Origin of the sequence: Dyadobacter sp. CY312 (assembly GCF_021390535.1) — a bacterium.
GTDB lineage: Bacteria > Bacteroidota > Bacteroidia > Cytophagales > Spirosomataceae > Dyadobacter.
Map to the genome: position 1 here is coordinate 1 of NZ_JAJUXG010000032.1, position 41,103 is coordinate 41,103.

Consider the following 41,103-nt stretch of genomic DNA (forward strand, 5'->3'; position numbering starts at 1 on the left):
GCCGCTGTATATTACAACGAAAACAAAATCTCCCAGGGTACCGCAGCATGCATACTGGCATACAACTACCCTGCCGATGCAGATGATCTGACCGCCACACAAAGATTAAACATGCTTTTGAAAATCAGTGCGATGAACCAGAATGTGAAAAGAAACAGTATTCACATCTCACTGAATTTTCATCCCTCCGAAGCGCTTTCAAAAACCAGGCTCAACCAGATAGCACAGCAATACATGAAGCAGATCGGATTTGGAGCGCAACCCTTTCTGGTATACCAGCATCACGACGCTGCCCATCCGCATGTGCACATTGTATCAACCATTGTAAGACGCAACGGCCAGCGGATCGATATACTCAATATCGGACGCAACCAGTCCGAGAAAGCAAGAAAGCAAATTGAGCTTGACTACGGTCTGCTGGCTGCGCAGGGCAAAAGCCAGCAGCAGCAGCTGAGCGCACAAAGGATTCAGTACGGAAAACAGCAGACCGTAGCAGCCATTTCGGCCGTTCTGAACGCAGTACTGCCTGTCTACAGATACGGCTCACTTTCCGAGCTGAATGCAGTGCTGGGCCAGTATAATGTAAGTGCTCAGAGAGGAACACAGACCTCTGAGACATTCAGGCGAAGGGGGCTGGTCTACCGGATTCTGGATTCAGAGGGTAAGATGACAGGTGCGCCGGTAAAGGCCAGCAGCATACCCGGCAGGCCAACGCTGAGCTACCTTGAAAAGCGGTTTGAAATCAATCAGCTCACCAGGCAGGTCCATGGGCCAAGGCTTCGCAGCATGATTGATCTGAAGCTGCTGCGCGTGCCGGACGGGTCGTTGCGCACGCTGACCGAATCGCTGGATAAGGAGGGAATCAAAACAGTAGTGCGTCAAAACAAACAGGGGCTGATAGCTGATATGATATACGTTGATTTTAAAACAAAATCCGTATTCACATCATCTGATCTCGGAAGAGCCTACACGCCATCGGCAATCCTGGACCGCTGCGCCGGCCGCGACTATGACCGGCGGCAGATACCAGTGCAGGTGCCCCGCTCAGACCAGGGCACGCCGGAATATAACAGACCCGGACCGCAGCATCCGGGCAATATACATTCCGGTTCCGATCAGGGCGGCAGCGAGCATAACCTGGATCTTCTTTTTGAGCCGCTCACAGCAGATCATTACCTGCCCTGGCAGCTAAGAAAAACAAGGAAAAGAAAACACAAAAGACTCAACCAACAACTCTAATAAAAGATCAAAATGGCATCGAATACCGGAGAAAACGACCATGCGCTTCACAGGATTCTGGATATGACCAGACTGATCAGTCTGGCTCTTTTAGGTCTGCACTTCTACTATTATTGCTACACGGCATTTGCCGGATGGGACCTTGTCTCACCTTTCACAGACCGCATCATTGAGAACATCGCTAAAACCGGTCTTTTCAGCTCGTTTGTTAAAACCAAACTGTTTGCGCTGGGTTTACTGGCCATATCACTGCTGGGGGCCAAAGGCAGGAAAGAGGAAAAGCTCAGCACCGGAGTGCTGCTGCTTTATATCGCAGCAGGAGTCTGCATATACTTTCTGAGTCAGTCCATTCTGGCTGTCGATGCCGGCGCCAGATCAGTGAGCTGTATTTACTTTTTTGTCTGCACGGCCGGATACCTGCTGATTCTTTCAGCCGGCACGATGCTCTCAAGGGTAATCCGGCTGAAACTAACCGGACAGGATATTTTCAACAGGTACAATGAAAGTTTTCCGCAAAGCGAAAAACTGATCGAAAACCAGTATTCGATCAACCTTCCGGCCCGCTACTACCTGAAAGGAAGACTGCGCCGGAGCTGGATCAATTTTATCAACCCTTTCCGGGGTATCCTGGTGCTGGGATCACCCGGGTCAGGCAAGACCTACTTTGTGATCCGTCACATCATAGCCCAGCACATCCAAAAGGGCTTCAGTATGTTCGTCTATGACTTTAAATTCGATGATCTGACCAAAATCACCTACAACACCTGGCTGCAAAACAAACATGTCTACAAGGTGATGCCACGGTTTTATGTGATCAACTTTGACGACCTTTCACGCTCTCACAGGTGCAATCCGATAGAACCCTCCGGCTTGTTGGACATTACAGATGCCGCTGAATCCGCAAGGACGATCCTGATGGGACTCAACAAAGAATGGATCAAACGCCAGGGTGATTTTTTTGTCGAGTCGCCTATCAACTTCCTGACAGCAATCATCTGGTTTCTGAGAAAATACCACAATGGCGCCTTCTGCACGCTTCCCCATGTCATCGAGCTTATGCAGGTTCAGCAGGATAAACTCTTTACCATCCTCCGCACTGAGCCCGAGATACAGACCCTGATCAGCCCGTTTGTTTCCGCTTTTATAAACGATGCGACCCAGCAGCTGGAAGGCCAGATTGCCACTGCACAGATCTCGATGGCAAGACTCTCATCAGCTTCACTGTACTATGTTCTGTCCGGAAATGACTTTAGCCTTGATATCAATGATCCCAAAGAGCCCAAAATCGTTTGCATGGGAAACAATCCTGAGAAAATACTAACCTATGGTGCAGTGCTTTCTCTGTACGTGACAAGACTGATCAAACTGGTAAACAAAAAGGGAAAGCTGAAAAGCAGTCTGATTTTCGACGAATTTCCGACCATCTACCTCAACCACGTCGACAGTCTGATGGCCACAGCGCGCAGCAACAGGGTGTCGACTACCCTGGGCCTGCAGGATCTGAGCCAACTCAGAAAGGAGTACGGAAGAGAGCAGGCCGATGTGATTATGAACATTACCGGTAATATTATCAGCGGACAGGTCTCGGGGGATACAGCCAAGCAGCTCTCCGAACGTGTGGGCAGAATCATGCAGGACCGCACCAGCTTTTCGATTAACAGGACAGATACCTCTGTAAGCCGCTCAAAGCAGTTGGATACGGCCATACCTCCATCCAGAATCAACGCGCTCAGCTCAGGAGAATTTGTTGGTCTGATGTCGGATAACCCGGATCAGAAAATCGAACTGAAAGCATTTCAGTGCGAGATCATCAATGACCACCAGCAGATCAGAAAACAGCAAACCGCCTACAGGGATGTCCCCCTGATAAGAAACCTGGTTGACGGAATCGTTCAAAGAAACTTTGATCAGATCAGACAGGACATTGCGGACCTGATCGATTCGGAAATAGCCCGTATGCTCAATGATCCTGAGCTGCAATATCTGGTGCTGGTCAAATAGGCCCTATTACTGACAGACAGAAGCCCGTATTTACGCAACCTGTCGACGCGTACGCTGATCGGAATCAGACAAAGGAACCAAGCCAGTAGGCTTCACGATCAGCTCTGGAAGTTCAAATAACTTCTGAACCCCAGAGCGTAGAATTCCGGGCTTTCCAGCCTAAGCTGACGTCTACAAGCTACGACCAATATGATTGTAGTGACCAATAAATCAATATTTTTTTCAGGTATATCCAAACGAAAGGGTGATTTGAATACACTCACGTTCAGTTTCACAAAGTGTATTGTGCAGGTTTCTATCTGTAATGCTTCACTTCTCAAATCGCAAATATACCCTTAGCTGGGTTTGCATCTTCGATTTAGTGATATTGAAAATGTCAGAAAAGCCTTAACCCTTCAAGTAGTTATAACTTTTCTGACATTTGACTATTTTATTCTATTCCCTGATTTAAATGGAAGCTAATTGAAGAAAGAGTATGAGCTTGGTCCCGCTACAGGAATTCCAGAGTATATTCCGCCCGGGACACATTGTGGCGTAAATGTCATATCTACACTGCTGCCTACAGGAGCGTTAAATATAACTCCAGTTTCATCACATCTGCTTTGTCCTGAACCGGAAGATATAAGATTCCCCCCGGAATCCCGAATTTGCCATGTAATGTTTGCGACAGGAACAGCACAGTTCCAATTAATAGATACACCCGTCGAGCCACGCATTGTATGATACATACCATTAACTGAATTGTTACATGGAATCGATCCGTACATATAGTTTAGTGCGGTTATGTCATTTGCGTTAAAGGGCCTGTTTGTTCCCGCACCTATACATGCGAGCATCCAGCTGGCAGCGTCTCCTCCTGTAGGTGTGCCAGGAATATGAACCGCTCCATGAGCTGGTTCAGGAGCGGCCGCTGGTCCGCCACAGCTGAAGCTATGGTCCAGATAATCGGTGTGATGCAAGCCAATAGCGTGTCCGATTTCGTGTGCAATTACAGTTGCGGCGAAATTCACGTCCGGGGTGGGACCCATTCCTCCAACAGCAGCGTTATTGATTGAGATATTACTCGCAGGTATTCCTCCCGATGGAATTGGGGATTGCCCCCAAATATTCGCACCTAGATTGACAGGATTAAGGCTTATATTATTGGCTCCGGAAACAGCAGCTACTCTTTGAAATGTAAGTTTGAGCCCTAAAGCATTGTATCGCGCAATGGCAATGTCAGTCGCTGTAATGTATACACCAGGTAAATTACAGATTATTTTAATTGCCCTTGGAGTGGTTACGTAATTGCCGAGCCTGTATTGCTCAGACTCAGCGATACGTATGGAGTTAGAAGCCAATGTGTCACCGAGGCGATTGAAGTCTTTCGCTGTTAAAAATATATCTCCCTCAACGACGTAGCCGTTTTGCCATTTTTTAACGTCATCAGTTCGAAATCCTAATTGTTTGATTCCTCGTAATACATCATCTGGAACAACCTCATTTGGGATTGAAATCAACTTTTCATTTTGGCTTCTTTCACAAGACAGAAGTGTCATTCCAAAAACAAAAAAACAACCGAGTAATAATTGCAATTTTTTCATTTTGATTAAAGATTAGTTGAGAAAAATATAAGATTATCAGGAAATACCTATCTATATGACTATTATCTTCTGCCTGTATTTATTGCCATGTGAGTTGGCAATCTCAATAATATAGTTTCCGGGAAGAAGCATGTTCAAGCGAACGCTTCCGAATAGACTGTTTAATTGCTGATCTCCAAGTACTGTTCTTCCCAGGGAATCGTAAATTTTCAGGTTATAATTATCGTATTCTCTGAATAGAATATAAAGTATCTGATCATTTTTAACAGGATTTGGATAGATGATAAAGCTTGTGTTCACTATAAAATACAGAGAAACAACTTCACTTACTACCTCTATATTTCCATTTAATCTGAGCCTAATTCTATAAAAATTCACTCCTTCACTAGGATTTTCGTCTATAAAATTATAGGTAAAATCTACACCAATCGCCTGCTGTGAGAGTGTAACCCAACCAGACTTGCTTAATTTTTCATAAAATAAGAGTTTTAAATTATAGGTAGTACCAAAGGAAACTAAAAGTTTTGCCGCAGTTTGGCCATAATGGTCAACTAAAAAAGACTTGAAATAACAGCCTGTTCCTTGATCATTAATATCAAAAGTGAGCCCTTTATTGCCTACTAATTGATTATCAAGAATAGTTGACACTGCCAGGTACGGTGTTGATAAAGAGCCTTGAGGAATGCTGACAATAGTATCTGTGACCGCAGCTATCTGTTTTAAATAATTTCGATCCAAATTAAATACCTCATACCGAATTGCATTGAGACCCGGTTTCCAGTGAAGTAGAACTGAATCTGGGCAATTGTAACCCACTGACGGAATAATGGGAGATGAAATACTAAACTTCTTGGTATTAAAAGACACAGTATCAATTATCATTCTAGCTTGAAATGTACCAATACTATTTAAAGTATTCCAGTGATAGATGTTTTTAGACAAATCGACCCCTGAATTAATAACCTCCCATGTTTGACCGTTGTCCTGGGAGTATTCCAGTCGTCCCTTCTTGCTTTTAAATGTAGTTTTCCATCGGAAATTGACTCCCGATCCAATTTCAATTTGGTCACGATCTACCGGATATGTCCACTTGAACTTATTTAAGGTATCCCACTTGTAAGCAACAAAGAATTTCTGACTGCTTGTTTGCAAATGATAAGCTTTGACGTTAATGTAGTAATCTCCCGAGATCGGTGATGGTACTGTGATTTGTTCAACTACATTTATACTGTCACGACCAGTCTTGGCAATGAGCCGCAAGGAATCACTATCGGGAAAATGATTTAGAACCCATGGATACAATTCTTTTGTCGAAATATTGTCTTTCAAGCTTAAGTCTAAGTCGTTAATTATACTTCTGTATGAATTAGGAGCTGCTGGTGGATCGATCCAGACTAACGAAATCTTCAATTCACAAGCATTTTTTGGAATTTTTAGCTGAAATGTTTTCGTTGGACTTGTTTGCGATACTGAATCTATAATATACCTTTTAGTGTGAATATTCTCAATTGAAGCATATGCATTTACACTTCCATAGCCAGACAGAAAATCAATTCCGTCGGATTCAACATCATCAGCGCCATTAATAAGTATTGCTTTCAATAACCCATTTTCAAGAGGGCTTCCTGAATTCGACTTCTTATAAGCATCCTGAAGTAACAAAGCAATTCCAGAAACCGTAGCAGCAGACTCCGAAGTGCCGTTGTCGCTAAAAGCCACAAGTTCTGGTTTGACGCGTCCGTCGTTTGTGGGCCCTCTTGAGCTAATTGGCCGAACTTTGCCTTCACTATTCACTGTTCCTATTGTTAATACATTTTTCGCGGCCTTAAAACTGCCTGAAAGGTTTGCAAAATTTGGTATCATTTTATAAATACCCTCATTGGAACTGATTTCGCCACTGTTTCCCGCAGAAAAAATGTGAATCAATGACGGGTTATTTGCGGTACTATAATCATATGCTTTCGAATCATTTCCGTAAAAGGTTTCAATCCCAACACCGTATGAATGATTTTGGACAGTGATATGGTGTTGCAGATAGAAGTCGTTGGTGTTTGGTAGCAATACATTAGCACTGGAGGAACTTAAATTTGCTTTCCATGCCACCCCTTTTGCAGAATAATGAGAATTGCCTCCGCCTCCAATAATTCTAGCCATTTGTGTAGCATGGGTAGATGCTTGACTACTTATTTCCGGTGTTGACCGGATCCTTCCCTTAAAGTCAATATTTGTTGTGTCAAATAAATTCTCTTTTATGGATGCGGTTATTCCAGATCCATTAATTTCAGGAAACTCGCTATGTACCAGATTGATTTCATTAACCGGTGTTTTGAAGTTGAGTGACTGACTTTCCCTTTCTTCTATGAGTTGCCGATCTCCACTTTCAATATAAATAACATTTTCATCATTTATCAATACGGTTTTTATGAAGTCGTACTCACATTCTAATATAAATGTATTGATATCCGCAAACGACTGCTTGAGTGTATATTTTAAGGGGTTAACAGAGAGCAGTTCTTCGAAGGAATCGTTGTTATTGACGGTGATATGAAAGATTTTTTTACTATTCAATTCCAAATCATTTTTGTTAATGAGCGAAGGTGACAGCTTAAAGCTATTGTTAGCCATTCGTATAAACACAAAATTGCTGAGGTTGTTTTTTACCCATAGAGGCGAGGTTCTTATGATATACAAATCACTTTCTAGCTGACGAACAACATTTAGACTTTCTCTGAAAAACCTGGTGCTTTCAGAAGATATTTTTGCCAGGTAAAAGGTAGAAGTATCGTTGCGTATATGTGTAGTAGTGCTGTCGGCAAGCAGATTGTAAAAATAAAAATCTGAATGATTCATTTCCAATGGGATCCGTTGGGAGTAAGTGTTAAAACTGAAAAATAAAAATATCCAGGCTGCTAGGCGTCCATAGTGCATATTTTAACAAAGGTATATTCCGTAGAAGTAGTTGCCTCGTTCTGTCAAGTTTTTTTTATAAATATATAAAGAATATAATTAAGTAAACAAATATTATTCTATCAAACTATTTATCGGATGATGGAATAAAATACTGGTTGATTATTTCAACGGAAACGGTAACCCGGATTTTGTTTTGGGCAAATATGGGTCTGAACACGCAATGCAGGGCACATGATGAAGGGCCAGCGGAAATGGTGTACAAAGATTTTGACGACATCTGGGCTATTGATTCGATCAAGAGCTTTTTACATGACCAAAGAAAGGCATGCGTGTGCTCAGTCAACCAAGGAATATTGTTGTCAAGCTACGAGAATTCTCCAATTGTTAAAGCATCGGATAAAAAAATTAAAGAGCTTCATAAATAACAAGCCTTATCCTTGGGACGACACTTTTTATCTCAACAGCTTCTTTAAGTCCATCAGTTTTTTCCAGAGCTGGCTATAGATATTATCAATCCTATCTGATTTTTATACTGTTAATTACAGCTAATAATAGAATTAAGTAAAATGTTTATCACATCTTGAGGATGGCAAAATTCAAATTAGGGCAAATACAACAATAGTGGTTGCTGTCACCCTTATTTGTAATCTATATTCAAAACCTGTGAAGCATTGTCTTAATTTTAATTAGCTCGTTTTTCAAGATAAATCACCCGCAGTACATCCGAGAAAGAACTCTTTACGAAGTATAGATAGTCATCATCCCAAAAATTACCAACGGAAGTTATTGCTGCCGGGTAAATCAAATCTGCCATTGGAAATACTTCCATGCATGATCAGCCCGATGGTATAAATGTATGGAAGGTGCAGGTCACAGTTGGCCCTACCGGACCCGATGCAAGGCTTGGTAACCAGTTAGAGCCTGAGTAATTCATACAAGTCCACCAGTCACTCCAACTTATTGTGGCGGATATACCCAAGAAAACTGTATTACTGCCTGGTGGATCAAAATACTCACCCGGAAAACTGCTTGTGGAAAAGTTCCAAGAATATCCAGGCCCCACTCGAGCATCTGATTCTCCGGATTTGTTTTTAGACAACGAATCCACGTTTACGACATCCACATTTCGCTCCTTAGAACAGAGCAGAACAGCACCTGCAAAGAAAAGCGATAAACAAACGTTAAATTTTTTCATGGTTTATTCGTTTGAAGTGAAAAAATAGACAACGTAATACTAATTGTACAAAACATCGCTAAGTTATAGAATTTATTCAAATTATTAAAATTTGCAGATTAGATATTGATGTAAATAAAGTTTGACTAAGTGAACAATGAAAAAATATCTGATTTATATAATTCTGCCAGTTTCCGCAGCATGCACCCGAAGTCCTGAGGTAGAACCAACCAGTAAGAACAACCGTCAAATTGTACTTCAGAACCCAGGCGATTTTGTCATAACAGGTGCATTTCTTGATTTTCAAAACTCTGTTTGGAGAATCCCGACGGAGTTACCACCTGATTCCGTGGCAGATTGACCACCAACAGACTATTGTTCGTCAATAGTCAAGGAAATATAGATCAATTATGGTCAATTTCAACCGAAACGACATGTCCTCAATTTCCGAATTGTGATGATCTGTGGCTCCAAATTCCAGTCAGTGATATGACCTAAAAACTATTATTTACTATTACTATTGTTTCAATGCCAAATGACAGCTATATTTATGACAAAATGTTATAAAAATGGATTTAGTTTTAGAAGCGGGCTTTTCCCGTGACAGCTTTGAAGTCATACAACAGGTAAGATCCGGAGTCAAACGCGGGAAAGCGGATGAGGTTGCCGGTAAAATAGGGTTAACCGATAAAGAAATGGCCCCAATCCTTAATTTATCAGAACGCACCCTGCACCGACTTCGTCCCGATGCATTGCTGGATAACAACTCGTCTGAAAGGCTGCTGCTGCTGGAACAACTTCTTGGGCATGGATTGGATGTATTTGACGGCCGGGCAGATGTGCTTGGACGCTGGCTCAGAATACCACTGTCAGAGCTTCATCAGCAAGCCCCACTTACCCTGCTGGATACCACGACGGGCATTGGTATGGTGCATAATGTTTTAGGCCGCATTGAACATGGCATTTATGCCTGAGCATATTTTTTCAGATCCGGCTGCTAATAACCAAACGATGGCATATCGCTTGGTTAAAGAACGATTTATAGATACTCCGTTATCATCCGAAGGAGCAAAACGTTATGGTGGCAGATGGAACCCTGTCGGCACAGGTATTCTTTATACTTCTTCAAGCCCTGAACTGGCATTGCTGGAACAATTGGTTCACTTACCTGCCCTACCCTACCAGGATCTCCCAAGACTATTTTTAATCACTATGGTTTTTGCCTGCACACCAAAATTGGTTGAGAAATTATCTCCAAATTGGCGTGACCCAGCCAATTATTATGATAATCATCAGTTACTGGAAAATTGGCTTAACGATCCGGATGTAATGGCACTCAAAGTACCCTCAGCAGTAGTTGCTGAGTCATATAATTTCCTGCTTCATCCTTTGCACAGGGAATATTCAGAAATTAAAATTTTAAGCACCAAAGCTTTTAACATAGATCCCCGTCTGTGGAACGTCAGAAATCCATAAATGCAATTGGAAAACTTTAAATTTTGAAGCATAAAAATTAAGATACGCTACTTCCATCTTCAAAGCGGACTAACCATCTCGACTATGCTGTTCAATGTTACTAACCTGAGTTCGATTTTAAAATAGCGTAATGTGGTTTGTAATAGTTGTTTCAAATTTGATTGCGGGCTTTTTCGGCAAGAAGCAGTAAGCGATCAATCCAGATATTAGATTGGTTATGAAATTCGCAAATGACCTATGTCTTGAATGCTCAACTTGGCACATATTTTTCAATTCATCGTTGACAGTTTCAATAACAGACCGCTTTCTGAGTAATATTTTATCCCTTAACTCCATAAGGCAGTCGCCCGGCGACCCGGTTTTCATTTTATTTCTGATTCCTGTAATCAATTGTATACCGTCCACAAAAAGAAGCTGCGATAATTGCTGAGAAATATATCCTTTCTCAGCATAAAGTTTACCATTCACCACTTCGATAAACTTTTCATTTTTAAGTGGTTGCCTGTCATCTGCCTTAGCCTGTGTGATAATAAAATTCAAAATTCCCACTTTATCATTATAATTAGACGGAGCTTAAATCGCGCGGCAAACCGTCCAAAAAACCATTCCATTATCTAGAAAATACCATTCTTAAACTGATCCGGACGTTTTCTGCTATCGCGATCTTTATCGGCTGTCTCGGCCTGTATGGACTTGTAAAGTTCATGGCTTCACGCGGGATGAATATGGCTTTCGAAAAAGTACGGAAAACGTCCGATGGCTCCATTTATGTGGTGTCGGCAAGGAACCGAAAAATGTGTAAACTGACCCTGGAAGATTAGATGACCCGCGCCAGTTCCAATACTCACTTGTCTCAGATCCTGCATGTCAATCCAGAAAAAATTAGCGTTTAAAGCTTACACGATGAATGGAGATGTGTATCTTTTGAAGGATAAAAATACGTTTAAAGACCCTTCCAATTCGCTGCCCATGCAGGAGCGGCTCGACCTGCCCACTTATTCGCAGAAGAAGATCAACGAAGCCGGTCTGAAAGAATACAACCAACGTTTTATCGTCTACGAAGCCCGCAAGCAGATATCGCCCAACGAATACCATTAACTTAAAAACAAAAGCGGAAACAATTAACGTATATAACAAGACATTAACCGCTTCCGCTTTTACAGAGTAATTCAAAGGACTGTCTTAATCGTGCAAATTCGCAGAGCGCAGATATTCCAGAATTTTTTGCGGCTCATCAGTCTGAACAATGTTCGCTCCTTTGCTGATCAGCGCTGTAATCGGTTCTTTTACATTTCCTGTCCGGATTTGCTCATCTGGCTTTCCAAGGGCGTTGATCCACACCCGCGCATTTTTCTTTTTAATCGCTTCGTTCACTTCCGTTGTGTTGAATTTGGAATCAATATGGATGACCTCGGGACTGAATAACCTGATGGCGGAGTCAGCCATTGCCTGGTTGTAAGCCCTGGGCATCATCATTAGCTTTTCAGAAGCTGCATGAACCTTGGACAAAACCTTGTAATCACTGTCAAAAAAGAAAACAATGTCCTCTGTTTTGGTCTTTTTTACAATTTCAATGATCGGCTCAATCCAACTGGTTTTCAGGTCCAGGTCGATCAGCAGCTTGCCTTTCGCCACTTGAAGGGCTTCTTCCAGTGTCGGGATCTTTTCGTTGGTAACCTTGCCATTGGCAACGAGCCGCAACTTACGCAACGCTTCATAATACATCTCTTCCAGATTGCCCTTTCCATTGGTGGTGCGGTCTACTTTCTGATCGTGCATCAGCATGGGAATGCCATCTTTACTGACCTGGACGTCTATCTCAATGATGTCGATCCTAAGACGGACCGCTTCTGCAATCGAGGGGACGGAATTTTCGGGATACTGGTGATGGACCGCCCTATGCGCAGCAACAAGGATATTTTTGGACGATGCATTCAAAAACTCTTTTCTGATCTTATCGGCCTGGTTTTGGGCGAAGGCAGGTTGCCACACGGATGCCAAAAGTATAATAGCAAAAGTTAAGCGGGTCATGTTGTTTAAATAAATTTGATCGAAAAAAATAAAATACGTTATAACAAACCGGCAAACCCATAACCAGGTTGCCGATTTGTTAAAGCTTAAATACTTTACTGTAAAAGCCACATTTTGGACCATTGGTCGTTTACCGCAGGCACAAGTCTGTCAATTGCTGCCTTGGTATTTGCTGGATTGTAGTTGGTTTCACTATCTCCATAAATATACCGGATCGGAATCTGGTTGCCCTTGCCCCCATCGATAATGTTCTGGCCAATCTTCGGGTAACCAGTCCTCCGGTGGTCAAACCAGCCTTCCATTGTGCTGAAAGAAGAAACCCATTTGTGCTGCATGACCACCTCCAATTTATCAGCGGCTGCGTCGTATTCAGCCTCGATGCTGTTCAGGAATGCCATTTTATCAAATGCAACCGTGGCATGCGAAGCGGGGTTATAAACTTTTGCATCCCCGTTTGCGATACCAAAATGATCCAGAGAAGCCGAAATCCCCGCCTGCAGATAAGTCAAGGGCGAGCCGGTAATCCACCCTCTTGAAGCCGCCTCTGCCAGAATAAAATTCACTTCCGAAGCCGTAATAAATATCCCCTTTACAATCGGATTGGTGTTAGCCCGGTAAACATCCCCCAGGTAAGATACAAAGGGGTTGGTGGCACCGCTGTTGTAAATGGCGCTGTTCAATGCAACAGCCTCTATCCGGTGAGCAGCCAGGTTGTTGTTGTGGTTATCCGGATTGGTCATGGCGATTTTCAATCCTACATACAATGCGGTATCCAGCCCTGGCTGATAAGTTTTCACATAACGCTTAACCGCTCCTGCCGCATCCTTTGCAATCACAACATCCGCTCCTTTGTCCCTGACCAGCGTTTGCACGTCCACCGGCCTAAACCATATGGTCAAACGCGGATCTTTGCGCTGCTTCAAGAATTCAACCATTGTGGAAGCCGCTTTGATCCGGTAAAATGACGAGGTCGTTGTCGTGATCAATGGTCCTAATGTATAGGAATCGGTCGTGTTCGTACCTGGGAACCGCAAAGCTGCGTCGTCGGCAGCCTTCGTCATAAGCGGGTATTTTGCAGGATCAGCAACCATTTTCTGAAATTCGGCAGTCACATCCACGCCAACTGCTTTCATTTCGGTCGTCTTGGCCGACAATCTAAGTAAATATCTTAACCGCAACGAATTGGCAAACTGTCTCCATTTAGTAATATCTCCTGCATAAAGTAAGTCTGCTTTGCTTATCCCCGGTGATTTTACAGGGCCTGCCTGCGACAGCGCCGTGTTTGCTTCATCGAGGGATTTAATGACGCCTGCGAATACATCGATCTGCTTATCGAACACCGGCTGTAAATTCTCCGTGCCTTTGAGTGCTTCCGAATAAGGGATATCGCCCCAGACGGATGTCTGCAACCCAAACCAGAGAGACTGCATTACTTTCGCAGTTCCTTTCAAAAACAGGGAATCCTGATTGCCCCTGGCACGTTGTTCGAGATAACCCGCATTGGCAAGGGGCTGGTTTAGCCCGGCGTAATCAAATGATGATTTCAACCATGCAAACTGGTTTGTGATCGAATATTCAAGGAAATCACGCTGCGTATATTGCATGGCTTCGGGAACGACACGCTGGGTAATGTTCCCTGAAAACGAAAGGTAAGCAATCCTGGAAGCCGAGCTGGAAATCACTCCCGTAAGAACGAACGCCGGATTGACCTGGTCGTCGCCCAGCGCGTCGGGATTTTTGTTGATCTCGGTCAGGTCCTCGCAGCCAAACAATGAGAGAATGGCACACAGCATCAACGGAACGCTTATAAATCTTGTTTTTTTTCCAAGTATCATAATAGAGGGTTCGTTTAAAATTGAATGTTAAGTTTAACCCCGGATGACATCGTTGACGGGAAAAATGAAGCTCTGTCGTATCCGAGCGAGTAATTAGGGCTGGATGAGAACTGATCGCTGTTGTTCATGATCGTAGATTCCGGGTCCAGATGATTTTTCGCTTTGGTCCAGAGCATGAGGTTTCTAACAAAAAGGGAAACTGATACCCCGCCGGACGCAATGCGTTTTGTGAAAGTTTCCGGCAGTTTGTAAGCTACCGCAAATTCCCTGAGCTTGATGAAAGAGGCGTCATATATCCACGACTGGACTCCACGGCTCCAATAACCCGATCCTGGATCTGCTATCAGGTCTGTCCGGAAATATTTGGTTCCTGTATCCCCGAAATTCTCGACATACTCCCCATTGGCACCTTCGATAACACCCGGGAAAAATGATCCGTTGGCAATGTTGTCGCCGTAGGAGAAACCACCCAACTCTGCATTACGGCCCCCTACGTAGGTAAGGCCGTCCATCGCATTGTATTTACCAGGATTGGATTTGATCTCCGCAGCCAGAGCAGCATTGTCGCCATTGTAGGAATTATTGTTCAATATCCCGGTGAATGTGCTCGACCCTTCGCCTTTATACCAGCTTTCCGTCCGTCCGTCCCGCGCGAGGCGCTTCATGCTTTCGGAATAATATTCACCGCCCTGCCGCCAGTCAAAACTTGCTGAAAAAGTAAATCTTTTGACAGCTAAATTGGTTTGCAGCCCCAGCGTAAAATCGGGCATCACATTACCCAGCAGAATGTTCCCGGTACCTTGCTGGGCCATACCATTGGCACTCAGCAGCGGCCAGCCTTTATATTCGCCCTCGGCCACCCTTTTCACGTCTGGCCCCCAAAGGTCGCCCACGGTTCCGCCGAGTTGGGTCTGGTTGAAAAAGTTAGCCCTTTCCCAAAACTGGTGATTGCTCACACCTGTTGGCAAGCCCGTCAGCTTGCTTTTTTCCTTGGTAAAATTGAATGTAAAATCCCAGTTTACCGATTTGGCCTGAACCGGCACAAAATGCAGCGATACTTCCATTCCCCGGTTCCTTACAATGCCGGCGTTGACATTAGCAGCCGTGTATCCGGTAGAACTGGAAACTGAAATCCCTGTGATCTGCTTTTTGTTCTGCACTTCATAATAAGTGAAGTTCAAACTAACCCTTTTTTTCAAGAACGAAATATCCGCCCCGATTTCCGAGGATATGGTGCTTTCGGGCAACAGGTTGCTGGTAGGCGTTTTGGAAGGAAGAGAGTAGGTTGTGGCATCGCCCCAGGTTCCCCTGGAAAGTGCCATAGCAAGCATATAAGGGCTTGTGTCTTTTCCTACTTTTGCCCACCCGCCGCGCAGTTTCAGGAGAGAAATGGCTTTTGGCAAGGAGAACAAATCGCTTAACACCACACTGAGCGACGCGGCAGGATAAAAATAGCTCCTGTTGTCCTTGGGCAGCGTGCTCGAAACGTCGTTCCTGCCAGTCAGTTCAAGGAAAATCGCGTCTTTGAAACCAAAGGAACCCATAGCGTAAATACTGTTGATCCGCTTGTTGGACTGAGCCGATGAATAACCTACCGATGACCGGTCAATGTTGCTTGCCGTGTACAATCCTGGCAAAACGAAGTTCTGCCCGGTGATATTGGCAAAGGAGTTATTCTGGAAGAAAAGGTTACCACCCACAGAAGCGTCAATCGAAAACACGCTCAGGTTCTTTTTGTAATTCAAAAGAAAATCCGTATTAATTTCCTGAAATTCCCGTGACAGGTGCGCATAACCGCCATTCGGAACTGATTTTTCCGATTTCGCAATCCTGTTTTTTGTGGTATATGATTCGTTGAAACCTCCAACCCTGGCCATCAGGTTCAAGTCATCGGTGATGTTCCAGCTCAGCTTGATGTTTCCGTACGGCCTTACTTTTTTAAACGTATTGATATTTTCATTTACCGTAAACCAGGGGTTGTTGAAGCCGTTGGACCATACATTTTGTTGCACATGCTCTTCGGCCCAATAATCTTTCAGATCATTTACATCCAACCAGTTAGGAGTAAAATACAGATCCTCGTAAGGATAGCTGTTATATGTAACGCCTCTAAAATTATCCGATCCTGAATTGAGATAATTGAAATTGGCGCTGACATTGAGCCGGTCCGAGAAATTATAAGTGGCTGAAAGCGAGATCGCATCCTTGCGCAGATTGCTCTTTGGGTAAACGCCTTTTGCCCGGGTGTCGGAAAGCGATAAAGAGAAACTCAACTTATCATTGGCATTCGAAATCGTAACATCATTCACAAAACTGCTCCCGATGTCTACAAAATCTTTCACATTATCAGGATGCGGTTCCAGCGGTGTGGCAAGGCCACTTGTACCAAATCTGGCCACCGATGTGCCCATTTCAGGTCCCCACCAAAGATTGCTCGTCTGATCGAAATTTCCGTTGGAGCCGTTCACGAACCTTTGCTGAATGGGAACATACCCGTACGGAATGCTGGCGCTGTATGCAGCGTTAACACTCACGCCCAGTCCTTTTTTTCCTGTGTTGCCGTTTTTTGTCGTGATCAGCAAAACACCGTTTCCAGCCCTTGAACCATACAAAGCTGCTGCACTTGCGCCTTTGAGCACGTTCACACTTTCAATGTTATCAGCGCTCAAATCGGACATTACGCTCACGTCCGTGCCCGTAGGAAGTCCGTCCACCACAATCAGCGGCGCATTATTTCCCGAAAGCGAAGTAAAACCCCTGATCATCACCATCGGGTCGCTGTTCAGATCCGGCGATGTGTTGATCACCCTTACGCCCGGAACCTTGCCGGTCAAAGCATTAACCACATTATCCTGCGGCACTTTGGTCAGGTCTTCATTTTTGATTTCTCCAACTGCATAGCCGAGCGCTTTGGTTTTCCGTTGCCGACCCAGAGCGGTTACCACCACTTCTTCAAGAGATTTGGTATCCGCTGCCAGAAAAGCAGAAACCGGCGATCCCGGATTGGCGGTTATTTCCTGTGACAGATATCCTACAAAAGAAAATGTCAATGTTACCCGAGCATCATCGGGCACGGACAAGGAAAAATTACCATTTTCATCTGTAGTAGTACCTTGGTTAGAGCCTTTTACCAGAATGTTTACACCTGGCAACACTTCCTTGTTAACCGCATCTTTCACACTGCCCTTGATGGACTTCTCCACATCCACAGAAGTCTCTGGAACAGAGTCCTTACCTGCATCAACAGACAAAACACGGCGCTTTTTAAGGATGATTTGTCCGCCTACAATTTCCCAGCTGATGTTGGCACGGTCGAAAACCGTCTCAAGCACCACGGACAGTTTTTCATTATGCATATTTAGGGAAATTTTTTGTTTGGAATCAACTACCCTTGCACTATATACGAACTGAACATCCGCCGCTTTTTCAAGTTGCGCCAACACAGCATAGATAGGCTGTTTATTGACCTCCAGGTTGACCCTGCGGCCCAGCAGTTCCTGAGCCGATAATGGAGTAGCGTAGGCTACACTTGTCATCCAGACAAGGATAGAAAGCTGAGTTAAAGTAATTTTCATGACAAGCCGCAGTAATGTGCTGTTTCGTCGTTTGCATTTCATAAATTTGAATGTTTGTTCTGCTGTGAAAAGTTGGGGCAATACAATCCTCCACCCATATCTTGGGCATGCCATCATGTTTTGGAGGACCAGCCATTGACGGTTCCAGCGTCAATGGCTTTCTTTTTTAATGAATCTGATGTTACATAGGCTCTTGATTTTTCTTATTTCATATAAAATACTGATCACTTCCCACAGCCGTCGCCGCGGATCACAATTTGGGTTTCTTCCAAATGATAGGATGCCCCAATGCTGAGACAAATCATTTGAAGTTTGGTAAACAAAGGTTGGTCATTCAAAACAGCAGTTACTGGGCAATCGCCCAAAACCGCTTTGTCATACACAATGTCGACCCGATAGGCCAGACTCAACTGCTCAAAGACGCTCGATACAGGCGCGTCCCCAAATGCCATTCTCTGGATTTTAGCAACCGGTGTGAGTATTTCAGGCTTTGCTACAAGTGTTTTTGTAAGGCTTCCATCCTTTACATTCGCCACTGCACGCTGATTGGGTTCCAGCAAAAGTTGCTTTCCCGAGCTATTCGATTCCACCCGCACCTTGCCCGACTTCACGCCCACTTCCGTAAAGCTTTCTGTTTTCCGCTCCCGGACGGAAAAACTGGTTCCCAGCACCCGAATTTTCACCATGTCCGTATAAATCGTAAATGGGTGCAGCGAATCTTTTTTGACGTCAAAAAAAGCTTCACCTCGTAACCTCACATTACGCATACCACCTTTGAACCCCTCCGGATAGTACAGAATGCTACCCTCAGCGAGCATTACCGCAGTGCCGTCAGGCAATTTTACGGGCAGGTCATTCGTGGTATGGTTCGATGCACGTATCCATTCCCCGCGACTGCGGGAAGCCAATGTTTCACTGTTTTTTTTGTCCCGCATCAGTATCCATGCAGCACCCAGTGCTACAAGCATGGTAATCATGGAAGCCGCAGCGATAAACCATCTGTTTACATAAAACTTCTTTTCCGGTTCGGCTTTCTGCTTCCATTTCCCGGAAGCAATCGCACCCAGATCCTGCCAGACCATTACTTGCGCCTCGCTAACCATTCTCAGCATTTCGTCATCGGTCACCCTATCGGCCGCCTCCAGGTCCTGATCCAGCAATTTTTCAATCTCGTCAAGATCATCAGCGTCAAAATATGCTGCTATTACAGCCAGCTCGTCAGTGGAACAGCGCCGTTCTTTGAGCTTTTGAAGGAGTTCGCGGTTGATCATTGTGATAGTTTATATATAGTTATACAATAAACAAGGCGGGCACCTTGCCTCTGGTATCATTACCAAATTGTTAAGAAAAAAAACAGAGCAACAGGAAGAGCAATTTGCTGCGCATCAGTTTCAGCGCTTTTACCATCTGGCTTTCCACAGTGCTGCGGGAAACGGAGAGATCTTCGGCGATTTGTTCGTAAGAGAGTCCGTCGATACGGCTTTTTTCAAAAATCTCACGTCTTTTCGGAGGCAAAAGATCTAACGTCGCCCTGAACCGCTGCGCCAGTTCTTCTTCAAGCAATGTGTTGTCGCAACTGCCAGCGTAAGAAGCCTCCGATCTTTCCACCCGCCAGCCTTTATAAGCCTTTTCACGCACCACTTCTTTTTTGTAACGGTTAATGACCAGCTGCCTGGCAATGGTGAGCAATTGCGCCACCGGCGGTATGTCCTTGGAAAAAGAACCGGGATTGAGCCAGATTTTCAGAAAAACCTCCTGCGCAAGGTCCTGGGCTTCTTCCTGGTCCTCCGTGTGTTTGTAGATAAAAATGAAAATTCTTTTGAAATATTTGTCGTACAGCATTTTAAATGCCTCTCTCTGGTGATCATGTGTTACCATACGGTTTGAAGTACAAATATTTCCAGTGACATTCCAAACGCCTTCGCCTTTGTGCTTTCCAGCGCTCCGCATGTATCGCGCAGCGTCTTTTTGCAGCAAATTTAAAAACATTCATGCCACATTGTTTAGGCGTAACAATTTGATAACAAAAAAGGCATCCCGAAAAACGCACACAAATGACCGGTCACGTTAACCGGCAATTTGTGGTTAGGATGTACTCGTATTTCTTGACTTTAATAAAAAATTCTTTCACCAAAATGTCAACGATGACGCCTCAGTCAAAATCAGTGATGACCGTGCATTCAGTGCTCGTCAGCAACAACTCCACCGAGATTTTAAATGTGTATGAGCTAAATGTTGCGGATACAACCTACAAGCACTGACATCTTCCAAAAAAGAGTACTTTTTCGCAGTCGGCCATGTTCCTGAAAGCAATCATTACTTTTATTGGGCCGATCAGGGCGATGATGAAAATGCGCATCTCTATTTTAAGAAGCGCCACCGATTCCGTCACCGAAGATCTTACAACCTGTTTCTGCGTCCTTTCGCCAGCAGGATACACATCCATCGCCGCTTTTCGGTCAACACCCATTTCATCGAAAATATTTTTCCCAGCGAACTCCCCCTTCAAACCGTAAAACTGCCCATCGGCAGATCCTACCGCTACACGCTTTTACGGGCTCTTGGCATCAAGGCTGACGCCTATGGTTTCCCAAACTTCCGCTCATTCATCCCACCACAGCCTCGTTCGTCCCTTTTTTTTGCCCTTACGCTCATGGCGAGCCACTTTTGGCGGTGTTATGGGCTTGCTTGATCTGGACAAAATAATCATCAACCGGAAGGTCTTCGGAATTAGCTGCACGATATGCGGCGGGAACCTGGTTGTATCTGAAAAAATGTGCCTGCTAGGCCGGATTGCAAAAATTGTTTCATTGGGACGCCTCAAACCCGAATGCTATGAATGTGAGACCTGTAAAAAGCGGTACACGCTTTTCTGACAGTCAGCAACGCCTATTTACCCCCATAAACCAACTAACCGTCAACGATTATGAGTTTAAGATTAAACGACATCGCGCCAGATTTCCAGGCCGACACGACCCAGGGAACAATTCGGTTCCACGAATGGATCGGCAATGGCTGGGCTATCCTTTTTTCCCATCCCAAAGATTTTACACCCGTTTGCACAACCGAATTGGGCTACATGGCCAGGCTTGCCCCTGAATTCGCGCAACGAAACTGTAAAGTGATCGGCCTGAGCATCGACCCTGTTGAAAGCCATTTGAAATGGGAAACCGACATCGAGGAAACACAAGGGTATGCTGTGAATTACCCGATGATCGGTGATCCGGAACTGGCGATTGCCAAGTTGTATGATATGCTTCCCGCCGGTGAACCAGGCAGTTCAGAGGGAAGAACTGCCGCTACAAATCAGACGGTACGTTCGGTATTCATAATTGGCCCCGACAAGAAAATCAAACTGAACCTGACTTATCCTATGACCACCGGGCGGAATTTTCACGAAATACTCCGTGTGCTGGATTCCATGCAACTCACTGCCCTGCACAGGGTTGCGACACCCGTAAACTGGCAGGACGGCGAAGAGGTCATCATCGTTCCCGCCGTATCCGACGCGGAGGCGAAGGAGATATATCCACAAGGCTGGAAAACGGTTAAACCCTACCTGCGCTATGTTCCGCAGCCAGGCAAATAAAGGATGTCAATTCTCAGGAATTATCAGTCAAAACTCAACTACTCAATGAGAAGAAAGATACAACCACGGCCCGTTTTTTTGGAGACATTTTTTCGAAGGATGTCCCTACTACTCGCCATATTGATGGCAGCAATCCCGGCCGCATGGGCACAAACCACCTGGAACGGCAGTGCCAGTACCAACTGGAACGATACCGCGAACTGGTCAAACGGTGTACCGGATATTTCGACCGGAGCTATTATCCCGGATGTATCGACCAATGACCCTGTCATCGGAAATGGTCAGAGCATGCTTGCGAGCGCTGTTTACGTGGAAGCGGAGGGCTCACTTTCCATCAGCGCCGGAGGAACGCTTACGATCAACGGGGCTGCTACTTACACAGTACCCTTCGAATTTACCGTTGGTTTGAATAATAAGGGTACCATTCATAATAGCGGCCAGCTTATTTTGGGTTCCACCAGCGCCGTAGGGACTTACGCCATCATCAATCAGGGCGTATTCAATAACCTGACCGGCGCACAGATCAGCATCGACAATACGTCCGATACCGGCCTTTACAATGCATCCGGTACATTTACCAATCACGCGGCCATCATCATCGGGGATAATACAAACATCGGCCTTCACGGGATCTGGAACGATGCCGTATTTAACAACAATACAGGCGGAAGTATCAGTATCGACCGTTGCTCAACCAAAGCGCTGGTGAACAATCTCGACGAAACAAAGTCAATACACGCGACCTTTACCAATGCCGCGACAATCACCATCGGGGCTGCTACGGGTTCAGGGACATATGGTATCTACAACATGGGTGAGTTTAATAACAATTCCGGCGGCAATATTCATGTGGATAATACCACGAAAACGGCCATTTACCATGATAAAAACATCTTCATCAACGCGGCAAATATTACCGTCGGTTCAATTGCCGCGACAGGGCAAAAGGGTCTGGATACGTGGGGCACGTTCACTAACACGGCCGGCGCAACCCTAAAAATTGACCGTGTTACCGACCTTGGGATCAATATTGGAGCCAATACCCTGACCAACAATGGAACCATGACACTCGGTGCCGTGGGCAAACCGGGTACAACGGGTTTGCGTAATGCGAATGCCACGTTGGTAAACACAGGAACGATATCAATAGACCGGACCGGCAATCAGGCATTAGAATCGAGCGGCACTGCCACCAATGACGGTACAATCACGATTGGTGGTTCGGAAGCGGTGGGACGATTCGGACTTATTGTGAGCGGTTCGTTTACCAATAACAATGGAGCTGTGATCCGCATCGACCGTGTCGGCGGGCTCGCGTCGGCGCTTCCCACCGCGCTACGGCATCAGGGAGGCGCATTCAATAATTTGGGAGAGATCGTCATCGGTGAAGCAGTTTCCGGCGGAGATTATGGAATGAGGTTACAGGCAACCTTCACCAACAATACCGGCGGTTCGATCAGCATTGACCGGACAAACATGACAGCCATCGATAATGCCTCTACTTTTATCAACGCCTCGAAAATCACGATCGGAGCGTTGGCTTCTGTTGGAAAGTACGGGATCGATCTGAAAGGCCAGTTCACCAATAATCCCAGCGGAAATATCAGGATCGATCAATCGACTGAGTCGGCTATTTTTTCCAAATCCTCTTTTATCAACAACGCCGACATCACCATCGGGGCTTCGGCATCGGCAGGCAAGTACGGGATCGAGACCGGAGGATCGGGCAATTTCTCCAACGCCACAGGAGGAAGAATTTTCATTGATCGTTCCGAAAGCATTGCGATCGCGCACCTTGGGGGCACTTTTGTCAACGAATCCGAGATTACGATAGGCGGAGTGGCAGACGCCGGTATCTATGGCATTTCAAACCAGATGGATTTTAATAATAACGCCGGTGGCCATATCCGTATTGACCGCACGACCGACACAGGGATCTATCAGCTGAAAGGCATCTTCACAAACGCAGCCGACATTACAATCGGGGCGAACGCCAATGTAGGTGTTCATGGTATTTTCAACGAAACCATTTTTAATAACAATGCGGGAGGAAATATCAGGATTGACCGTACGTCGCTCGCCGGAGTACGCCTTTTCAACGGCACATTCACCAACGAAGCCATTCTGACGATCGGGGCGGTAGCTAATACCGGGACTTACGGTATACTGAACGTTTCGTTTTTGGTAAACAAACCTGGTGGCGATATACGCATCGACCGCACCAGCGATACCGGCATTTATCAGTTCAAAGGCAAATTCACGAATGCGGCTTCCATTACCATTGGCGCAAACGCCAGTCCGGGGGTTCACGGGATCTTCAATGAAAGTGAGTTCGTCAACAACTCTGGCGGCGATATCCGTATTGACCGTACAACGCTGGCTGCCCTCCGCAATTTCAACGGAACATTCACCAATGCGGCAACGATCAACATCGGCGCCGTGGCCGGCGTCGGAACTTACGGAATCAGTAACCAGACTGCTTTTGCCAATAATGCGAGCGGCGATATCCGGGTCGACCATGCGGTGGAGGGGATTTTCCTGGATAACAACACATTTAACAATGCCGGAAAAGTAACGATTGGCGGCGTTACAGCAATTGCCAGCCTGCTTACACAGCAGGGAGCGGGTGTTTTCCTCAATAATCCTGACGGCGTTTTCAAAGGTACGGGCCAGATTATCGCAGCCTCGTTTACGAACGCAGGCGGCACGCTCTCGCCTGGTTATTCGCCGGGCGCTCTGACTTTCAGCGACAGCAAAGATTTCAGCAACAGCGTCATGGATATCGAGCTCAATGGCGTTGGTAGCACGGAGTACGACCGAATAAGTGTTGTTGGAACTGCAACGCTGGGTGGTACGCTGGCTCTAACGATCAACTACACTCCAACCTCCGGCGACGAAATGACGATAATCACCGCCACTTCGATAACCGGTACCTTTAGCTCGGTAACGGGGCTGCCCGTCGATTGGAACGTCGTTTACGAGTCCAATGCGGTGAAACTGAAATATAACGACCCAATGCCTGTACGCTTGATTTCTTTCAATGCCAAAGCGGTCGGTTCTGTCATCAAACTCGACTGGCGTACGGCTTTCGAAACAGATAATGCGGGATTCTACATCGAACGCAGCCTGAATGGTTTTACCTGGAAAGACATCGGTTTTGTAGACGGCAATGCCACAACGGCTGCGGTCAAGTATTATACTTTTGGAGACGAGACACCCATGCCGGGCATCAACTACTATCGTTTACGGCAAATTGATTTTGACGGCAAAACCGAACATTCCCGCATACAGGCAGTAAGATTTACAGACCCTCAACAAACTATAACTGTGTGGATAGATGCTGCACGCTGGGCTCACATTCAGACCACTAGCACCGTCGAGCAGGTGACTGTCTACGATCTCTCAGGCCGGGTCGTGATGGTTTCAAAAGAAGCGACCTTAAACCTCTCAGGAGTCCCCGGTGGCGTTAAGCTAATCCACGTCAAGACGGATGGTCCAACGGTGGTCAGAAAGCTGATTTTATATTGACCCTAATTGACCAAAGTCGTCGGCTAGCGGCAGGAATCGTGGATTAGGCCAAATAGTCTATGCTCAGTAAGTTGATTTAGTTTTCGCTAACCCGTTTCTATCAATCAGTGACAATTATAATCGCCATTATCAAGCCATTTTCAATTCAACTTTGATTGTGCAACCGATCAATAAAGAGGGCTGCTGAGACGCTTTACCAAAAATTTGGATAGAGCGTAATGAGCAGATAAGGAAGGCTATACTTGTAAATCGTCAGCGAAAAGTAGACATCTGCGACTAGAAATTAAGAGTGGTAGATAGCTGAGTGCCATTAAGGGAGAAAGAGCAATTCTGGATAAGTTTTTCAAAAATTGCTCCTGATATTATCCGCAAAAGTTACTATTTTACTCCGATTTGACCAGCTTCAGTACGGATGTGTCTCCTTCATTTGTGTAGATAATAACGATGCAAATTCCTGAGGGCAATAATAATGTTGATAAAGTTGCCCGCTTATCCGAGATGTTAAATTTTGAATTAACCAGCACACCGTTTTTTGCTATAGATCTTCATCTCGGATCTGGGCAGCAGGAAAAAGAAATCAAGGAAGATATAGACCATATCATCAATCTGAATACTGAGCTTCAAAAAGAGGTAGAGATTATCAGTAGTATTCCAGGAGTAGCAGAATTAACGGTTGCGATTATTCTGGCAGAAACAAACGGTTTTGAATTGGTACGGAATAAAGAAGCAGGTCACAAGTTATGCCTGCTTTGATGTCAAAGAAAAGCAATTCTGGACTTCCCTAAAAGGCAAACCACAGATATCCAAAAAAGGGAACCGGAGTCTAAGCAAGGCCATGTATTTACCATCATTGAGCGCAGTAAAATGGGATGATAATCTTAAAGATATGTATGTGAGAATCGTCAGTAAACAGGGTATCAAGATGAAGGGCTTGATAGCCGTTCAGAGAAAATTATTGGAACTGGCGTACACGCTATTCAAGAATAAAGTAAACTATGATAAATCATGCGAAAGCAAAAAGTCAGAACAAAAAAATAGCATGTCAGCGGGCACAAACATGCTATACTGGCTAGCTCTGGGCCCTTCAAGAACAAAGATATAAAGAATTGAAATTTTTATAGATTACCAACACAGAATCTATGGACTTTAAGTCCATAGATTGAATAAAGAATGAAATTCTTTATTCAAGGATAATATTATCCGTATCAATATTTCCAGGCTTTCTATGATGTTCCAGATATTCATTAACCATTTCATGCGTAATATTACCGGTGCCGCGCGGCGGACCGCTCCAAGCACTGTAGCCTATTGCCCAGAAATGACGCCCCCAATATCGTTTACTCAATTCTGGATATTCTTCCTGCAAACGACGCGAGAGCTGCGACCTTTCAGGCTTTTTACAAGATCACCAATCGCAAGAGAAGGGCCATATTAAATATGAATGTGAACATGATCCTTGCTCACAACTCTCTTCAAAATACGCACGTCTTCTGCATCACATATTTGCTTAACAAGTTCTCTACAACGAATCTGGATATCGCCCGTCAGAACTTTATATCTGTATTTTGTAACCCAGACAATGTGGACGGTCAACCAAGTTACAGTATGACTACTAATTCGTTGCTCTTTACTCATCCAGTAAATTTAATAAAATGTGTAGCAACTGAAACGGGGCCGCCCGGCGGTCTTCCACTGAAAGCGCATAATTTTATCATAGGAGCGGTTGAGACCAGTAAATTTCCCGAAGAAATATTCACCGGAAAATGTTCAACCAACCTGTTCTAACATACGTCCGGAGATTCCTGGCTCGGTAAATTCTGAAATGTCATTCATGATCCCGAAGAAGAATATGCCCCGTAGCAAGCAACTAAATTATCAATTGCACAATATCAAGCACTGTCCACTTCTGATTATTGGGTTCATATTCTGCCAATTTCGTATCATTAGGCCAATATTCCACCATGATTGCCCTTGACGACAATCTTGGCTGTGTGGTTACATAGAGACATGCTTAGCAAGCAAGCCACTAAAAGCAAAACTTGTTTTGTAGCAAGGCCAGCTAAAATGTTCGGAAAATTTTATTGCTGAATTAAAGCAAGAGCTGACGTCGTTGCTCAGTTTTGGATTGAAATTATTTTTGGTTCGTAAAAATTGGAAAGACGCTGGATCAAAGGCACTTTGAATCGATAGGTTCCATTTGATTGAGCTATATCCGAAAGTCGAACAATATATTCCCTTTCCGGAAGACTCCCCATTTTCCCAAAAGCGGAAGAAATAAGATCGTAATCATAGCCATCTATTCTTGGCAATAGCAAACGAACTGTCTGCCAGGACAAATCGGTAATACAATCGTGTGCTATCTTTATTACGGCCTGTGACTTATAGTTTTGAAGTGAAATAGAAAAACGGATATCTTGACCAGATATGCGTACAGTCGTTGGCTTTTCTAAAAGAAGTGACACCGTTTCGCTTTGATTCTGGGCACTGCAAGTGAAGAAATTCAGAAAGAAAAGAATTCCAATAATGTAAAACTTCATAATGTCTACCTAAAAAACAAGAGTCTGCATTCAATATAAATTTTCCACGTCGGGAAAGGACTAGCGTAGGGTTGTGAACTATTTGATAATGATTAACTTATAAATATCCTGTACTCCGCCGATCAAGTTAACTTTGACAAGATATGTCCCATTTTTTAAATTCTGGATAGCGATACCATTGGAAGAAATGGGCGATTTTTGCTTATAAACAACAATTCCTGTGAGACTTGTGATGGAAACCTCATCGATTTCAAAAGGTGGTAATGAGATACCATCCGGTCCGTTAACCCATATTCGGTCCGAAGCTGGATTCGGACGTACAATTAATCCTTTTATGTAAAAAGCAACACTACGTACATTGCTATACGTAAATGAGCCATCTTTGTCTATTATTCTCAGCCTGTAGTAAATTAGGCCCGAATGTGCCGTGGTGTCTACAAATTGGTAGCGAACCGCCCGATTACTAGTACCCTCAGATTGTCTTGATCCTACTGTTACCCAACTTCTCAGGTCCCCACTACATTCTACCTCGAAGAGATCCGAATTTAATTCACTCACTGTCTCCCAATCCAGCCTGGCTACGTTTTCCTGACGAAATACCTTAAAATAGGCCAGCTTTATAGGAAGCGCTTGCTGTTTTCTGAACACCACTGCGAAATCTTTTACCTGACCGGTTTGTGGACTATGGCAACTGTTCGTCGGAACGACATTGTCACTGATTACGCGCATCCGAAGGAATGTGTTTTCGATCGCTGTGGCAGGTGTAGTAAAGTTCAGCCAGCGCCTGAAATTTCCCTCATTTATCAGTAAAACCGTTTCCTGTAAGCCAGGCGATTTTACAACAAGTTCGTTTCTTTCATTGAACAATCCATCGTTGTTGTAATCAATATATATCTTCATATGCTCACGGATTTGGCTGCTCGCTCCAGTTGCCCTGGCTCCTATCATGGCCACAAAATCGTAACTCGTCCCGGCTTGAAGCCCTATGATATACCTGCACGATCTGTTAACATATTTAGGTATCGAATCCTGCTTTGTGGGGAAGATATATGTACCGTTCAGACCAATCATCCTGATCCCCCCTCCACCCGAATCACCAGCAGGAAGCGGGCAGTTTGTCTGTGTTAATTTAGCCGGACTACTCACGAAGACATAATCTTTCTGTTGGAGGCTTTTTCCCGAGCTGGTCAGCTTCACATCATATAATCCGGCGGCATCGTAACGGATGAGAGGATCTACGCTTACAGCCTTTGATGGAGTACCACCGTCTAACTGCCATAATCTGTCCGAGGTCCCGTTTACGGAACGGTCATGGAATTGTACTGTGGTCCCTATGCAGGCCGCAGCCGACTTCATCTCAAATGCAGGCGTTACAGGTTGCGCGCAATTGGCAAGGCAGACAGTCGCTGCAGATACCAAATAATTATTGATAGTTGTTTTAGCTGCATCTGACCATTCGATTCCCGGGCTATACCCAGTTGACATGATATGGCCTGCGTAGCTGGTTTCCCCATCATGCCCAGCGCCAAAATTATGTCCGATCTCATGACTAACTCTTTTTTTTACATTCCTGCCAAGCTCGTCCGTCAGTACATGATAGGCATTGGGCCGGTTACATATACCTGAGCTGGCTGAGCCCAGCTCTCCCCACGCCAACGCATTTGCAAGAGTCCTGGTTGTCCATAACTGTCCCATATTATGCTGTACATTAAACCCGTTGTCTGTATATGCCCAGCGCCTGAACGCGGCAAGAACTCCAGTCCCCGCTGTCGTATTGGGAGAGAGAGGATCCTGGCTATAGGTTTCGCTTATGTAAATACTAACGATTTGAAATTCTATATTGTTGACAAACTCCTGTCTGTAAATAGCGGCTACCTCATTCATCGTAGCAAGTACGCGGTTTCGTACTGCTGATGCGCTGCCGTACCTTGTAAACATCAACGCGTCTGTCGCAACAGCCAACCGGATCGGAAGACAGCCTCCGGCCATTGTTTTCGCCTGTGACTCAGAGGTGACCACCTGCTTGGAACGCCGCTGCACTGCTTCCATCGCGCACTGGAATGCCTCATTTTCCAATATATCTTTTGCATTGTAAGTTACCAATAGGCCTGGATCGCATTGGACAAAACTTCTGGCCTGTTCGATAAACCATGATTGTTCGCCGTCCTGCACAGACGCTTCAAAGAAATCGTCATCAATAGTTGCAGTAATCCTCGCTGATCCGTTCAACTGCTGGCCAATGAACGTCTTCACTGAAGGACTGCCGGTTTTAGTGGTTTCGCAGGCTGCGGCAACTGTCTCTACAAAGTCATTAGCAAGCAATGCCACCTCCGACAAGACGAATACTTTGGGCTGACGGCCAGGCAAGGTAAGCTCCAGCCGGGAGCTGTTGGTTTGTAACTGTTTTAACAACGACTGCCCTGTATCCAGATTGCTGAGCTGATAATTTCTGAATTTGAAATGAAGATCAATGCCCGAAACGTTGGTTTTGCCAATACTTTTTATCTGCAACTGCGCCTGGGATAAACCCAGGGTTAGCATATAAAATAAAAGCATGTTTAGAAATTGTTTCATAAAAATCCGTATTGAAAAGGAGATTCTTTATTTCACCTGCCACTGATAATCATGCTGGCAGGATTTGGAAGAGTAACTAAACACCCCGTTTTAGAAAACAGGGTATTAATGAGCACTGCCAACAAGATATTGGATGCTAGCCACCAGCTTGTACGTACTTAGTGCCCCCTCAGCAAGAGTGACTTTGTCCACATGCCTGGCCAGTTGTCCTGTATCAGAAGCGTCGGATAAAACAGACATGACAGACATCAAACGAAGTATCTTTTGAATCAACTGCTGACATCCCAATATATTTCTAACGATATGTTCTTTCATCCAGGGTCTTGGAAGCATAACCGTTCAGAAACCGCACCGGGATTAACTTTCAGCTGAAAACCCGTTGATCAGAGGATCTTCTCTCCACAATGCTATTGGGACAAGTCAATCTTGATTAAGCATTTATTTCAATGAGGAGTCTCTTCAAGTGGTCTTACGTTATTAACGATTTACAGAAGCCTTATTTCTTTTCAAGGATCAAACGTTCAAGCCGTTCGATACCGGCTTTCAGTTCCTTGTTCTCCTGGTCCAGTGCCTGTATCGCTATCCTGTTGGCTTTGTTTTCCCTTGCAAGAGCCTGGATAGCCATCATATTGATCCCGTCGAAGTCAGCCTGATTGATACTATCCTCACTACCGATGCTGCCGACTCCGTCATTACCGAAAGCTTCGTGAAAATCTTCTGCCATTGGGCCATAATGGCGATGCTTTGTTTTATCCTGTCCGATATAGTTCCAGGTGGTAAACTCCAGCCTCTCTATTTTCCCAAGAATTTCCTCTACGTCTACTGGCTGGAAGTTCTCTTTCAAGACTTTACTGGAAATAGTTGACCAGGCATTATCTCCGGTCTCGAGCTTGACACCCACATTGGTGTTACCGTTAAAACTAGTCAGCAACTGGTATCCACCCGAAAACCTGGCTCTTAACTGATTCGTGGCAAGGCTGGCAACATTGGAGCCTAACACAAGTGAATTACTATGATTTGCACTGGTATTAGTGCCTATCGAAACTGCATTGTCTGCAGTTACACCTGTTTCAGCAGCCTCGCCAAATGCGGTAGATCCCTGACCTCTCGCAATTGATAAATAACCAAATGCTGTTGAAGAAGTCCCGCTAGCAGTAGTAGTGTTACCAAAGGCTGTCGCCCTGGCTGCGGTAGCTTTTGTGGCAAAACCAAATGAGGTGGCATTTGATGCGGTCGCAGAAGTGGCATTTCCAAAAGCAGTCGCACGCTCACCACTTGCAGTTGTGGAATAGCCAAAAGCGGTTGCATTCTCGCCGGAAGCGGCAGTAGAACTGCCGAATGAGGTCGCGTTTACTCCCGATGCGACAGTCGTATTACCAAAAGCAGTGGAATTATTACCAATTGCCTGCGTACCTGCTCCGAATGCCTGCGCATCAGATGCACCCGCACCAGTAATGGTATTGTATCCCAAAGCGAGACCTCTCGTACCTCTTGCCTCGGACTGCAAGCCCATAGCTATGGAATTGCTACCTTTTGCCGCTGTCAATTCCCCTATGGCCGTGCTTCCAGCACCCTCCGCAGAGGTGTTGCTCCCAAAAGAGAAAGAATTAGCTCCTGATGATGTAGTGTTATTCCCACCAGCAAAAGAGTTTATTGCTTGTGCTTTGGTGGCGCTGCCAAAAGCGACCGATGTTTCTCCCGACGCAGTGCTTCCATTGCCTGTGGCCAAAGAATTCAAGCCAGAAGCTACTGAATTCACCCCAGCCGCCATGCTTCTGGCCGCCTGCGCCTTTGTCGCCCAGCCAAAAGTAACAGCCTGGGCTTCTGATGCAGCAGTCTGATATCCAAAGGCAGCCGAGCTGCTACCAGCAGCAGTGTTTTCATTGTTGAATGCAACACTCTGAACCCCGGAAGAAACAGTATTCAATCCAAAAGCTGCCGCCCTTACCCCTGTTGCGCTTACACCATCCCCCATACCGATCGAGTAGACCCCGACTGCACCTTGATGGTTGTTGCCTGCTCGGATCGCGCCTTGTACATCCAGGCTTGCATTGTCATAGTTGGCATTTTTACCGACCGCAACACTCGCCATCTGGTAAATGTTTTGGCTGTTGGCAGTGGCCATCTGGTTGTTGGCCTGATTATACCAGGGCTCCACATAAGTGCCGGAGGACTGATTTTTGGTCGCAACCCAGCCATTGCCATCCCAGTAATATACACCTTTACCTCCGGTAATGACCGGGTAGGCAGACGTTCCGATAATTGTTTCTTCTGTATTGTATACCGTATAACCACCTGTGGCGGAAGCTGATCCATTCAGCCCCCAGGTTGTGGTTGCAGAGAGAGAAACCCGGGGTAGAAGCAAAGCCCGGTCAGCACTTTCAAGATCCAACAGGGCACCGGGTGCGGGTGCATTGCCGGAGGTAATAGTACCATCCTTTATTTTGTCCTGAGCAGCCAGCGTGCCCATCAGCAACATTGCCCCAAACACTAATTGTAGTTTTCGTTTCATAGCGTTCAATTTTAAATATTAGCTTGATTGACTGGTAGTTGAGTTAAGAGCACCTGTAAAAGGAATCGCTGCTACAAAATATCGTAGTCCCGCTGCAATTTTGCTAGCGGGACTTCTGATAATTATCTGGTAACGATTAATTTATGTGTGCTTAGTGTTCCGTTGGCTAGTGTAATTGAGACTGTGTACATGCCTGTTGGCAGGTGTCTCACATCAAGGCCTTCGGATGAAACAGAGCCGGTGGATCTCAAAACAATGTATCCCTGAGAATTAACCACTGACAATCCTGTGACACTTCCCATTGATAAGGTCTTTCCTTCCACATCTTTGAGATACAACCTTTCTGAAACCGGATTGGGATAGACTACCAGCGCAACAGCAGATTGATCAAAGGATAAACTTTGCACACGGCTATGGCTATACGTATTGTCAAAATCAATCATCTTTAACCGGTAGTAATTGATCCCGCTTTCAGGTGTGTGATCTACAAAAGAGTAGTCAGTCACTGCCGTGCCACCGTTGTAGGCGATTTTCTCTCCTATGTGCTTCCAGGTTTTGGCATCTGTGCTCCGCTCTATCTCGAAGCGGTCCGCATTCGTCTCCTCGGTTGTACGCCAGCTTAACAGCGCAGTTGATCCCTCTTTGACCACTTTAAAAACAGTAAGTGTAACAGGCAGGGAATTCTGGTTTGTCTTCGTAAAATAAGAGCTGAACGCGGCACCGGAACCGGAAACAGGTACTCCGGAAAGATCCTGTAACGATGATCCTGGAACAGGTGATACAGCCGTATTCGTTGTAAGCGTTGCTGACAGGCCTGCTTCTTCTGTTCCGCTTGACCAAGACGTTCCCTGGTACTGCGTTATAAAATGAGGGCTCGCTGAACTGAAAGGAGAGGTATCATCAGCTACATAGTGCTGAAATGCCACTGTGGCCACAGTAGGTGTATCCGCGTACACGTGCCAGGTGCGGGCCATACCTCCATGAAGCAAGCTCTCATTGGACGTACTTGCTCCGTAATCTTGTACACTCGCATGGTAGTTGCCGCTGGCTGTCACTTGCGCGGGCGTATAATTACCGTTCGATATACCTATAGGAAAGACAAAACCCGAAGATGCATCCTGCTTGACCATGTGGCTTTGGATGCTGTTATTGGTGATTACCATCCTGTTTGGACGGTACCCACTAATGGTTGCATCATTGTCAAAGACAAAGTCACCGATGACACCAGCCGTGACATCCAGCCAGACATCCGCTCCGTCACGGTTGAGGTTAAAATCCTTTCCGATCTTTAATGTGCTCACAGCAGTATTATCCGACCACCCTGCCGAAGCGAGGCTTGCTGACAGAGGTACGTTCTTGATCTCCATCCCCGACGTATTGTCATGTACTATGTTAACATCAATAAAGAGGTTATCGTTGCCGTCGATCACTGTCGGCCCGCCTGCTCCGCCTTCGTCCCCTGAGTTGTGAAAGACGATCTGACCTCCGCCGCTGATTTTGGCGGCCGGGCTGATCCACACGTACTTGCTATAAACGTACCAGGTCCCATCTACTGTAATATCTGCATCAGGGCCAATGTACAAGGTCTCCCCAAGCGTAGTTCTCGTGCCACCTATGTAACGGCTGCTGTTCTCTGTGTTGCCGCTCCCGGGTGACTGCGCCCTGCTGGTAAGACACAGATGCAACAGTATCCAGAACGGGAGTATTGGTTTGATAATTCTACACATATAATCAAAGCTTGAATTGAAAAATTTGATGAGCCATGGTATTATCTCTTATTCTGGATAAGATTTTCCAGCTTCTCAATTCTAGCCTTTAGCTCTGCATTTTCTTTTGCCAGCGCCTGTATCGCAATCATGTTGATCCCATCAAAATCTGCCTGATTGATGCTGTCGTCCACACCGATGACACCCAGGGCATCTTTTCCAAAAGCCTCGTGAAAGTCTTCTGCCATTGGGCCATAATGACGCAGTTTTGCCGGATCCTGTCCTTTGTAATTCCAGCTGGTAAGCTCCAGATTAGCCAGTTTTTTAAGTATTTCGGTCCCATCAACCGGCAGGAAGTTCTCCTTTAACAGCTTACTCGAAATCGTCGACCAGGCATTATCACCAGTATTGAGCTTTACACCGACAGCTGTGGCAGCCGTGCTCAAGCTGGTAATAAATTGGTATCCACCAGAAAACCTGGCCCGGAGTTGAAAGTTTTCCGTACTTGACACATTAGAACCCAAGACCATAGAATTGTTATGTAATGACTGGGCGCCGTCGCCCATTGCGATTGCGTCATAAGCATTTGCTCCTGTAACTGCATCATTGCCCAAAGCTAGCGAACGAGCCCCCCTGGCGATAGATCCGCTACCAAATGCGGTAGAAGTTACTCCATATGCTTGCGATTTAAAGCCAAAAGCGGTACCATTGAGCGCATCTTCTCCGACAATGCTTCCATTCCCGAATGCCGTAGAGGATGGCGCGTTAGCCCAGGTATCATTTCCAAAAGCCGTACTGTACGCTCCTTTTGCATGAGTGGTATATCCAAAAGTCGTACTCCAAGTCCCACTCGCGAATCCACCTCCACCAAAAGCTGTAGAGCTTTCTCCACTGGCAGTGGTATTATGTCCAAATGCAGTACTCTTCTCACCGCTCGCGGTCGTCAACCATCCAAATGCCGTTGCGGATCTATTATTTGCTTTTGTCTGCCATCCAAATGCAGTGGAAGAAGGGCCACTTGCTGTAGTTTCATTTCCAAAAGCAGTTGATCTCAATTCACTTGCGGTAGTAGAATATCCAAAAGCAGTAGCGTTGTCTCCAAAAGCTTTCGATTCCTTTCCAAAGGCTGTTGAGTTATTTCCTGTAGCCTGAGTGCTGGCCCCAAATGCTTGCGCATCTGTCGCATTCAGGCCTGTAATAGAACCATAACCAATTGCTATTCCACGTACGCCGCGCGCCTCGGACTGGTATCCCATCGCGATTGAATTATCGCCTCTTGCCAAAGTTGAATTGCCCATTGCCGTGCTTCTGTCCCCCCGGGCGGACGTTTGATACCCAAAGGAAGTCGCGTTGATCCCTGATGCTGTAGTTCTGTTGCCAAAAGCCACGCTCCGCAGTCCGCTGGCAACCGTGCTGTCACCAAAAGCTGCTGAGTTCTCGCCAGAAGCAGTTACTTGAAATCCAACGCCCATCGAATTAATACCTACGCTACCTTTTTGTTCTCTCCCGCCGCGTATGGCCCCTTCTGCGTCCAACGTAGCATTACCATAGCTAGTACTCTTACCTACCGCCACATTGGCCATCTGGTAAATATTCTGGGTGTTAGACGTGGCCATCTGGTTGTTGGCCTGATTGTACCACGGTTCTACATACTGGCCTGATGACGACTGGTTTTTGGTCGCTACCCAGCCGGTGCCATCCCAGTAATAGACACCTATACCACCAGGTATAAATGGGTAATTTGACGTGCCAGTTACCGAAGAATTGGTGTTGTAAATCGTGTAGCCTCCATTTGGCGAGGCAGTACCATTCAACCCCCAGGTCGTAGTGGCCGAAAGTGAAACCCGAGGTAATAACAGAGCACGGTTAGAACTCTCAAGGTCTAATAATGCACCGGCGGCAGGACTGTTGCCAGAAACAATGGTACCATCTTTGATTTTATCCTGTGCTACCAGCGTGCCGCTCAACAGCACCGCTCCAAACAATAAATGGATAGGTTTTTTCATTTGTTTTTTGATTTAGTGTATTGTATAAAAATTGTGTTATGTAATTTCTGTGTGTTCCGAAATGCCGCATACCCTGAAAGTGATGGTAGACCACTTAGCCCAGCAATGCGCCTAGCTCTATCACGTTACGGACATTCAGTTTCTTGTAAATAATTGTTTTGAACGTGCTTATTGTAGACGCTTGCAATCCCAGCTTTCTGGAGATCGCTGAAGTACTGGTTCCGTTGACCAATAACATTGCCACCTGATTCTGTCTTGCAGTTAATCTAGTCAGGGATTCAGCCTTTTTCTGAGTACTTTTTCTCTCTACCAATAGTTTCAATAAACTATCAACATCCACGGGACTCACATAAAATCGACCTTCCAGCACTTTATGTATGCAATCCAACAGTGTGATTAAGTCACTGGTACCTGTCAGAATGCCATGCCCCCCGGACTTGATAAAGTCTATCCCTTCTTCCAGTGAGGCTTCGGAATCATAAACAATAACCTTGCTCACCTGAAAAATGGACCTTGCTTCTTTGATCATCCGGGTTTTGCCCGAGAAGCTCCCAATATCCAAAAAGACAAGATCATAGTCCTTAGCTTCAACCATCGCACAATGATCAATGCTCTCAAATTCGTTTATGACAATATTGTCTATATTTCTTTCCAGATAAACTTTTAATCCTAACCTTAGTAACGGGCTCGGTATTACAGTCGCCATTCTTAACATGTGTGTTATGATGCAATAGTCCTGATTGAATGAAAAGGAGAAAACAAACCGTACTAATTCGAACGAGTCGATTAAAATTCGATTTCTGATCAAAGGTTATAGTAAATTTTAAATTCCACTATCTTCTGCAACAAACTAGACTAACTCTTGCTATGTTTGATATTGAAATAGACAAATCTTTGTCTACTATTACAGATTTACGGAAGTATTTAATGTTACCAGTAGACTAATAACTCGTATACAGTGCACACATTTTACAATCGCTACTAGGAATGTGTCTGAGTTATGAAAATAAAATCAAATTTATTCCATGAAAAATATTAGTGGTAATACTATGGCTATTGTTTATGACGACCATAGAATGTTTGCCGAATCCATCGGATCTTTAATCGAACGAACAAACTGTTTCCAATCCGTTCATACGTTCAGTGAAGAAAAGGAACTGATGAATTTCTTAATGAAAAAGGGTAACCAAAATGAAATGTTCTTTTTTGTTGACTTTTATCTTGATAATAAGCATTGCATACCCATCATCAATGAAGCAAAAAGAGTAAACAAAAAAGTCCAGATAATCATTGTAAGTAGTGTTCAGAATGCAGGGACGATAAAGTATATTGACACTTTTGAACCACACGGCTTTTTAAGTAAAAAAGCGGGGTTCGACGAGGTCTTGGCTTGCATACACACATTACAGGAGGGCAAACGCTACATAAGTCCTTTTATGAAGCAAATTCTCAATGATGACAATAACTACGGCCCGGTCAAATTCACCCCAAGAGAAACAGAATTGCTGCAATACTTTTATCAGGGGCATTCTATAGTATCAACTGCCGAACAAATGTCTTTAAGTATGCACACTGTTGTCGGACACCGCCGCCGAATGATGGAAAAAGCGAAATGTAAATCAATGGCAGAGCTCTTAGTCTTCTGCAGAAAAAATGGTCTTGTATCGGATCCGGAACCAAACCGAACCGAAAAGTGATGGTATATTTTGTCAATCTCTACAAAACCTTCTTGATAGCTCTATCTGATATCTGGTCATGACTGCTCTTGTAATGAAATCCGGCAGATCTGCAATTCATACAGCTGCTTTGATTAAATATCTGCTACCATTATTTCTATTCATCCTGCCTGTACTTTCTTCTTATGCTCAAATAAGCGAACACCTTTATACCAGTCTCCCAGATTCAGTCCGTCCACAAAACCGGATGCATCTTAAAACCGCGGAAGTAAAACAAATACTGGATTGTACATATAAAATGAGCAACTGGACCAGAAAAGAATATAGTGAGACTGATTCTCTCTGCATGCGGTTTGCAACAAAGTATGCTACCATCACAAGGGAGCCAGACCGGAGGGACTACCTTTACAGCATTTGCGAATATTTGTCCCAGGGAATAAATTATCACTCAGGCAAATACAGCTTGCGCGGGAGCGGAAAGAAATATGAATTCCCGTTTAATGAGATTGCGATGGAGTACAGTAACAAATTTATTGACCATTACAGTGCCGGCCCATATTTCGACAGCGGCATGCTAGCTCAAATTTTAAGTAACAAAGCCAATTTTTATGTGCAAACAGAATCATACTTTGATGCCTATAATACGCACCTTTTAGCATTGGAAACTGCAAGAAAGTTCAACAAGCAGCATTTATCACGCAAGTACGCTCAACTGGCTCGTTTTTTTGAATACTTTGACCGCCCTGAGATGACCTTAGTTTACTGCGATAGTGCATCTAATGCTCTATCCAAATTACCAACTGTATCAGCCAGACCAGCGGCACTTGAAGCCTTTATAATCCGTATAAGACAAATAGCAAACTTTTCCTTGTACCTTAAAACGTCTGATGAAAGTTTTGCTGATAAAATACAAAAACTTCATAATGACAGTAAATCCATAATGCCGCGAAAAGACCGATACCTTGCCGGTTCATACATTCTTCTGTCCGGAATTGCTTACCACCACAATCAATACAACGAGTCTTTAGCTTATGTAGATTCTGCTTCGGTGGTTTATCCTCGGTACCAGCTTCTGGATTTATGGGAAATGGCAATGGTCTACAAGGCGCTCAGCCTGAGAAAGCTTGGAAGATTTCCTGAAAGCGATCAAACATTGGCAAAACTGGATCTTGCAGACATTAAAAGACCGATTATCGAGCAAGTTCTGATGCAACTATATCAAGAAGAATTGGACTCTGACAATTTAAAAAAAGCGCTGCGGTACCGGGATAGGCTATCAAGTTTCCGGGAAAAAAGATACAAGATAGATGTGGAAGGCAAAGCTATTGAAATGGAACACCTCTTCAAGGTCAGGCAGCGAGAGCGTGAGATATCCCAACTCACAGCACTGCAAAACCGTAATAAAATGATCCTCGTATTTGCTATGATTGTGGTGGCGTTGGTCATTATTATTCTGGTATCCCGATACAGACGTTCTGTTTTCAAGACCCAAAGCTTAGTCAAGCAGCTAGAAACGGAAACGCAGTTACAGGTTATGCACCTTGAAGTTGCCAGACTGGAAGAGAGAAAAATATTGGGACAGGATCTTCACAACGGATTTGCATCCTCATTAGCAGCTGTAAGACAGCAACTGGAGCTTACAATGATGGATAGCGAAGATATTACGGTGCGGGATAAATTAACCTATATACATAATCAGATCGATGACCTGTATGAACGATCCCGGTCTACCAGTCATGAATGGTATCATGGATTTAACGAACAATTGCAACAATCATTTGCCCTACAGATTAAGATTCTTGCTGATAGTGCACTTCCTGACAGTCACTATAAAAAGACTATAACCGTGGAAAATGATGAGATCTCTGGCATTAGTCTTGCAATGAGAATTAATTTGCTCGGAATCATACAGGAGCTGCTTACAAATATAGTTAAACATGCGAAGGCCCGAAGTATACATATATTGATCTTTCAGGATTCAGATTTTCTTATTTTGAACGTAAAGGATGATGGAGTTGGATTTGATGTGGAAAAGGTCAAGTCAATTAAAAAGGGAATTGGATTACAGTCGCTTAGAGAAAGCGTGCTCAAGATGCAGGGTAATTTCAAGATAGCTTCAGATTCTACAGGAACTGAGGTTATCATGACCATTCCTTTGGGTATGGCCCTTTAACAGGGCATTGTCTGGCTTAGGGTCTAGACCATTCCAAGTTACTGATATTTCGAGGGTGGAGGCGGATTGACTATATGTGATGATTCTTAACATTCGCTACACGCTAACTTAGGGCAAGCGTGCAGTGATTTATTGAGTTTAACCTCCTCCGCTGTCCGAAGAGCTTCGCCGTATTAATGCTCACCCAAGTGCAGCAACTGTTTTTTTGGGAATATCCCATCTCCGGACTGGATATTCCGCTCCAAAGTAACCCTTGGAACCTCACTCCCCCCGCGCAACGCCCGATGCATTGCAACAGATGAGTGAGGATATAAATTTCATTGCTATTCCCTAGTTTTTCAATTTAAATCTTTTTGCTTGTGCTGATCCCTAATCAGTCTGTTTTCCAATTCGAGTTTTCCAGGCGTATGGCCGGTGGCATTACAAAACCGATGATATCTGAGTTTTTAGCGCCAAGAGGCATAAGATTGCAACAGGTAAGTCAGCAAACACTTTCCCTTTATGCGTATGGAGATTCGGATGACTTACCACTAGATTCCGTGGCAGACTGATCACCAACCCATTCTTTTATTTCATGAGTTACACAACTACCGGTCAGTCATTTATACTGGTCAATCCAATCCGAATGACATGATCCTAATTCCCGAATTAAGGTGATCAACGGCTCCCTATCCTCCACTATACCTCTCAACTGATCGAGCGCTTTGTCGCCCATCTGCTCAAATTCCATTTTCTCCATGTTTTGTATTAAGGTTAAAATTTTTGAATAGAGCACATTCTACAGCCTCATTGCAATTAGCGAATCAAATAAATGGATGGCGTCTCAAATTCAAATTGGGACGCCATCCTTATTATCATATCCGTTTTGTTATGTCGGTTGATTTGTGCCAAAAACCCGTGCCTGCCTGCCAGTAAAAAACCGGTAGCAGACAGGCGTTGCTATGCAGGGATAGATCCAGAGTCTTCTATGACTGAAGA

At 44.8% G+C, this 41,103-nt stretch carries 29 protein-coding genes and 1 pseudogene; 11 read left to right on the plus strand and 19 right to left on the minus strand.

What is annotated here, in order from left to right; translation table 11 throughout:
- A partial coding sequence (locus LZG71_RS28690; RefSeq protein WP_233826441.1) for a relaxase/mobilization nuclease domain-containing protein occupies window positions 1-1,239 on the plus strand: 1,239 nt, incomplete at its 5' end.
- A gap of 12 nt (window positions 1,240-1,251) precedes the next feature.
- A complete protein-coding gene (gene mobC, locus LZG71_RS28695; protein WP_233826443.1) occupies window positions 1,252-3,240 on the plus strand; it encodes a conjugal transfer protein MobC in 1,989 nt (662 codons plus the stop codon).
- A 458-nt stretch (window positions 3,241-3,698) separates the two neighbouring features.
- Here the strand turns inward: mobC and LZG71_RS28700 are convergent, their stop codons facing one another.
- The 3 genes from LZG71_RS28700 to LZG71_RS28710 form a co-directional block, all read right to left on the minus strand.
- Window positions 3,699-4,778: a M57 family metalloprotease gene (locus tag LZG71_RS28700; protein WP_233826445.1), complete on the minus strand. Its 1,080-nt coding sequence runs from the start codon at window positions 4,776-4,778 to the stop codon at window positions 3,699-3,701.
- A 96-nt stretch (window positions 4,779-4,874) separates the two neighbouring features.
- Window positions 4,875-7,673, minus strand: coding sequence for a S8 family peptidase (locus tag LZG71_RS28705; protein WP_233826447.1), 2,799 nt, complete (start codon window positions 7,671-7,673; stop codon window positions 4,875-4,877).
- An 895-nt stretch (window positions 7,674-8,568) separates the two neighbouring features.
- Window positions 8,569-8,928 carry a hypothetical protein gene (locus LZG71_RS28710; protein ID WP_233826449.1) on the minus strand — a complete coding sequence of 120 codons (360 nt, stop codon included), beginning with the start codon at window positions 8,926-8,928 and terminating at the stop codon, window positions 8,569-8,571.
- A 136-nt stretch (window positions 8,929-9,064) separates the two neighbouring features.
- On the opposite strand from LZG71_RS28710, the gene LZG71_RS28715 reads away from it, so the two are divergent.
- The 3 genes from LZG71_RS28715 to LZG71_RS28725 all read left to right on the plus strand — a co-directional run bounded on the left by LZG71_RS28715 (window position 9,065) and on the right by LZG71_RS28725 (window position 10,383).
- Window positions 9,065-9,268, plus strand: a complete 204-nt coding sequence (locus LZG71_RS28715) for a hypothetical protein (RefSeq protein WP_233826451.1) — start codon at window positions 9,065-9,067, stop codon at window positions 9,266-9,268.
- Window positions 9,269-9,476: 208 nt separating this feature from the next.
- Complete coding sequence (locus LZG71_RS28720; protein ID WP_233826453.1) at window positions 9,477-9,881, plus strand: antitoxin Xre-like helix-turn-helix domain-containing protein; 405 nt, start codon at window positions 9,477-9,479, stop codon at window positions 9,879-9,881.
- Entirely contained in the window at window positions 9,874-10,383 is a 510-nt protein-coding gene (locus LZG71_RS28725) for an RES family NAD+ phosphorylase (protein WP_233826455.1), read from the plus strand. Before LZG71_RS28720 ends, LZG71_RS28725 begins: the two co-directional genes overlap by 8 nt.
- Before the next feature lie 117 nt (window positions 10,384-10,500).
- Here the strand turns inward: LZG71_RS28725 and LZG71_RS28730 are convergent, their stop codons facing one another.
- Window positions 10,501-10,932 carry a transposase gene (locus tag LZG71_RS28730; RefSeq protein ID WP_233826457.1) on the minus strand — a complete coding sequence of 144 codons (432 nt, stop codon included), beginning with the start codon at window positions 10,930-10,932 and terminating at the stop codon, window positions 10,501-10,503.
- A gap of 315 nt (window positions 10,933-11,247) precedes the next feature.
- Between LZG71_RS28730 and LZG71_RS28735 the strand changes: the two genes are divergently transcribed.
- Complete coding sequence (locus LZG71_RS28735; RefSeq protein WP_233826458.1) at window positions 11,248-11,481, plus strand: hypothetical protein; 234 nt, start codon at window positions 11,248-11,250, stop codon at window positions 11,479-11,481.
- Between the two features lie 84 nt (window positions 11,482-11,565).
- Here the strand turns inward: LZG71_RS28735 and LZG71_RS28740 are convergent, their stop codons facing one another.
- From LZG71_RS28740 to LZG71_RS28765, 6 genes are all read right to left on the minus strand, one after another.
- Entirely contained in the window at window positions 11,566-12,414 is an 849-nt protein-coding gene (locus LZG71_RS28740; protein WP_233826459.1) for a glycerophosphodiester phosphodiesterase family protein, read from the minus strand.
- 95 nt (window positions 12,415-12,509) lie between these two features.
- Window positions 12,510-14,249, minus strand: a complete 1,740-nt coding sequence (locus tag LZG71_RS28745; protein ID WP_233826460.1) for a SusD/RagB family nutrient-binding outer membrane lipoprotein — start codon at window positions 14,247-14,249, stop codon at window positions 12,510-12,512.
- 14 nt (window positions 14,250-14,263) lie between these two features.
- On the minus strand, window positions 14,264-17,824 hold the full coding sequence (locus LZG71_RS28750; RefSeq protein WP_233826461.1) for a SusC/RagA family TonB-linked outer membrane protein: 3,561 nt from the start codon (window positions 17,822-17,824) through the stop codon (window positions 14,264-14,266).
- A 224-nt stretch (window positions 17,825-18,048) separates the two neighbouring features.
- Window positions 18,049-19,095 (minus strand): FecR family protein, encoded by a 1,047-nt coding sequence (locus LZG71_RS28755; RefSeq protein ID WP_233826462.1) that lies wholly within the window; start codon window positions 19,093-19,095, stop codon window positions 18,049-18,051.
- A gap of 70 nt (window positions 19,096-19,165) precedes the next feature.
- Window positions 19,166-19,813: an RNA polymerase sigma-70 factor gene (locus LZG71_RS28760; RefSeq protein WP_233826463.1), complete on the minus strand. Its 648-nt coding sequence runs from the start codon at window positions 19,811-19,813 to the stop codon at window positions 19,166-19,168.
- 259 nt (window positions 19,814-20,072) lie between these two features.
- Window positions 20,073-20,294 carry a hypothetical protein gene (locus LZG71_RS28765; protein WP_233826465.1) on the minus strand — a complete coding sequence of 74 codons (222 nt, stop codon included), beginning with the start codon at window positions 20,292-20,294 and terminating at the stop codon, window positions 20,073-20,075.
- 456 nt (window positions 20,295-20,750) lie between these two features.
- Between LZG71_RS28765 and LZG71_RS28770 the strand changes: the two genes are divergently transcribed.
- The 3 genes from LZG71_RS28770 (at window position 20,751) to LZG71_RS28780 (ending at window position 25,694) form a co-directional block, all read left to right on the plus strand.
- A complete protein-coding gene (locus tag LZG71_RS28770) occupies window positions 20,751-21,413 on the plus strand; it encodes a peroxiredoxin (protein WP_233826467.1) in 663 nt (220 codons plus the stop codon).
- 45 nt (window positions 21,414-21,458) lie between these two features.
- Complete coding sequence (locus LZG71_RS28775; protein WP_233826469.1) at window positions 21,459-24,941, plus strand: T9SS type A sorting domain-containing protein; 3,483 nt, start codon at window positions 21,459-21,461, stop codon at window positions 24,939-24,941.
- A 444-nt stretch (window positions 24,942-25,385) separates the two neighbouring features.
- Entirely contained in the window at window positions 25,386-25,694 is a 309-nt protein-coding gene (locus tag LZG71_RS28780) for a hypothetical protein (protein ID WP_233826471.1), read from the plus strand.
- 427 nt (window positions 25,695-26,121) lie between these two features.
- On the opposite strand, the pseudogene tnpA reads toward LZG71_RS28780, so the two are convergent.
- From tnpA to LZG71_RS28820, 8 genes and pseudogenes are all read right to left on the minus strand, one after another.
- Window positions 26,122-26,576 (minus strand): annotated as a pseudogene (tnpA, locus tag LZG71_RS28785) (IS200/IS605 family transposase).
- Window positions 26,577-27,055: 479 nt separating this feature from the next.
- Window positions 27,056-27,478, minus strand: a complete 423-nt coding sequence (locus LZG71_RS28790; RefSeq protein ID WP_233826473.1) for a hypothetical protein — start codon at window positions 27,476-27,478, stop codon at window positions 27,056-27,058.
- 78 nt (window positions 27,479-27,556) lie between these two features.
- Entirely contained in the window at window positions 27,557-30,052 is a 2,496-nt protein-coding gene (locus LZG71_RS28795) for a M12 family metallo-peptidase (protein ID WP_233826475.1), read from the minus strand.
- 105 nt (window positions 30,053-30,157) lie between these two features.
- On the minus strand, window positions 30,158-30,385 hold the full coding sequence (locus LZG71_RS28800) for a hypothetical protein (protein ID WP_233826477.1): 228 nt from the start codon (window positions 30,383-30,385) through the stop codon (window positions 30,158-30,160).
- 163 nt (window positions 30,386-30,548) lie between these two features.
- Window positions 30,549-32,564, minus strand: coding sequence for a tail fiber domain-containing protein (locus tag LZG71_RS28805; protein ID WP_233826478.1), 2,016 nt, complete (start codon window positions 32,562-32,564; stop codon window positions 30,549-30,551).
- A gap of 122 nt (window positions 32,565-32,686) precedes the next feature.
- Window positions 32,687-34,291: a T9SS type A sorting domain-containing protein gene (locus tag LZG71_RS28810; RefSeq protein WP_233826480.1), complete on the minus strand. Its 1,605-nt coding sequence runs from the start codon at window positions 34,289-34,291 to the stop codon at window positions 32,687-32,689.
- Between the two features lie 41 nt (window positions 34,292-34,332).
- Window positions 34,333-36,276, minus strand: a complete 1,944-nt coding sequence (locus LZG71_RS28815) for a tail fiber domain-containing protein (protein ID WP_233826482.1) — start codon at window positions 36,274-36,276, stop codon at window positions 34,333-34,335.
- A 94-nt stretch (window positions 36,277-36,370) separates the two neighbouring features.
- The gene (locus tag LZG71_RS28820; protein WP_233826484.1) at window positions 36,371-36,982 is read right to left on the minus strand and encodes a response regulator transcription factor; all 612 of its coding nucleotides are present in this window, start codon (window positions 36,980-36,982) and stop codon (window positions 36,371-36,373) included.
- Between the two features lie 319 nt (window positions 36,983-37,301).
- On the opposite strand from LZG71_RS28820, the gene LZG71_RS28825 reads away from it, so the two are divergent.
- Together LZG71_RS28825 and LZG71_RS28830 are read left to right on the plus strand one after the other, a co-directional pair.
- Window positions 37,302-37,973 carry a response regulator transcription factor gene (locus LZG71_RS28825; RefSeq protein WP_233826486.1) on the plus strand — a complete coding sequence of 224 codons (672 nt, stop codon included), beginning with the start codon at window positions 37,302-37,304 and terminating at the stop codon, window positions 37,971-37,973.
- A 226-nt stretch (window positions 37,974-38,199) separates the two neighbouring features.
- Window positions 38,200-40,125, plus strand: coding sequence for a sensor histidine kinase (locus LZG71_RS28830; RefSeq protein ID WP_233826488.1), 1,926 nt, complete (start codon window positions 38,200-38,202; stop codon window positions 40,123-40,125).
- A 598-nt stretch (window positions 40,126-40,723) separates the two neighbouring features.
- Here the strand turns inward: LZG71_RS28830 and LZG71_RS28835 are convergent.
- Window positions 40,724-40,864 (minus strand): hypothetical protein, encoded by a 141-nt coding sequence (locus tag LZG71_RS28835; RefSeq protein ID WP_233826490.1) that lies wholly within the window; start codon window positions 40,862-40,864, stop codon window positions 40,724-40,726.
- Between the last annotated feature and the right edge of the window lie 239 nt (window positions 40,865-41,103).

Bases quoted from the DNA above. Each gene is read 5' to 3' on its own strand.
- mobC (WP_233826443.1), top strand. From the start codon at position 1,252: ATGGCATCGAATACCGGAGAAAACGACCATGCGCTTCACAGGATTCTG.
- LZG71_RS28700 (WP_233826445.1), bottom strand. From the start codon at position 4,778: ATGACACTTCTGTCTTGTGAAAGAAGCCAAAATGAAAAGTTGATTTCA.
- LZG71_RS28705 (WP_233826447.1), bottom strand. From the start codon at position 7,673: ATGAATCATTCAGATTTTTATTTTTACAATCTGCTTGCCGACAGCACT.
- LZG71_RS28710 (WP_233826449.1), bottom strand. From the start codon at position 8,928: ATGAAAAAATTTAACGTTTGTTTATCGCTTTTCTTTGCAGGTGCTGTT.
- LZG71_RS28715 (WP_233826451.1), top strand. From the start codon at position 9,065: ATGAAAAAATATCTGATTTATATAATTCTGCCAGTTTCCGCAGCATGC.
- LZG71_RS28720 (WP_233826453.1), top strand. From the start codon at position 9,477: ATGGATTTAGTTTTAGAAGCGGGCTTTTCCCGTGACAGCTTTGAAGTC.
- LZG71_RS28725 (WP_233826455.1), top strand. From the start codon at position 9,874: ATGCCTGAGCATATTTTTTCAGATCCGGCTGCTAATAACCAAACGATG.
- LZG71_RS28735 (WP_233826458.1), top strand. From the start codon at position 11,248: ATGTCAATCCAGAAAAAATTAGCGTTTAAAGCTTACACGATGAATGGA.
- LZG71_RS28740 (WP_233826459.1), bottom strand. From the start codon at position 12,414: ATGACCCGCTTAACTTTTGCTATTATACTTTTGGCATCCGTGTGGCAA.
- LZG71_RS28745 (WP_233826460.1), bottom strand. From the start codon at position 14,249: ATGATACTTGGAAAAAAAACAAGATTTATAAGCGTTCCGTTGATGCTG.
- LZG71_RS28750 (WP_233826461.1), bottom strand. From the start codon at position 17,824: ATGAAAATTACTTTAACTCAGCTTTCTATCCTTGTCTGGATGACAAGT.
- LZG71_RS28755 (WP_233826462.1), bottom strand. From the start codon at position 19,095: ATGATCAACCGCGAACTCCTTCAAAAGCTCAAAGAACGGCGCTGTTCC.
- LZG71_RS28760 (WP_233826463.1), bottom strand. From the start codon at position 19,813: ATGTTTTTAAATTTGCTGCAAAAAGACGCTGCGCGATACATGCGGAGC.
- LZG71_RS28765 (WP_233826465.1), bottom strand. From the start codon at position 20,294: ATGGGTGTTGACCGAAAAGCGGCGATGGATGTGTATCCTGCTGGCGAA.
- LZG71_RS28770 (WP_233826467.1), top strand. From the start codon at position 20,751: ATGAGTTTAAGATTAAACGACATCGCGCCAGATTTCCAGGCCGACACG.
- LZG71_RS28775 (WP_233826469.1), top strand. From the start codon at position 21,459: ATGAGAAGAAAGATACAACCACGGCCCGTTTTTTTGGAGACATTTTTT.
- LZG71_RS28780 (WP_233826471.1), top strand. From the start codon at position 25,386: ATGCAAATTCCTGAGGGCAATAATAATGTTGATAAAGTTGCCCGCTTA.
- LZG71_RS28790 (WP_233826473.1), bottom strand. From the start codon at position 27,478: ATGAAGTTTTACATTATTGGAATTCTTTTCTTTCTGAATTTCTTCACT.
- LZG71_RS28795 (WP_233826475.1), bottom strand. From the start codon at position 30,052: ATGAAACAATTTCTAAACATGCTTTTATTTTATATGCTAACCCTGGGT.
- LZG71_RS28800 (WP_233826477.1), bottom strand. From the start codon at position 30,385: ATGCTTCCAAGACCCTGGATGAAAGAACATATCGTTAGAAATATATTG.
- LZG71_RS28805 (WP_233826478.1), bottom strand. From the start codon at position 32,564: ATGAAACGAAAACTACAATTAGTGTTTGGGGCAATGTTGCTGATGGGC.
- LZG71_RS28810 (WP_233826480.1), bottom strand. From the start codon at position 34,291: ATGTGTAGAATTATCAAACCAATACTCCCGTTCTGGATACTGTTGCAT.
- LZG71_RS28815 (WP_233826482.1), bottom strand. From the start codon at position 36,276: ATGAAAAAACCTATCCATTTATTGTTTGGAGCGGTGCTGTTGAGCGGC.
- LZG71_RS28820 (WP_233826484.1), bottom strand. From the start codon at position 36,982: ATGGCGACTGTAATACCGAGCCCGTTACTAAGGTTAGGATTAAAAGTT.
- LZG71_RS28825 (WP_233826486.1), top strand. From the start codon at position 37,302: ATGAAAAATATTAGTGGTAATACTATGGCTATTGTTTATGACGACCAT.
- LZG71_RS28830 (WP_233826488.1), top strand. From the start codon at position 38,200: ATGCATCTTAAAACCGCGGAAGTAAAACAAATACTGGATTGTACATAT.
- LZG71_RS28835 (WP_233826490.1), bottom strand. From the start codon at position 40,864: ATGGAGAAAATGGAATTTGAGCAGATGGGCGACAAAGCGCTCGATCAG.